At 70.8% G+C, this 57671-nt stretch carries 51 protein-coding genes and 1 pseudogene (2 of these 52 running past the window's edge); 36 read left to right on the forward strand and 16 right to left on the reverse strand.

Annotation, left to right across the window (positions count from 1 at the left end; all coding sequences use genetic code 11):
* The 21 genes from F7Q99_RS36430 to F7Q99_RS36530 form a co-directional block, all read left to right on the forward strand.
* Positions 1–390, forward strand: partial view of a conjugal transfer protein gene (locus tag F7Q99_RS36430; protein WP_153470612.1) — the 3' end only. 717 nt of this gene lie to the left of the window's left edge; only the last 390 of its 1107 coding nucleotides appear in the window; its start codon lies beyond the left edge, outside the window; its stop codon occupies positions 388–390.
* Positions 390–722 (forward strand): hypothetical protein, encoded by a 333-nt coding sequence (locus F7Q99_RS36435; RefSeq protein ID WP_153470614.1) that lies wholly within the window; start codon positions 390–392, stop codon positions 720–722. Before F7Q99_RS36430 ends, F7Q99_RS36435 begins: the two co-directional genes overlap by 1 nt.
* 59 nt (positions 723–781) lie before the next feature.
* Positions 782–1336 (forward strand): hypothetical protein, encoded by a 555-nt coding sequence (locus F7Q99_RS36440; protein ID WP_195911403.1) that lies wholly within the window; start codon positions 782–784, stop codon positions 1334–1336.
* Positions 1333–3933, forward strand: a complete 2601-nt coding sequence (locus F7Q99_RS42895) for an ATP-binding protein (protein ID WP_153470617.1) — start codon at positions 1333–1335, stop codon at positions 3931–3933. Before F7Q99_RS36440 ends, F7Q99_RS42895 begins: the two co-directional genes overlap by 4 nt.
* Positions 3930–6743 (forward strand): hypothetical protein, encoded by a 2814-nt coding sequence (locus tag F7Q99_RS36450; protein WP_153470620.1) that lies wholly within the window; start codon positions 3930–3932, stop codon positions 6741–6743. Before F7Q99_RS42895 ends, F7Q99_RS36450 begins: the two co-directional genes overlap by 4 nt.
* Positions 6744–6772: 29 nt before the next feature.
* On the forward strand, positions 6773–7855 hold the full coding sequence (locus F7Q99_RS36455; protein WP_153470623.1) for a C40 family peptidase: 1083 nt from the start codon (positions 6773–6775) through the stop codon (positions 7853–7855).
* A gap of 17 nt (positions 7856–7872) precedes the next feature.
* On the forward strand, positions 7873–8538 hold the full coding sequence (locus tag F7Q99_RS36460; protein WP_153470626.1) for a hypothetical protein: 666 nt from the start codon (positions 7873–7875) through the stop codon (positions 8536–8538).
* Positions 8535–11864, forward strand: coding sequence for an ATP/GTP-binding protein (locus tag F7Q99_RS36465; protein ID WP_153470629.1), 3330 nt, complete (start codon positions 8535–8537; stop codon positions 11862–11864). Before F7Q99_RS36460 ends, F7Q99_RS36465 begins: the two co-directional genes overlap by 4 nt.
* 185 nt (positions 11865–12049) lie before the next feature.
* Positions 12050–12619 carry a hypothetical protein gene (locus F7Q99_RS36470; RefSeq protein ID WP_153470631.1) on the forward strand — a complete coding sequence of 190 codons (570 nt, stop codon included), beginning with the start codon at positions 12050–12052 and terminating at the stop codon, positions 12617–12619.
* A gap of 32 nt (positions 12620–12651) precedes the next feature.
* Positions 12652–13563 (forward strand): ATP/GTP-binding protein, encoded by a 912-nt coding sequence (locus F7Q99_RS36475; protein WP_153470634.1) that lies wholly within the window; start codon positions 12652–12654, stop codon positions 13561–13563.
* A gap of 49 nt (positions 13564–13612) precedes the next feature.
* Entirely contained in the window at positions 13613–14305 is a 693-nt protein-coding gene (locus F7Q99_RS36480) for an SAF domain-containing protein (RefSeq protein ID WP_153470637.1), read from the forward strand.
* Positions 14305–15123 (forward strand): hypothetical protein, encoded by an 819-nt coding sequence (locus tag F7Q99_RS36485; RefSeq protein WP_153470640.1) that lies wholly within the window; start codon positions 14305–14307, stop codon positions 15121–15123. Before F7Q99_RS36480 ends, F7Q99_RS36485 begins: the two co-directional genes overlap by 1 nt.
* Positions 15116–16693 (forward strand): CpaF family protein, encoded by a 1578-nt coding sequence (locus F7Q99_RS36490; protein WP_153470642.1) that lies wholly within the window; start codon positions 15116–15118, stop codon positions 16691–16693. Before F7Q99_RS36485 ends, F7Q99_RS36490 begins: the two co-directional genes overlap by 8 nt.
* A 2-nt stretch (positions 16694–16695) precedes the next feature.
* Positions 16696–17589 carry a type II secretion system F family protein gene (locus tag F7Q99_RS36495; protein ID WP_153470645.1) on the forward strand — a complete coding sequence of 298 codons (894 nt, stop codon included), beginning with the start codon at positions 16696–16698 and terminating at the stop codon, positions 17587–17589.
* Positions 17586–18485, forward strand: a complete 900-nt coding sequence (locus F7Q99_RS36500; protein WP_153470648.1) for a type II secretion system F family protein — start codon at positions 17586–17588, stop codon at positions 18483–18485. The genes F7Q99_RS36495 and F7Q99_RS36500 overlap by 4 nt, the downstream gene beginning before the upstream one ends.
* Before the next feature lie 42 nt (positions 18486–18527).
* Complete coding sequence (locus tag F7Q99_RS36505; RefSeq protein ID WP_153470651.1) at positions 18528–18737, forward strand: hypothetical protein; 210 nt, start codon at positions 18528–18530, stop codon at positions 18735–18737.
* Positions 18738–18783: 46 nt separating this feature from the next.
* Positions 18784–19203 (forward strand): TadE family protein, encoded by a 420-nt coding sequence (locus F7Q99_RS36510; RefSeq protein WP_326847521.1) that lies wholly within the window; start codon positions 18784–18786, stop codon positions 19201–19203.
* A complete protein-coding gene (locus tag F7Q99_RS36515; protein ID WP_153470654.1) occupies positions 19200–19667 on the forward strand; it encodes a TadE family protein in 468 nt (155 codons plus the stop codon). The genes F7Q99_RS36510 and F7Q99_RS36515 overlap by 4 nt, the downstream gene beginning before the upstream one ends.
* Positions 19664–20095: a pilus assembly protein TadG-related protein gene (locus tag F7Q99_RS36520; protein ID WP_153470657.1), complete on the forward strand. Its 432-nt coding sequence runs from the start codon at positions 19664–19666 to the stop codon at positions 20093–20095. The genes F7Q99_RS36515 and F7Q99_RS36520 overlap by 4 nt, the downstream gene beginning before the upstream one ends.
* 6 nt (positions 20096–20101) lie before the next feature.
* Complete coding sequence (locus F7Q99_RS36525) at positions 20102–22837, forward strand: LysM peptidoglycan-binding domain-containing protein (RefSeq protein WP_153470660.1); 2736 nt, start codon at positions 20102–20104, stop codon at positions 22835–22837.
* Complete coding sequence (locus F7Q99_RS36530) at positions 22786–23442, forward strand: bacterial transcriptional activator domain-containing protein (protein ID WP_153470663.1); 657 nt, start codon at positions 22786–22788, stop codon at positions 23440–23442. The genes F7Q99_RS36525 and F7Q99_RS36530 overlap by 52 nt, the downstream gene beginning before the upstream one ends.
* A 292-nt stretch (positions 23443–23734) precedes the next feature.
* Here F7Q99_RS36530 and F7Q99_RS36535 read toward each other — a convergent pair whose 3' ends face one another.
* Positions 23735–24808, reverse strand: coding sequence for a hypothetical protein (locus F7Q99_RS36535; RefSeq protein WP_153470666.1), 1074 nt, complete (start codon positions 24806–24808; stop codon positions 23735–23737).
* A 330-nt stretch (positions 24809–25138) separates the two neighbouring features.
* Positions 25139–26596: a DUF2637 domain-containing protein gene (locus F7Q99_RS36540; RefSeq protein WP_153470669.1), complete on the reverse strand. Its 1458-nt coding sequence runs from the start codon at positions 26594–26596 to the stop codon at positions 25139–25141.
* Positions 26597–26923: 327 nt separating this feature from the next.
* Between F7Q99_RS36540 and F7Q99_RS43515 the strand changes: the two genes are divergently transcribed.
* Positions 26924–28393, forward strand: coding sequence for a restriction endonuclease (locus F7Q99_RS43515; RefSeq protein ID WP_326847522.1), 1470 nt, complete (start codon positions 26924–26926; stop codon positions 28391–28393).
* A gap of 146 nt (positions 28394–28539) precedes the next feature.
* On the opposite strand, the gene F7Q99_RS36550 is transcribed toward F7Q99_RS43515, so the two are convergent.
* The 8 genes and pseudogenes from F7Q99_RS36550 to F7Q99_RS36580 form a co-directional block, all read right to left on the reverse strand.
* Entirely contained in the window at positions 28540–29676 is a 1137-nt protein-coding gene (locus tag F7Q99_RS36550; protein WP_153470672.1) for a hypothetical protein, read from the reverse strand.
* On the reverse strand, positions 29673–30326 hold the full coding sequence (locus F7Q99_RS36555) for a ParA family protein (RefSeq protein WP_153470676.1): 654 nt from the start codon (positions 30324–30326) through the stop codon (positions 29673–29675). Before F7Q99_RS36555 ends, F7Q99_RS36550 begins: the two co-directional genes overlap by 4 nt.
* A 388-nt stretch (positions 30327–30714) precedes the next feature.
* On the reverse strand, positions 30715–31323 hold the full coding sequence (locus F7Q99_RS36560) for a hypothetical protein (RefSeq protein WP_153470679.1): 609 nt from the start codon (positions 31321–31323) through the stop codon (positions 30715–30717).
* 378 nt (positions 31324–31701) lie between these two features.
* Positions 31702–33751: pseudogene (gene ligA, locus F7Q99_RS36565) on the reverse strand (NAD-dependent DNA ligase LigA).
* Positions 33752–34257: 506 nt separating this feature from the next.
* Positions 34258–35508, reverse strand: coding sequence for a hypothetical protein (locus tag F7Q99_RS36570; RefSeq protein ID WP_153470682.1), 1251 nt, complete (start codon positions 35506–35508; stop codon positions 34258–34260).
* A 35-nt stretch (positions 35509–35543) separates the two neighbouring features.
* The gene (locus tag F7Q99_RS36575) at positions 35544–36326 is read right to left on the reverse strand and encodes a hypothetical protein (protein ID WP_153470685.1); all 783 of its coding nucleotides are present in this window, start codon (positions 36324–36326) and stop codon (positions 35544–35546) included.
* Between the two features lie 14 nt (positions 36327–36340).
* Complete coding sequence (locus F7Q99_RS42900) at positions 36341–36463, reverse strand: hypothetical protein (protein WP_268267721.1); 123 nt, start codon at positions 36461–36463, stop codon at positions 36341–36343.
* A 253-nt stretch (positions 36464–36716) separates the two neighbouring features.
* Positions 36717–37193, reverse strand: a complete 477-nt coding sequence (locus F7Q99_RS36580) for a DUF4265 domain-containing protein (protein ID WP_230211274.1) — start codon at positions 37191–37193, stop codon at positions 36717–36719.
* 1174 nt (positions 37194–38367) lie between these two features.
* Between F7Q99_RS36580 and F7Q99_RS36585 the strand changes: the two genes are divergently transcribed.
* The 3 genes from F7Q99_RS36585 to F7Q99_RS36595 all read left to right on the forward strand — a co-directional run bounded on the left by F7Q99_RS36585 (position 38368) and on the right by F7Q99_RS36595 (position 41510).
* A complete protein-coding gene (locus F7Q99_RS36585) occupies positions 38368–39441 on the forward strand; it encodes a bifunctional DNA primase/polymerase (RefSeq protein WP_326847523.1) in 1074 nt (357 codons plus the stop codon).
* The gene (locus tag F7Q99_RS36590) at positions 39438–40985 is read left to right on the forward strand and encodes a DNA primase family protein (protein ID WP_153470691.1); all 1548 of its coding nucleotides are present in this window, start codon (positions 39438–39440) and stop codon (positions 40983–40985) included. The genes F7Q99_RS36585 and F7Q99_RS36590 overlap by 4 nt, the downstream gene beginning before the upstream one ends.
* 156 nt (positions 40986–41141) lie before the next feature.
* Positions 41142–41510, forward strand: coding sequence for a DUF6009 family protein (locus tag F7Q99_RS36595; RefSeq protein WP_153470694.1), 369 nt, complete (start codon positions 41142–41144; stop codon positions 41508–41510).
* Between the two features lie 116 nt (positions 41511–41626).
* Here F7Q99_RS36595 and F7Q99_RS36600 read toward each other — a convergent pair whose 3' ends face one another.
* Positions 41627–42067 carry a HEAT repeat domain-containing protein gene (locus tag F7Q99_RS36600; protein ID WP_195911404.1) on the reverse strand — a complete coding sequence of 147 codons (441 nt, stop codon included), beginning with the start codon at positions 42065–42067 and terminating at the stop codon, positions 41627–41629.
* 174 nt (positions 42068–42241) lie between these two features.
* Here F7Q99_RS36600 and F7Q99_RS36605 point away from each other — a divergent pair, with 174 nt between their 5' ends.
* Positions 42242–42394: a hypothetical protein gene (locus F7Q99_RS36605; RefSeq protein ID WP_153470697.1), complete on the forward strand. Its 153-nt coding sequence runs from the start codon at positions 42242–42244 to the stop codon at positions 42392–42394.
* Between the two features lie 121 nt (positions 42395–42515).
* Positions 42516–43541 carry a restriction endonuclease gene (locus F7Q99_RS43520; protein ID WP_153470699.1) on the forward strand — a complete coding sequence of 342 codons (1026 nt, stop codon included), beginning with the start codon at positions 42516–42518 and terminating at the stop codon, positions 43539–43541.
* Between the two features lie 440 nt (positions 43542–43981).
* On the opposite strand, the gene F7Q99_RS36615 is transcribed toward F7Q99_RS43520, so the two are convergent.
* Positions 43982–44809 carry a DUF1963 domain-containing protein gene (locus F7Q99_RS36615; protein WP_153470702.1) on the reverse strand — a complete coding sequence of 276 codons (828 nt, stop codon included), beginning with the start codon at positions 44807–44809 and terminating at the stop codon, positions 43982–43984.
* Positions 44810–44907: 98 nt separating this feature from the next.
* Between F7Q99_RS36615 and F7Q99_RS36620 the strand changes: the two genes are divergently transcribed.
* Entirely contained in the window at positions 44908–45366 is a 459-nt protein-coding gene (locus tag F7Q99_RS36620; protein WP_153470704.1) for a hypothetical protein, read from the forward strand.
* A 60-nt stretch (positions 45367–45426) separates the two neighbouring features.
* Complete coding sequence (locus F7Q99_RS36625) at positions 45427–46158, forward strand: hypothetical protein (RefSeq protein WP_153470707.1); 732 nt, start codon at positions 45427–45429, stop codon at positions 46156–46158.
* Positions 46159–46425: 267 nt separating this feature from the next.
* Here the strand turns inward: F7Q99_RS36625 and F7Q99_RS36630 are convergent, their stop codons facing one another.
* From F7Q99_RS36630 to F7Q99_RS36640, 3 genes are all read right to left on the reverse strand, one after another.
* Positions 46426–46752 carry a hypothetical protein gene (locus tag F7Q99_RS36630; protein ID WP_153470710.1) on the reverse strand — a complete coding sequence of 109 codons (327 nt, stop codon included), beginning with the start codon at positions 46750–46752 and terminating at the stop codon, positions 46426–46428.
* 335 nt (positions 46753–47087) lie between these two features.
* Positions 47088–48035, reverse strand: a complete 948-nt coding sequence (locus F7Q99_RS36635) for a hypothetical protein (RefSeq protein ID WP_153470713.1) — start codon at positions 48033–48035, stop codon at positions 47088–47090.
* Positions 48032–48580, reverse strand: coding sequence for a hypothetical protein (locus tag F7Q99_RS36640; RefSeq protein ID WP_153470715.1), 549 nt, complete (start codon positions 48578–48580; stop codon positions 48032–48034). The genes F7Q99_RS36635 and F7Q99_RS36640 overlap by 4 nt, the downstream gene beginning before the upstream one ends.
* Positions 48581–48775: 195 nt before the next feature.
* Here F7Q99_RS36640 and F7Q99_RS36645 point away from each other — a divergent pair, with 195 nt between their 5' ends.
* The 7 genes from F7Q99_RS36645 to F7Q99_RS42910 all read left to right on the forward strand — a co-directional run bounded on the left by F7Q99_RS36645 (position 48776) and on the right by F7Q99_RS42910 (position 55445).
* Positions 48776–49348 carry a hypothetical protein gene (locus F7Q99_RS36645; protein WP_153470717.1) on the forward strand — a complete coding sequence of 191 codons (573 nt, stop codon included), beginning with the start codon at positions 48776–48778 and terminating at the stop codon, positions 49346–49348.
* A 159-nt stretch (positions 49349–49507) separates the two neighbouring features.
* Complete coding sequence (locus F7Q99_RS36650) at positions 49508–50299, forward strand: hypothetical protein (protein ID WP_153470720.1); 792 nt, start codon at positions 49508–49510, stop codon at positions 50297–50299.
* Between the two features lie 61 nt (positions 50300–50360).
* Positions 50361–50729, forward strand: coding sequence for a SixA phosphatase family protein (locus tag F7Q99_RS42210; RefSeq protein WP_230211275.1), 369 nt, complete (start codon positions 50361–50363; stop codon positions 50727–50729).
* Positions 50730–51983: 1254 nt separating this feature from the next.
* The gene (locus F7Q99_RS36660; protein WP_153470723.1) at positions 51984–52289 is read left to right on the forward strand and encodes a hypothetical protein; all 306 of its coding nucleotides are present in this window, start codon (positions 51984–51986) and stop codon (positions 52287–52289) included.
* Between the two features lie 161 nt (positions 52290–52450).
* Complete coding sequence (locus tag F7Q99_RS43525) at positions 52451–53662, forward strand: helix-turn-helix domain-containing protein (RefSeq protein ID WP_195911405.1); 1212 nt, start codon at positions 52451–52453, stop codon at positions 53660–53662.
* A gap of 12 nt (positions 53663–53674) precedes the next feature.
* Positions 53675–54115 carry a hypothetical protein gene (locus F7Q99_RS42905; protein WP_153470729.1) on the forward strand — a complete coding sequence of 147 codons (441 nt, stop codon included), beginning with the start codon at positions 53675–53677 and terminating at the stop codon, positions 54113–54115.
* Positions 54116–54461: 346 nt separating this feature from the next.
* Positions 54462–55445: a hypothetical protein gene (locus F7Q99_RS42910; RefSeq protein ID WP_153470732.1), complete on the forward strand. Its 984-nt coding sequence runs from the start codon at positions 54462–54464 to the stop codon at positions 55443–55445.
* 918 nt (positions 55446–56363) lie between these two features.
* On the opposite strand, the gene F7Q99_RS36680 is transcribed toward F7Q99_RS42910, so the two are convergent.
* Positions 56364–57671, reverse strand: the 3' portion of a protein-coding gene (locus F7Q99_RS36680; protein ID WP_153470735.1) for a hypothetical protein. 771 nt of this gene lie beyond the right edge of the window; the window shows 1308 of its 2079 coding nt (coding positions 772–2079); its start codon lies beyond the right edge, outside the window; it ends in the stop codon at positions 56364–56366.

Consider the following 57671-nt stretch of genomic DNA (forward strand, 5'->3'; position numbering starts at 1 on the left):
ATCAGTGACGGTCCCCTCCAGCAGACGGTGGCCGGGTACCTGACGGCCTATCTCACGGGGGTCGGCGACAACAGCCGGTACCTGTCGCCTGGGGCGAAGGTCCTCGCACCCGCGGCGTCGTACACCAAGGTCTCGCTCGCGACGCTGGGGTCCACCAGTCCGGTGCCGTCCGCGCCGACCGACGGCACGGTGATCAGCGTCCAGGCCCAGGTCCTCGCGACCGACACCGCGGGCTCGTGGCCGCTGACCTACCCGCTACGTCTGCGGGCGCGCGCCGGGCGGTGGGAGGTCGCCTCCCTCGCCCCGGTCCTCGCCTCTCCTTCTTCCTCTTCCTCCGGCTCGGGTACCTCGCCCTCGCCGGCTCCCACGACTACGGCAGGGGTGCGGTGATGGCTGCTCACGACACGGTCCTGGCCGGTGCGGTCCAGAACTTCGGCAACAGCTGGAGCACCACCCTGCTGGACTGGGTGGCGAACGGTCTGATGATCGCCCTCGGCGCGATCCTGATCATCCACGCGATCCGCAAGATGAGCATCAAGAGCGCGATCGGCGGGGCGGTCGGACTGGTCATCTGCTGGAGCATCTTCGCGGGCCGGTTCGTGATCAGCGACATGTTCCAGACCGAGTACAAGGACCCGGGCAAGAACTCGGTGCAGATCCCCGGTGACCCCAACATCGGTGCTCCCCCGCTGCCGACCGTCGCCTTCCAGGGCCGGCTGTGAGCAGCGCCGCGCGTCCCAGGATCGGCCGCTCGTACACCCGCGCGAGAAGGCACCCGTGGGTGTTGGGCAAGTTGGGCGACTGGCGGATCCCGATGGGCCCGTACACCCCGCCCCAGCTCGCAGTCGCGGCGATCGGCGCCTTCCTGCTGATCAAGACGGCCACCTGGTGGGCGCCGGTCCTCGGACCGGTTCCGGTCGTCGCCTGGGGGTTCGGCATCTGGGCCGCGCGGCACTCACGGATCGCCGGCCGCTCCCCGGCCGCTGCCCTGGCCGACGCACTGTCCATGGCCGCCGCCCCCAAGCGCGGGCGGATCGGTGGCCGGGCCGTACGCAGCCTCCGCCCGGTGGTCATGACCGGCGGGTTCGGCATCCGGGAAGACGACGACGCCCACCCTGTGCAGGGCGATCCCACCGGGGAGCCGACCGAGAACAGGCCATCGGCACCGGCCACGCAGCCCTCCCCCGCCCCGGCTCGCCGGGCAGGCCCGGCCGCGAAGCCCGCCGCACCCCGGCCAGGGCCGGCGATGACACCCCTCCAGCAGATGCTCGCCGCCGCGGCGGCGGCGAGCACCAACACCACGTCCACGACGTCCACGAGAGAGGACCGGCCATGAAGGTCGCGATCAGGCACATCCACAACAACCTGGTGTGGGCCACGTCCGGCACGGTGTGGGCGGTGTGGCGCATCGAGCCGATCGGCAGCCGCTACGCCTCGGCGCTGGAGCGCCAGGAAGTCCTCTCCCGGGTCACGGCCCTGATCCGGTCCCTGAGCGGGACGGCGCGCCTGTACTCGCTGTGCGCCCGCGTCGAGCCGTGGGAGATCGCCGCACGGATGACGGCCGGGGTGGACCTGGACGCCCACCCCGAGGCGGAGGAGATCGCCAAGGTCTCGAAGGCGATGCTGACGGGCGAGGAGATGCACCGGCGGACGCTGTGGCTGGCGGTGCCGCTGCAGGCACCGGGACGGGCGGCGCAGTGGGCGCAGGCCCGGGGCGCGATGTGGACCGTGTTCGAGGAGCAAGCCGGGCTTCCGGCCGCCCCGGTGCCCGAGAACGAGGTGACCCTATATAGGGGAGTAGCCCGGCAGCTGGAGGCCGGCTTCGGCGGCGGCTTGCAAATCCGGCCCGCCCGGCCCGCCGAGATCGTGTGGATGCACCAGCACGCGGTGCACCGCGGCCAGGCCGAGCCGCTGCTGGCCGACGCCGAGGTGAGCCGCCAGCGCGGCGGGAAGCTGGTCGGCGCGCAGCTTCGCAGCCCCAGCTACGCGAGCCTGGGCCAGGTCCGGGTGCTGGAAGGCGGCGACACGGCCGCCCAGGCCGAGGACCGGGAGCAGGGCGAAGGTCTGTGGGCAGGTGTCCGGCGCTGGCTGGCGAGCCGGTTCGACGGCAGCGCGCTCAGCCGGCTGTGGCTGGAGGTCGAGACCGAGGACGGGACCGGCTACCAGTCGCACATGGCGCTGGAGGAGATCCCCGAAGCGGTGATCGAGTCCAGCGCGGACATCCTCGCGCAGCTGGAAAGGCTGGAGTACCCGGTCGACGCGACGATCGACCTGACGATCGTGGATTCGGCCAAGGCCCGCCGGCAGATCGCCAAGAAGAAGAAAGAGCTGGTCGACCAGGCCGACCAGTGGGCGGCGCACCCGACCGGCGCACCCGACACCATCTACGGCGCGGCCGAGACGCTCGGCGAGCAGGAGGCCCGGCTGGGCCGCACCAGCGTGGAGCGCGAAGTGCAGTCCCGCACGGTGCTCACCGTGTGGGGCCCAACCGCGCAGGAGTGCGACGAGCGGGCCCGCAACTTCAAGGCTCGGCTGACCGGCGCGGACTACGGCGTCATCCGGCCCCGGGGCGGCCAGGAAAGGCTGTTCGCGCTCGGCCTGCCCGGCGCCGCCCCGGCGTGGAGGGCCAGGGAGTGCACCCAGTACCAACTGTCGGAGGACTTCGCGCTGTCGGGCCCTTTGACGAGCGGTGAGATCGGCGACGACACCGGCAGCATGATCGCCCAGAGCCTGGACGTCGGCACCACCCGGCCGGTGCTCCTCGACCTGGCTGGCGCGCCGCTGCGCGACGCCGCTGCGAGCCTGGCGGTGATCGGCGACCTCGGATCCGGCAAGTCGGTGTTGTTGAAGCGGCTGACGGCCGACGTCGTGGACCGTGGGCACCGGGCGATCGTCATCGACCGAACCCCCCAGCGCGAATGGTCGGACTTCGCCCGGTGCGCCGCTCCAGGGCGCAGCCAGGTGATCGACGCCGCGCGGGCCGAGGTGAGCATCGACCCGCTGCGCGTCCTTCCGCCGGCGCAGGGCGAGGCCGCGGCGCTGTCCTACCTGAACTTGCAGCTGTGCCTGGAGCCGATGAGCTTGCAGGGCGCGGCGGTCAGCCGTGCCGTCAAGGCCGCCGCGGCCGCGCCCCGGCCGCACATGGGTCTGGTCCTGGCCGAGCTGGAGGCCATCTCTCAGGAGAGTGGCCCGAGGGGGGACGCGGCCGCCGAGGTGCTGGACCTGCTGCACACCGTCTCGGACCGACCGCTGGCGGCCATGCTCTTCGACCCGGTCCTGCCGGCGCTGGACCTGGACAACCTCGCCGGGGACCTGGTCGTCTTCACGACCGCCGGGTTGACGCTGCCTCCGCGCGAGGCCCTCGCCCGGCCGGAGGTGCTGCGCACCCAGCCGCTGGAGGCCCTGATCGGCCGCGCGGTCCTGTACGTGATCGCCGCGATCAGCAGGCACGTGGCCTTCTCCGACCGCACCCGGTTCTGCCCGGTCGTCATGGACGAGTGCTACTGGCTCACCAGCAGCACGGAGGGCCACGCGCTGGTCAAGGAATTGGCGCACGACGGCCGAAAGCACTGGGCGGGCATGTACTTGGGCGGTCACGACGCGCTCGACCTGGGCGACGAAACCATCCAGGGCCTGATCACCTACCGGCTGCTCGCCCGCACCGGCGACGAGGCGATGGCGCGGCGCGGGCTCGCGTTCCTCAACCTTCCCGCCGACGACGAGAGCCTGGTCCAGCTGGTCACCGGCCTGTCCCCGACCGGCAACAAGAGGAGGGTCGGGGAGATGCTCCTGCACGACGGCTCCGGCCGGATCGGGCAGATCCAGGTCATCGTCCCCCGGATCGCGCGCTACGCGGGGATCTTCACCACCCCCGGCAAGGACACCTCGCCGGCCGGACGTGGCAAGGTGCTGGAGACGGCGGGTGCCCGATGACCCGCGTCACCAGGTGGGCGGATGCCGTCCGCCGGGCTCGGGCCCTGTCCGGCGCGGCCCGCCAGCGGGCGCGCACGGCGGCTGGCGGGCTGTCCGCGTACTGGCCGGGCCGCCGTACGGTCCTGATGACCGCCGGGATGACGTGGCTGTTCATGCTCGCGGGTGCGGAGCTCGCGGGGGCCGACGACGGCACCACTGAGACCGGCGGCATCCTCGCCCCGCTCAATGTCCAGTCGAGCGAAGGCGCTCCGCTCGACTCCTACGACCTGAAGTCAGATCCCGGCGGGGCCACGGACATCCGATCGCATGTGTGCAACCTCTTGATCGGGGGCGGCTTCGCGCTCGTGCGGCTGGCGGTCGGCCTGATGTGCTGGACGACCCAAAAGGTGTTCAACTTCCCGGTCGTGTCCACGCTGGTCGAGACCGCACAGCGGCTCAGCAACGCGTTCTTCGGACTCCTGAATAACGACCTGCGGCTCTACACCCTCTTCCTCTCGGCCGGCTTCGCCATCGGCCTGATCCTGGTGATGCGGGGAAAGATCGGCCGCGGCTTCGGGGAGATCGCTCTCACCCTGCTCTTCGCCACGACCGTCACCCTGCCCGCGCTCTCCCCGCACTCGGTCCTGGGTCCCCAGGGCCCGCTCGCGCAGAGCCAGCAGGCCGCTCACGAAGTTGGCCAGATGACGGCCAACATCAACGGCACCGAGCTGGGCTGCACCTCGGACAAGGACAAGAACGACCCGTCATGCCCGATGCGGATCATCATGACGCGAACTCTGGTGGTGCAGCCTTTCCAGCTGTTGCAGTACGGACAGATCCCGAAGAAGGACAGCTGGCTGGCCGCCGAGCACGACCGCTACATCCACGGGCAGATGGCCACCAAGGGGAACTGCGACCAGGTCATCGATCTGCCGGGGAAGGACGCGGCCTGCGACCACGGGTCCAACGGTTGGGAGGCGCTGAAGAAGGACTTGAAGGACGGCCACGGTCAGGAAGGTACCGACGTCTACAACTTCGCGGTCAACTCCGACTGGGACCGAACCGCCGGGGTTGCCCTGGTACTGCTGGCCGTACTGATCGTGGCGATCGTCGTGCTGAGCATGGCGCTGGTCCACCTGGGCACGCAGTTCGCCGACGTGATCGCCGCCACCATGACGCCCGTAGCCCTGATCTGGGCGATGCTGCCCGGCGGCAACCGGGGAGCGGCCTGGAGGTGGGCCGGCGTCTTCATGACGGGGATCGTCACCGAATTCGCTGTCAGCACGATGCTGCCGATGTTCGCCCTGGGCGCGGACGGCATCCTCAACTCCCCGCAGCAGACCGTCATGATCCAACGGTTGTTGATCTTGGACGGGTTCGCGCTCGTGGTCTTAGTGTTCCACCGCCGCATCTTCGCGGCGGCCGGTCGTGTGGGCGAGCGCTTCGCGACCCGCATGCGCTACGCCAAGATCGGCGGCTCCTCCATGTCCGGTGAGAACGCACAGCTGGGCCTGGCGATGTCCCAGGCCATGGGCGGGCTCGCACCCGGTGGCTACGGCGGCGCAGCGGGAGGCCTCGGGCTCGGGCTCGGCGGCGGCATGTTCGGCGGCGGTTCCCCCGCGCACGCCGCCCTGATGCGCAAGGCCGGTATCGCCCAGGGGCTCGGTGCGCTCGCCGACCCCGGCCTCGGCCCCATGAGCGCCGGCACGATGCTCGCCGGTAGCGCGGGCGAGCTGCGCCGCGGTATGTCGGCCCTCGCGCTGCCCGGCCGCATGGCCCATCAGTTGGTCGTCGGTAACCCGCTGCCGCCTGACAAGCTCGCCAGGCGGATGAAGCCGGAGGGCGGCAAGGGCCCCATGGTCGTGGACGAGAACGGCCAGATTCTGCACGATCCGCGCAACGAGGTCACTCCGTTTGGTCACGTCCTGCATAACCGCCTGCTGGGCACCCGGGTCGGCCGCCTGGCCATCCGGGCCGGCCAGGCCGGGAAGTTGGGCTTCGATCTCACCGTCGGCCTGCCCGCGACCTGGGAGCGCGTCAACCGCGCCAATGACCGGATGTGGAACAAGGTCGACAAGCAGGTCGCCCACTACACCCAGGTAGCGAAGAGCTGGTGGGGCGACGAGAAGGCCGGCGCCAAGGACATCGGGAAGGACGTAGTCACCGCCGGGAAGATCGCCAAGGGCGGCTACAACGCCGTCAAGACGGGCTACAACTACACCTACTACGCCGCAGCGATCGCCGGACGAGTCCACGCGCCCGGTCTCGCTGCCGCCCCGCTGGTCGCCGCCGCGCACGTGCTGCACGGCCAGGACATCACCGACACTGCAGCCGCCTTCCCCGAGCGCCCCCGGCACACCCGCGCCGGCGAGCCCTGGGAGCACGCCCGCGGGCGCGGCGACGACTACCGCTTCCACGAGGTCGGCTCCGGCACCGCCAGCGAAGCGGTCCTGCAGTCCGGACGCGCGGACCGTCCGGAATCGGCCGTCGGCCCCGGCGCCGAATCGGCGGTCTTCCGTGCGGGCCAAGGGGACTTCGGCCCATCGGACCTCGGCTCGGCCCTCGGCCCCGGCGTCACCTTCTCGCCGTCCGCCGTCGTGGTGGAAGGGGCAGGGCTGGTGGACACATCCACGGGCGAGGTCCTCTCCCCGCTCGCGGATGAGGCGTCGGCAGCGATGGCGCCCGAGGTCCGTCGCCGGGTCAGCCCGCAGGTGCTGCGGGAGCCGAGCGGGACGTCGCTGGAGGCGCTGCGGATGCGCCGCCACATCGGCTACTCCGAGCCCGGCACGGCCCAGGGGCCGGCCGACGACGCGGAGGGCGGAAAGCTGTGAAGGCCTTCCACAAGGTCGGGTGCTTGGGGATGCTGCTGCTGTCGCTGGTCGTCGTGGTGCCCGCGCTCGCCCTGGTCAGCGAGGTGGACCCAGGCGACCCGGGCTCCACCGCGCCGGTGGCGTCAGTCGGGGGAATCCCTGCCCGCATGATGACCGGCTACGTCCGGGCGGCCGGGATGATGTCCACGATGGTGCGGGGCTGCAAGGGCATGTCCTGGCAGGTGGTCGCGGGGATAGGCAAGGTCGAGTCGGACCACGCGTCCGGTCACAAGTTTGACGACAACGGCCTCATCACGCCTTCGATCATTGGCCCACGCCTGGACGGTTCGGGCGCCGGCGGCAACACCACCGCGGTCCGGGACACTGACGGCGGCCGGTGGGACGGAGACAGCGAGTTCGACCGTGCGGTCGGCCCCATGCAGTTCTTGCCGAGCACTTTCGCCGGGTACGCGGCCCGGGTACGCCCTGACAACCCTGCCGCAGCCAATCCGAACAACGCCGATGACGCCTCGCTGGCCACGGCCCTGTACCTGTGCGGCGACGGCCGGGACCTGACCGACATCGAGCAGCTCAAGAAGGCCATTTACTCCTACAACTACTCGTCCGCGTACGTGGACGAGGTGATCGGCTGGATCCACCAGTACACCGCCCTTGGGACCAGCGTCCCGACCGGCGACGCCTCCGACAGGGTCAAACAGGTCATCAACGCCGCAGCCAGCCAGATCGGCGTCCCCTACTCCTGGGGCGGCGGCGACGAGCGGGGCCAGTCGTACGGCGTCTGCTGCTCGAAGGGTGGTCAGGACGGCTCGAAGGTCCTGGGGTTCGACTGCTCCGGCTTGATGTTGTACGCGTTCGCCCAGGTCGGCGTGCACCTGCCGCGCACGGCGGACCAGCAGGCCGGTGTCGGCCAGCGGATCCCCGCCTCCGCCGGCGTCGCCGCCCTTCAGCCAGGCGACATGGTCTTCTTCGGCAACGGCTCCGAGGGGATCTACCACGTCGGCCTCTACATAGGCGGCGGCCAGATGATCAATGCCCCCAAGCCCGGTGACCGCGTGAAGCAAGCCGCGGTCTGGACCTATGACTACGCCGGCGGAGCCCGGGTCGTCCAGTAAAGGAATCGCCTCAAATCATGTCAAAATACCCAGTTTTCCTGCCCGCTGTGGGTGCCGCCGTGCTGCTGGTGACCGGCCTGGCCCTGCTGGTCCCCGGGACGCCCGCCCGTCCTCCGGCCGCCGCACCAGGTGCGACGGCGCGGGCCGCCGAGGAGCCCGGATCCACCGACACGGGCTCCGCGGAGTCGCCCTCTGCGGAGCCTCCACCAGCCCCCACCACACCTGTTTCGGCCCCGGCCACCAGCTCCACGAGCGCGCCGTCGGCGAGCACCCAGCCCACGGCCGCCGCCATGCCCTCGGGGATCGCCGCCGCCGGCGACGGCCCCGAGGGCGACGCGGCCATCCAGACCGCGTTCACCCGCGACCACCCCGGCGACCTGCCGGCCGCCGACGCCGCCCGCCTCACGCAGCTGGCCGGCGAGGTCTGGACGGCGGAGACCACCGGGACCGGCCGCAGCCGCTGGCCCGGCTACTTCCCCGCCGGGCAGGGCGCCGTCTCCTCCTTCTACTACAGCGGCGTCCGCATCCAGGCGGCCGCCGCCCGCACCGAGCAGGGCCGGCCGGACCGGGTCCAGGTGGACCTGTTGTGGGTGGGCACCACCCCCGCCGGCGCCTATGGCGATCACCGCCCAGCGACCGTCCACCTGGCCCGCACCGACAACACCTGGGAGCCGGTCCGATGACCTCCACCCCCGCGTCGCAACACGACGACAACTTCCTGCTCACCGTCCTGCACGCCGCACAAGCCACGTGGTCGTGGCTGTCCAACGCCGCAAACTGGCTCAGCGTCAACGGCGGGCTGGTGTTCCTGCTTACCGTGCCCTTCGCGATCGCGGCCGCCGTCGTGCATCGGCGCCTGGCGCGCAAGGCCCTCACGCAGCGCCAGCGGTTCGTCCTCACGCCCACCCGCCGCTTCAACCCGTCGGCCGAGGACATCTGGCGCCAAGCCGCCCTCGTCCTTCGCGCCGCCAGCAAGGGGCCGTGGTGGGCACCGCGCGCCACCAGGCGGGTCCGGATCCGGCTGCGCGCCGACGGCAGCACCCCGCTGGAGTACTCGCTGGAGGCCCACGCCGACGCGGCCACCCTCCTCGCCGAGTCCCGCTACCAGGAGGTCACCGTCGCCAAGGCAGACCCGGCCGAAGACCCGTACGCCGCCCAGGTCGCCCGAGAGCGCGAGGAGCGCAAGGCCCGCCGCGGCAAGAAGAAGACGGCCCCGGCCTCGAAGGCGCAGCCAGGGCGGAAGAAGGGGAAGGCTCGCGACGACGAGGAGGTCGAGGAGGAGAAGAAGGAAAAGCGGCTGCACGTCGTGCGCGCGGAGTTCGTTCTGCGGGGTAAGCCGGCTGCTTCTCTTCGCGAGGTGCCGCTGGAGCCCGATCCGTTGCAGCCGGTCCTGGATGCTGTCGCCGACATCCAGGCCGACTCCGGCGAGCTGGCGGAGGTCGTCCTCGATGTCCAGTCCATCCCGAGGTGGCAGCTGCGGCTGCGCCGGTGGCAGCTGCTGCACGAGGCGCGGGAGAAGGGGCGCGCGCAGGCCCGCAAGGCGGCCGGTCACGCGGCGGCGGACGCTGCCGAGGCTCAGGACTCCTGGCGCTACCAGCTCGCGACGCTGTTCGAGCCGAACTCGGCCAGGCGGGGGCCGTACGTGTCCGCGCCGCGGCCGCAGCCGCTGGACGTGGACAAGGCGCTCGGCAGGCTCGCTTCCTCCCGGGGCTTGGTCCGCATCCAGCTGCTGGTGCGCTGCGCTTCCACGCTGGAGGGCCGGGCGCGGCAGAACATGATAAAGCTGACCGCCGCGATGGATGTGTTCGGGGAGGACAGCCGGCTGGGCCCGGACGGCGGCCGGTTCCTGTGGATGACGTGGGGAGCGGACAGCTGGCACCGGCGCTCCAGCTTCGACCAGCGCTGGACGACGGGCGAGGTGGCGCCGAGGAAACCCAACTGGCTGAGCATCGGCGAGCTCCAGGGGTTGTTGAAGCCACCGACCTTGCACGCGCGGGTGCCGGTGCTCGCCTCCGAGCTGCCGACCTACGAGCCGGGTGAGTCGCTGGTGCCGGCCGGCTACCTGGAGCGGGCGGACGGGAAGAGCCGCCTCACGGCGACCAAGGCTGAGGAGACCCTGTTCACGGTCACCGTCGGGAAGGCGAGCTTCGGAAAGACCGAGCTCGCGAAGGTGCGGGCGCTCGCGCTCGCGCTGGCTGGCGAGGGCGTCCTGTTCATCGACCCGCACGGTGACACGTGGCGGGATGTCGCGCCGTACCTCGCGCACCCGGATCTTGCCGGGCGGGTGGTGCGCATCGACCTGGCCCGGGCCGAGGCGCCCGGGGCGCGGATGCCCGCGTGGAACATGCTGGGGATGGACCGCCAGCAGCACGCGGCACGGGTGGCGAGCTCCGCGGTCGACGCCCTGGCCACGGCGCTGAGCTGGACGGATGCTGCGGCACCGCGCGCGATCACGATCCTCACGAAGTCGTGCGAGGCGCTGGTCACCTACAACCAGGCCGTCGTGGCGGCCGAACGGCCCGAGGCGCAGGCCACGCTGTTCCAGGTGCGCACGCTGCTGACGGACAAGCGGCTGCGCGACGCCGTGCTGGAGTTCCTGCCGGCGGAGCAGCAGGTCTGGTGGAAGACGGTCTTCGCCAGCTACCCGACAGACGTGCTCGGTCCAGTCACCAACCCGTTGGATCGGCTGGCCGCGAACCCGGTCACCCGCGCGTTCCTCGGCAGTCCGGTGGGTTCCTATGACATCCGGCGTGCAATGGACGAGGGCAAGGTCGTCTGGCTGTGCCTGGAGGGAACCGGTCCCAGCGACCGCCTGCTCGCCAGCATGATCATGCAGGACATCCTGCGGGCCGGTCTGTCCCGCAGGGACACCCCCGAGGACCGGCGTCGCCCCTTCAATGTGTTCGCCGACGAGTTGATCTCGTTGGACACCGCCAGCGGGACGACGTTCGCGGAGATGGTCGAGCAGTTGCGGAAGTTCATGGTGCGGCTGCACGTCATGGTGCAGCACCTGGACCGGGTGTCGGCCCCGACGCAGCGGTCCCTGCTGCAGAACTCGTCCGCACTGTCCACGACGGCGGGGGCGATGGCGGCGATCCGGCTGGTCGCCGACGAGTGGCACGGCGCCGTCGACCCGGCGACGATCGCGGACCTGCGGAAGTATGAGCACTACATGCAGGTGACGGTCGACGGAAAGAAGGTGGGCCCGCTGAAGCTGCGCGGCCCGCAGGTCGAGGTGGTCTTCAAGGACTACGCGAGCCCCGACCGGGTGAACCACCTGACGCGGACGGCCGACCAGGCCGCGCAGGCCCCGGTCGGTGCAGCAGCTTCTGGCCGTTGCTGTCGGTCAGGACGAGGTGCTCCGGGAGTTCCTGGGAGTGGCTGTCGCCGAGGGCACCGACCCAAAGCAACAGCCCCCTGCGGTCGACCTGGCGAAGCAGGCCCTCGCGGCGCACACCGCGGCCGGGGCACCGGCGCCGCCGACCCCGCAGAAGCCGGGTCCTGGGTCCCGAAACGGGCAGCCGAAGTCGAAGCCGTCGGTATGGATCGAGTAAGTGGTCTGCGTCCCGTGGCAGTCCGTGTGCGGGCAGGGCGAAGAGCAACTCGTCGGTTCGGTCGGCGGGCGCATCAGGAGCAGAACTGCTGTATGCACGGCGGGGACGCGGCGGTGTCGGCCCGCTCCGGTGAGGTGTCTTTCTCCGCGCTGGTGGTTGTCCTGAGTATCCGTACTCAGGACAACCACAGGGCATCCGGCCACCATTGTGCCGATGCGGAGGGTCGGTCTCCTCATAGCTGCCGTGCCGTGCAGCCTCAGGGCGAGGCGGCACCGGCTGTAGTGAGAATCTCACCCGCCAGCTCAGAGCGGGAACATACATGGACATCCAGTGCGAAAGGTTCAACTTCCTTGTATGGAAGTGGAACTGACGCCCACAATTGTCCAGCTCACGAGCGATTTTCCCTGGGATCTTGGCCGAATCTGGCTTATTGTGACGGAGTGATGCCCCTGTGAAGTCGGAGACAGGAGCGCCCTGCCGAGCCGCCAACACCCTCAAATCAACACCTTTTGGGTCCGCTGGCCGGCGCCAGGGTGACGACGCTCGGCCAAACAGGGTTAGGGGGAGTAGCAGTCCAGCCATAGGGCGGCGGATCATCGCGGTCTCAAGCCGAACTACAAGGGGGTTCACCGTGGCACGTGTGCTACGACGCAAGGCGCTGGTGTGCACTGTCCTGGTCGCGTCATCGGTTCTGTTGACGGCCTGCTCGTCGTCGCCACATAAGGAGGCAACCGCCTCCCCGACGACGGCCACGGCTTCGCCATCCGCCACTGCGACCCCGACCGCTGACCCGACGGCCGACGCTAAGGCCGCCGCGCTGGTGGCCTACCGCGGGATGTGGGGCACGATCGTCAAGGCCTACACGGCCGGCTCGCTCAATGGCGTCGACGACCTGGAGACCTACAGCCGCGACAAGGCCCTGTCGAGCATCAAGGTCGCGGTCGCCTACTACGAGAAGAACAATCTGGTCGTGAAGGGGCAGCCGCAGCTGTCGCCGGAGGTGCAGGCCGTGGACCTGGCGTCCATGCCGGCCCGCGTGACCATCCGGGACTGCGTGGACACGTCCAACTTTCTGCCGGTCGACAAGACGACAGGCAAGCCCAGTGAGACCGACGGGAAGTTCCGCCACATCACAAACTCGGTCGCGCAGCGTGTCGACGGCCGGTGGCTGATCGGCGAGTGGACGATCGACAGGCAGCAGACATGCTGAGACGTTGGCGTAGTCCTGCCGTGGGAGCGGCGATGGCCCTTGCCGCCGTCCTGGGGCAATCCCCTCTCGCGTGGGCCGGCGACGGCGACGGCGGCACGGACTGCCCGCCCGGGGTGTTCAACTGCGATCTGCATGCCACCGGCGGTGGGAAGAAGGACAGCAACGGCGGAGGCGGCAAGCCCACAGGAGACGACGGAGGCAGCACCGGCGGCGGCGCGAAGTGCCTGATCGACGGGAAAGAGGTGGCCTGCTTCGTCGACAAGTACGGCTGGTACAACCCGAGCGACAGCTGTTACTGGAAGGTCTTCGACCCCCAGCCGCCGCCGGACAGCGAGCGGTGGAAGATCGCGGCTGGCATCCCCGCCGGCTGGAAGCCGGGCCAGGGCGCGCTCTATAACCGGACCTGCCTCGCTAAGGGCGCCGAGCTGATGAGCGGCGACATTTACAGCGCCGCTCCCCCGCCCGGCATGGGAGGCATGGTCGACCCGGCCCAGCTTGCCCAGCAGGCCGTGGAGAGCATGCGGCTGCTGGGAGCGGACGTCGGCATCGCGCCGAAGCCGGGCTCGAAGACCCTGGTCGGACTGCCGGTGTGGTTCTGGACGAACGTCTCCGACACCACCTGGGGCCCCAAGTCGGCCTCGGTTTCCGCTGGCGGCGTCACGGTGACTGCGACCGCGCACGTGGACCGCATCATCTGGACCACTGGCGACGGCGGCTCCGAGACGTGCCGCACCCCTGGCAAGGCGTACCTGCCGGAGTATGGCACCCAGCAGCCCGAGTGCGGCCACACCTACACCAAGGCCGGCCAGTACGCGATCAACGCGACGAGCAAGTGGGTCGTCGACTGGACCGCGACCACCGGCCAGACCGGGCGCATCACCACCGACCGCCAGGCGGCGGCCTCGGTGGCGATCGCCGAAGCCCAGGCCCTGAACACGAACTGACCTGCGGCCCATGTCCGGCCGCCAACTCCCTGAGGTTTGAGGTTCTCTGATGGCACCGACTTTGACGAGACAACGACGCGCTCCGGCCGGGGACGCCGCGAAGGGCACGCAGAGCGGGCCGCTGCCCGTCGCAGACCCCGGCCCACGCCGCAGCCGTCGGCCCGCTCTCGTCGCCGTGGGCGTGGCCCTGGCCGCCGTAGGCGGCCTGACCGCCGCCTATCTCGTCCAGCAGGCCGGCCACCGGGTCCAGGTGATCGCGGTCGCCCACCCCATTCCCGCAGGCAAAGTCATCTCGGCCAGCGACCTGAAGAGCGCCTCCGTCATCCCGGACCCCGCCCTGCACCCGGTGCCGGTCTCCCGCTCCTCAGACATCCTCGGCAAGGCGGCGGCTGCGGACCTGCCCGCCGGCACCCTGGTCACGGACACTTCCGTGCGCGCAGGCCAGCCGCTGCGGGCGGGCAAGGACACAGTCGGCGTCCTCGCCAAGGTCGGGCAGCTGCCCGCGCAGTCCCTCCAGGCGGGCGACGAGGTACACGTCGTCTCCACCCCGGGGCCGCAGGACGACAAGGCCGCCCCCGCCACCCGCCCCTCCACGATCGACGCGGTCGTGCTTCAGGTCGGCGAGCCGGACGCCAACGGCGCCCGCGTGGTCGACCTCGCCGTCAACCCCGTCGACAGCCCGGTCGTCGCCTCCTGGGCGGCAACCGGCCGTATCGCGCTCGTCCTGAAGGCGAGGGGCTGATGGCCCTCATCACCCTGGCCTCCGCGAAGTCAAGCGGGGTGACCACCACCGCGCTGGCGCTGGCTCTGTCCAGCACGAAGCGCACCCTGCTGGCCGAATGCGACCCCGCAGGCGGCACCATCCGCACGGGCTATCTCCAGGGCCGCACCACGGCCGCAGTCGGCCTGCACCGCCTGGCCACAGCTCAGCGCGACGGAACCCTCGCCGACGTCTTCGAGCAGCACCTCGTCGCTCTCGACCAGGCCGGGCACCGACTGCTGCTGCCTGGCCTGACCGACCCGACCCAGACCCCGTCCCTGGCGGGTACCTGGGAACCCCTGCACCGGCTCCTGCGGGTCATGGAGGAGGACGGCTACGACGTCCTGGTCGACGCGGGCCGTGTCGTCGTCGAGTCGGCGACCAGCATCAGCTCCACCTACTCCCCCGCACCGCTACTGCGCCGCGCCGACCTCGTGCTGCTGGTCGTCCGTGCGAACACGCAGTCGGTGGCAGCGGCCGCCCCCGTGATACGGGTCCTGCGCGAGGACCTCGACCGGCACGGCACCGGTTCCACAGCACTGCGTCTCGCCGTGATCGAGGACGGCCCGTTCAAGGCCAACCAGATCGCCAGCAGCCTGGGCGTGCCGGTCGTCGCCTCCCTGCCCTACGACACCGCGACGGCCTCGGCACTCGACTCGGGCGATTCGGTGCGCGGCAGGTTCGAACTGGCCCCGCTGATCCGGGCCGGCCGCTCCGCCCACCAGGAACTCACCCTCAACGCCACCCGCCGCCGACTCCACCTGACGCCGCGTCCGGGTCAGGAGGCGGCCCGTGTCTGACGTCATCATCCCCACCGCCCAGGCGGAGACACCCAGTTCCCGCACGGAGCGCTTCCGCGACGCGCTCCTGGCCGGACACGGCGGCGACGGCTGGCGCGTCGTCAGCCCAGCCGCCCCGCAGCACGCACCCGCCCCTGTCCCGGCACACCCGGGGACGGCCGCTCCCGCGATCCGGCCCGGCCCGGTCATCGTCCAGGACCCCGGCACGCTGCCCGTGCCGTATGAGGAGATCGCGAAGCTGCGCTCCCGCGTCGCCGAGCAGCTGGCCGCCGCCACCGCCGAGACACCAGGCATGTCCCGGGAGGACCGGCTCCAGCTCGGCCAGTCGCTGGTCAACAGCGTCGTCAGCGTGTGGGCCACCGACTACGCCGCGACCGCGGGCGCCCTCACCCAGCCCGGCGAACAGGCGGTACGCAAGGCTGTCCTCCAGGAGCTGTTCCAGGCCGGGCGCCTCCAGCCGCTGCTGGACGACCCGGACATCGAGAACATCCTGATCCGCGGATCCGAGGTCCGGGTCGACTACCGTGACCGGCCCTCTCGTGAGGTCGGCCCGGTCGCCGAGTCCGACGAGGCTCTCATCGCCTTGCTCAACCAGGTCGTGCGCACGCAGGGACAGAGTGAGCGCAGCCTCACGTCCGCTACCCCTTTGCTCAACTCCCGGCTGCACGGCGGCGCCCGCCTCGCGGTGGCCGCCTTCGTCAGCGACCGGCCGCATGCCGTGATCCGGCGTCACCGCACCCGCTCGCAAAGGCTGTCCGACCTTCGGGCCTTGGGCACTCTGGACACCGCTCTGGAACAGTTCCTGACCGCCGTCGTCAGGGCTCGCAAAAACGTGGTCATCGCGGGCAGCATGGGCGCGGGCAAGACCAGCCTGATGCGGGCCATGGCGCTGGAGATCCCCCGGACCGAACGCATCGGCACCCTGGAGGACTCCTTCGAGCTGTGGCTGCACGAGGATCCCGGCGCCCCGGAGGTCGTGGCGCTGGAAGCCCGCGAAGGCAACGGCGAACGCGGCCCCGACGGACGGCCGATCGGCGAGGTCACCCTCACCGACCTGTTCGAGCAGAGCCTGCGCATGTCGCTGCGCCGGGTCCTGGTCGGCGAGGTCCGCGGCGAGGAGGCCCTGCCGATGCTGCGTGCCTTCAACTCGGGCGACGGCGGTTCCATGGCGACGATCCACGCCAAGAGCGCCGAGATGGTGATCGAGCGGCTGGTCGAACTCGTCGAGGAGGCGGGGCGCAGTGAGCGGTCCGCCTACCGGAAGATCGCCTTGTCCGTCGACTTCATCGTCTACGTACGCCTGGTCGATGAAACCGAAGTCGGTGGAGCAAAGCACCGGTTCGTCTCGCAGATCGTCGAGGTCACCGGTGTCGGCGAACGCGGGATCCCGTCGCGCCAGACGATCTTCGGCCCCAAGGAGGACGGCTCGGGGTACCGGGAGCCCCGGGGTGTGCCGCACATGCTCCCGCAGTGCATCGGCGATCTGGAGCGTGCGGGCCTGGACCGCCGCGTCCTGCAGCAGCCTTGGGGCACCTGGGAGCAGCCGCTGAGGACGGTGACGGCGCTGTGACCATGACACCTGATGTCCTGCTCGCCGCTGTCGGCGGGACCGTTGCTGTGCTGGGGATTGCCCTGGCCGTGGCAGGTGCGGTCGGCACGAGTGCGCCGCCCGTGGCCCGGCCCGACGGCCTGTTGAAGCGGCGGCTGCGTACGGCTTCGGCGGGGCTGCGCGGCCGTGGCCGGTTCGTCCTCACGGCAGCCGGGATCGCCGGCCTGGCCGTGTGGCTGTTCTCCTCCTGGATGCTGGGCGGGCTGCTGACGGCGGCCGCCGTGGTGGGGATGCCGTGGATCCTGCAGCCCGGACGGGGCAGCAAGAGCCAGATCAAGCGCCTGGAAGCGCTCGAACAGTGGGTCCGGCGGCTCAGCGACATCCACACCGCCGGCACGAGTCTGGAGGCCGCGGTCACCGCGAGTCTGCGCAGTACCCCGCCGGCACTGGTTCCTGAGATCTCGCGGCTGACGTCGCGGCTGGGAGCCGGCTGGCAGCCGACGCAGGCCTACCGGGCCTTCGCGGCGGAGATGGACGACGCGACCGCAGACGCGGTCGCGGCGCTGATGATCGGCCATGTCGAGGACCGTGGGGCGGGTCTGAGCCGGGCGCTGGGCAAGCTCGCGGACCAGGTCGCCGAGGAGGTACGGATGCGCGAGAAGGTGGAGGCCGACCGGGAGAAGCCGCGCGCCAACGCGCGCTGGGTCGCGCTGATCTGCCTGGGCGTGTTCGCGCTCTCCGTCCTGTCCGGGAAGTACGTCCAGCCATACAGCACCCCGTTCGGGCACCTCTTCCTGCTCGGCTTGGCGGCGGCGTTCGCCGGGGTCCTGGTCTGGATGCGCCGCATGTCCCTGTCCAAGCCCGCACCCCGGTTCCTCGCCGCCCCGGCCGCCAGTCGAGAGGGTGAGACACGATGATCGCCAGTGCGCCCGCCATCGCCGCGGGCATCGTCACTGGTCTGGGCGTGGCCGTCGCCATCGCCGGGGCGACCCGGGCGCGGCCGGACCTCGGCGACGTGCTGCGCCGGGTGGACGCCCGTCGCCTGGAGCACTTTGAGCCGCGGCCCGCTCGGGTCGCCGACTCGGTGTTGGAGCGTCTGGGGGGCCGGCTGCTCGGGCAGGTCGGGGAGGGGCCGCTGCGGCTGCCTCGCCGGGACCTGGAGCTGCTGGGCCGCACGCCCGCGCAGCACGTGGGGCAGAAGATCGGCTTCGCCGTGTTGGGTCTGCTGTTCCCGGCCCTGGTGCCCGCGGTGGTCACCCTGGCCGGGGGCAGCCTGCCGTTCACGGTCCCCGCGCTCGTGGCTCTGGGGCTGGCGGCCGTGATGTGGCTGGTGCCCGATCTGAACGTCCGTGAGGAGGCTTCCGAGGCCCGCCGCGAGTTCCGGTTCGCCGTCGCCTCCTACCTGGAGCTGGTGTGCCTGGAGCGCGCCGCGGACGCGGGCCCGTCCGAGGCGCTGCGCAAGGCCGCCGCGATCGGTGAGGGGTGGGTGTTCACGCGGCTGCGGGACGCGCTCACGCGGTCCGAACTGGGCGGTCTTCCTCCGTGGGAGGGGCTGCGCCAGCTCAGTGAGGAGCTCGGTGTGCCTGAACTCGGGGCGCCGGCGGACATCATGGCCGTCGCCGGGGAGGAAGGTGCCTCCGTGTACACCACGCTGCAGGCTCAGGCTGCGAGTCTGCGCGGCTCCCTCCTTGCCGAGGAGCAGACCCGCGCGAACATCACCTCCGAAAAGATGATCGTTCCCGTGACGGCACTCGTCCTGATCATGTCCCTGTACATCGGCTATCCGGCCATCGCGCAGATCATGGCCGCCTGACCGCCGACTTCCCTTCTCTTCCTCTTTGAAAGGACCTTCGTCATGTCCGAACTTCCCGACCCCGTCACCCAGTCGTTCATCGTGTACATGCGGCACCAGCTCTACCGCCTGCGGGCCGCCCGCTCCAGGAGCGACTACGGCGGCATGTCGATCGAGACGGCGATCATCGTCGGTGTTCTCGTTCTGCTGGCCATCGGCCTGGGGACCTTCCTGTCGACCAAGCTGACCGAGAAGGAGGGCGCCATCAAGTAGCGCCCGCCCCCAGCGATCCCGTCATCTCCGGATACAGGAGCAGTCAGTGCCCACACCACGCCCGGCCCCCCGGGCCCGCCGAAGGCCCCTACGCCGCGGGCCCGGCGGGGACCGCGGCGCGGTCAGCCTCGAACTCGCCATTGTCTTCCCCGCCGTCATGCTGCTGATCTTCACGACCATCCAGGCGGGCCTGTGGTACCACGCCCGCAGCGTCGCCCTGTCCGCCGCCCAGCGCGGGGTCGAGCGCGCCCGCGTCCAGGGCGCGACGATCGGTCAAGGCACCTCGGCGACCAGCGACTTCCTCGACCGGGCCGGGTCCTCCATCAGCGACCGGTCCGTGACCGGCAGCGACGGCGCCACCGTGCGCATCGACGTCAGCGGGACCGTCAGCACCTGGATCCCCGGGCTCAGCCTGCCGGTCCACCAGCACGCCTCCGCCGCGCGCGAGCGGGTGACCGCACCATGACCCTCAACCGCTTCCGGCGGCGAGCGGTCGCCCGGCGACCCCACGGCGACCGGGGCAGCGTCAGCCTCGAACTCGCGATCCTCGCCCCGGTCCTGATCGCGATGCTCCTCACCGTCGTGGCCGCCGGCCGCGTCCACCTCGCGCACAACACCGTCGACGCCGCCGCACGCAACGCGGCAAGGGCAGCCTCCCTCGAACGGGACACCGCCTCCGCCCGCACCGCCGGCAACCGCGTCGCCCAGCAGACCCTCCAGGACCAGGGCCTCACCTGCTCAAGCCTCAGCGTCGACGTGCCCGCATCAGGCTTCCAGGCCCCCCTCGGCACGCCGTCACACATCACGGTGACCGTCCGCTGCACCGTGGCCCTGGGCGACGTCGCACTGCCAGGCCTGCCCGGCAGCACCACCGTCAGCGGAAGCTTCACGTCAACCATCGACGCCTACCGGGGAAGGCCCGCAGCATGACGACCCGCACCTGGCGATCGCTGCGTTCACGGCGGCGTGCCCGCAGCGACCGGGGCAGCATCTCGCTGTTCGTCGCCGTCTCCGCCGCCACCATCATGCTGCTGATCGCCTTCGTCATCGACGGCGCCGGCAAACTCAGATCGCTCAACCACGCCGAGTCCGCCGCGCAGGAGGCCGCCCGCACCGGCGCCCAAGCCGTCAACGCCGGACAGGCCATCTCCGGCGGCGGCATCACCATCGACCGCAACGCCGCCCAGAACGCCGCCCTCTCCTACCTGCGCAGCGCCGGGGCCACCGGCACAGTGACCTGGGGCGCCGGCGGATCAATCAACGTCGCCGTCACCGAGACCTACCACCCCTACTTCTGGCCCGGCGACATGACCGTCACCGGGCACGGCAGCGCCACACTGATCGTCCAGGGAGGCTGACCCCCCATGCCCCGCCAAACCGTCTCCCGCCTCGGGGCAGCCCTACGGGGCCTGCTCTCCCTCGCCATCCTGCTCGCGCTACTCGGCGCCGTCCCGTTCCTGCTGTGGCGCACCGGCGCCCTGCCCCACCAGCTACCCGACTGGAACGACGTCACCACCGCGCTGACGAGCCCGGACAACGGCAGCCTCTTCCTGGGCGCCCTCACCCTGATCGGCTGGGGAGCCTGGCTCTCGTTCATCTGCTCCACCGTCATCGAGGTCGTCGCGCTGCTGCGCCGCCGCCGTGCCCCGCGCGTGCGGGCCCTCGGCGCCACCCAGCGTCTCTCGGCAGTGCTCGTCGCCGGCGTCGCGCTCCTCCTGCCCACCACCGCGTTCGCCGCCTCCCCCGCAGCCTCCGCCGCGCCCATCGCCGCCACCGCCCCCGCCACCACCGCGACCAGCACCCAAGACGCTCCGTCCGCGACCCCCGAGGCCTTCAAGGGCCCGGTCCACGCCGTCGTCTCCGGCGACACCCTCTGGGACCTGGCCCAGCACTACCTCGGCAACGGCACCCGCTGGCACGAGATCGCCGACCTCAACCCCCAGATCAACTCCGCCGACCTCCTCCCGGTGGGAGCGACACTGCGCCTGCCCGCCGACGCCAGCCCCCCCGCGGCCCCTGCCACCACCGCGCCCCCCACCCAGACCAGTCCGGCCGGCCAGCACACGGTGACGGTCCACCAGGGCGACACGCTGTCGCAGATCGCCGAGCGGGAACTGGGCGACGGCAACCGGTACCCGGAGCTGCTGGAAGCGACGCGGGACGTCGTGCAGCCTGACGGCGCGCACCTGACCGACGCGGACCGACTCTTTCCCGGCAACGTGGTGGTCGTCCCAGCCGCCGCCGCCCCCGCGCAGCCCGCCGCCCCGACCACCACCGCGCCCCCGGTCCAGGCGCCGGCACCGGCCGCCCAGGCGCCAGCTGCGCCGCAGACCCCTCCTTCCACCACCCCGGTACCGCAGCAGAGCACCCCGGCCTCCCCGACTCCCTCCCCGAGCGCACCGGCCGCTTCAGCACCGGCAGCCCCTGCCCCTGCTGCTTCTGCCCCAGCCACGGCGGACACCGAACCACCGACCGCCCCGGCACCGGAGCACAGCGCCCCGGCAGGCGAAGCCCCCGCTGCCCCGCACGGCGGCGACGCGAAGGAGACAGCCAGCAGCGAGGCACCGGTGTCGGCGCAGGAGATCGGAGGAATCGCCGCGCTCCTGGGCGCCGGCGTGCTCGCAGTGATCGCCCGACGGCGGCGAGCCCAGCAGAACGCCCGCCGCCCGGGCGAGACCATCGCCATGCCCGAGGACACCACCCAGGCCGAACAGGTCCTGGACCGCACCTCCTCCCCCGGCTCAGTCGACCTTCTGGACCGGGCACTGCGCACCCTGGCCCACGAGCACCCCGACGTCCTGCCAACGGTGCGCGGAGCCCGGGTCACGGCCGACCGGGTCGAGATCCTGGTCGACGATTCCGACGCGGAGCCCCTGGCCCCGTTCACCGCCCGCTCCGGCGGCTGGTGGAGCGTACGCGCCGACCGCGCCACTCTGCTCAACACCGAGGAAGCCCGCCAGGTCCCCGCCCCCTATCCGGGGCTGTCCACGATCGGCACCGCCGACGACGGCACCCTGCTGCTGGGCAACCTTCCCGAGTTCGGTGTGCTGCTGCTCGACGGCGACGAGACGAGCGTCCGCGAGGTCGCCCGGGGGATCACCATGGAGGCCGGCACCTCATTGTGGGCCGATCACATCGAGGTGCTCAGCTGCGGGTTCGGCCTGGAGCTGCAACAGCTTCTGCCCGCCGGCCGCGTGATGTACTCCCCCAGCCTGGAGACCGCCCGGGCCGACCTCGCTCGCGTCCTCATCGAGGCGCACCAGGCGGAGCACGAGGGCGGCGAGCCGCCGCAGCCGTGGTTGGTGGTCTGCGCGACTTCCCCCACCCCGGACGAGCTGTACGAGTTCGCCGACCTGCTCGGCAAGGCCCGCGGGCTCAAGGTCGCCGCTGTCCTTCCAGCCGCCGGGGCCCGCGACCTGTTCCCCGACGCGACGGTCCTCGACGCCTCGCTGCCCCAGGCCCAGCACATCGACGTGCTGGGCTCCGCCGCGCTTCAGCGCGTCACCGACGAGGCCTACCGCCAGCTCACCGCCACAATGACGACCGCCTCCAAGCCCGCCAAGGCGGCCGTGGGCGCATGGACAGCCGTCCCGGACCCGGACCGTCCGCACCGCGGCCCAGCCGCGATCGACCTCGCCGGGACGCGCTCCCACCTGCTTCTGCTACCCGAGCCCGACCAGACCGACGACCAGGAGGCGAACGTCACCACGACCGCGCAGCCCGAGACGAAGACCGCCCAAGCCACCGCAGCCGATAGCGACCTCGCCGGCCAGGTGCCCGCTCCGGACGCCGCCTCCACCGTCACCGACAGCACCCCGACCAGCACGGCGACCGGCCCCGGCCCCGGCTCCCCCGCCGCGGACCCGCGCGCCGCGATGCTCACCGGACCGACGCTGACGAAGAACCAGCCGGTGGTGACCGTCGTCCGCGAACACGACCCCGCCCCCGAACCCGCCGCAACCGCCCCCAGGTCCAGGTACTGGGCCCGCTGCGCATCACCGGCCTGGGCGACACAGCGGTGCCACCCAAGCTGTGCCTGCTCGCCGCCTTGCTCATCTTCAAGAACGAACGCGACTACGGCAGCATCGCCAGCCACATGAACCCGGCCCGGCCCTGGGCTCCCAGGTCGATGGACCAGGAGATGTCCCGGCTGCGCGCCCACCTCGGCGTGGACTCCCAGGGTGTGCCGTACCTGCGCCCCAAGCCGCGCGGAGTCCAGCAGTACTCGCTGAGCGAGGAGGTAACCGTCGACTGGTCCGACTTCCTGCACCTGGCCGAGCGAGGCTTGCCCCACGGCCCGAATGGGGTGCGCGACTTGGAGGCCGCGCTGGCACTCGTTCGCGGCAGGCCCTTCGGCGGCGCCGGCACCCACTCCTGGGCCGCCCCGATCGCCCAGACAATGATCAGCCGCATCGTCGACACCGCGCATGCCGTCGCCATGCTCCGCTGCCGGGACGAGGTCCTCGACATCGACGCCGCCAGGGCCGCGATCACCATCGGCCTGGACACCGAGCCGACCGCCGAGGTCCTCTACCGCGACTGGATGAGGGTCGAGCACCGCGCCGGCAACGTCGCCGCCCTGCGCAGCGTCATCGACCAGGTCCGCCAGATGGCTTCCGACTGGGAGTTCGACCACATCCAGGACGACACCGAGCTGCTCATCACCCGCCTGACGACCGGCCGTGGAACCGTCCAAGGTCTCTGAGCTCAGGGCTGCCCCAGGCCCGGCCACTGGAGGGTGGTCGGGCCTCGTCCATTTCCGAGGCCCGGTCCCCGCCCGGACGGTTCGGCTGCGGCCCGGCCGGCTGCACGCCCCGAGTGCCACAGCGGGCTCTCCAGGTCGCGCCCGACTGGCCACCACCCGAGCGGAGCCGGTGGTCTTCCTCCACGAACGCATCGCGGAGAAGGCCACCGCCGCCGGTTCCGAAGAGCGCCTGCTCCTGGCCGCCGCCTCGATCGGCTCGCGGCGACCGCGCCCGAGCTCCTGCGGCGCTGCGTCAGGTCAGGTCGTCCGGTGCTGCCAGTGCGGGACCGAAGTCGCTGCGGGCCCGGGCGAGGACGGCGTCGGACGGGCCGCCCGGAGCACACCAGGCGGCGAGGTCGCGGGCCTGCACGAGGAAGCGGCCGGGGTGGACCTCGGTGACGGTCCAGGCGGACAGATCCCGTACCCGGTCGAGGTGGGCGCCGGTCAGCAGCTGGAGGGCATGGACGTCGGGCAGACGCCGGGCCCACAGCGGATCGTTGCGGTACAGGGCATGAACGGGGATGGCCGGCAGGGGCCGAGCACTGTCCGCCCAGCCGTAGGCCCACTTCGGGGTCATGTCCGCGAAGGCGAACCGGGCCCGAGCGGCGTTGGCCAGGACGGCGTCCCGCGCCCGGTCAATCAGGTCCTCCCACCGGGCGGCAGGGTCGTGGGCCTGGTAGACGGCCAGACCGTCCTGCTGAGCCCACACCCGGGTGGCCCGCGGCTCCAATGGGTCGAGGTAGGCGAGGGTCGCAGTACGGCTGTTCGCCAGCGACCTGGCGAGGTGCTGCGCGACGTCAGCGGAGGAGTCTCGCTGGAGCACGGATCCGGCGGCGAGGTGGGCCTCGCCACCACCGCGCCCGGCCCAGGCGTCCGCCTCCCGGCACCAGTTCTCGGCGAAAGGCCGCTCGGTGAGGGGGTGCTCCAGTGCGATGAAGGCGCCCGCCCTGGGTTCCCGGCCAAACCGGAACCAGTAGGGCGGCATCACCGCGGGGGTGGCACCGACCCGGCCACCAAAGCCCTGCTGTTCGAGTGTCCGGGCGAAGGCGCCGAGCCAGGCGGTCAGGGAGTCGGGCCCCCAGTAGTCCTTCAGCGAGACGTCGACGCCAGCCAGGGTGAGGGCAGGGGCCTGGCCCCGCATCGTCCCCCCATTGCCGTAACTGTTGGCCGCACTCGCTGCCTCCTGGACTGCGGCAAGCAGCCTGGCATCTCCCCCAGCGTTCTGATGCTCGGGCACGTACTCGATGTGGCAGCCGTCGTAGCCGCGCTCTTCCAAGTCCCGCTCGATCGACCCGTGGTCGACCCGGACTCCCCCCGTGGTGGTCATGATCAGGACTGTATCGACGGCTGGTGACATGAGCTCCGGACCCTACGGACCAGTCAAAGTCGCGAAGCTTTGACGCCCGGCCGCGCTCGGCGGGAGGGTCGATCCGTGACCGATGCCGCGGAACAGCAGCATGCCGGCGCCGACCTGCTTCCGGCCGACCCGGCTACGGCTTTCCCTTAGCGTCGAGTCCTCGCTGGCGGGCCCGGCGGCCGGGCTGCCGAGAACTGGTCGGTGTTGGTCCGCCACGAACGCCTCACGCCGGGCCAGCCCCCGAGCCGGACCGCCTTCGGCGCGAACCTGGACCACGTACGGGTGGTGAGCATTCGAGCGCTATACCAGGGTGCCCTCCAGGTCGAGACTCTGCTGCGTCGGGGCCGGAACCAGCTTCTGGAGCGTGGGGGTGTACCGGCGGACGGCGTGCCAGCTGGGCGGGCCATCCCCGGCCTTGTTGCTCTTGTATCCGCGCTCGTGGAGGTAGTCGGCGAGCTCCGTCTCCTTCGGGCCGAACTTCGGGTGCCGCCCGAACTCGGCGACGAATGCCTGGAAGCCTTCCATCCAGCCGGCCGGGATCTCGGTCGGCTGGAGGGAGTCGTCGGTCGGCTGGGTGACCACCGGCCCGGTGGCAGCGGTGAGGGCTGACACCCGCGAGCCCGGAACGGCCTGCGGGGGTTGCACCGGCTGCTGGTCCCATTGCTCGCCGTTCGCTTCCGTCTGCGCAATGCCAGATTGCGCACCGGCCTCGGCGGCGGTGTCCCGCGCAGAGCCGACGCGCAGAAGATCGTCGTCGTGAGCAACCGCAGCCAGCCGCTCCGGCAGCTGCGCAACGACGAAGGCCTCCTCGACTGGCCCGGCCTGAGCTTGCGCAATACCTTGCGTATGGCCTCTGACCTGCGCAAACCCGGGAATCGACTGCGCAGGAGCAGGCTGCGCAATCTCTGGGGCGGGGGCATGCGCAATGGCTGGCTGCGCAAGATCGCCCTGCGCAATCGGTTCAGCGGCCGTGTGCGCAATCGCCTGACGCTGCGCAATGTCGGCGCCCTGGACCTGCGCATGATCATTGGGGCTGCCCTGGTGCCGGTCGTCGGTGGGGGCGTTCTGCGCGTAGTAGGCCAGGAGGCGGTCCATCGGCCCGGCCTCGATGCCCGCTGCCTCCAGGCCCGCCTGGTAGGTCACCTCGATCGGCACGCCGAGGTTGGAGAGCTCCAACGGCAGATATGCCGCAGGCGGCAGAGAGCCGGCTCTCCGACGCCGCGGCTGCGCACCTGCGAGCAGGGTCTTATAGGTCAGTCGGGCCTGCTCGCCCTGGATCGCCGTGTCGATGCTGCGGATCTCCCATAGCTGCATCCGCCGCCACAGGCCCCAGGTCTGCCCCGGCGCCAGGATCCACCGCATCAGCCGGATCTTCTCGATAGACCGGTCCGAGCTGAGCTCGGCCAGACGCGCGATGGCGTGACGGGCGGCCTCGCTGATGATGACGAAGAGCACCGGGATGACGGCGTGCATGCCTACGCCGAGCGGGTCGGGCCAGGACGCGCTCGCGTTGAAGGCGATGGTTGCGACGGTGAGCAGCCATGCAGTGGGGCGCAGCAGGGGGAAGGGGATGCGCAGCCAGGTGAGGACAAGGTCGAGGGTGAGGAGGACGATGATCCCGGCGTCCACGCCGATCGGGAAGATTTTCGAGAAGGCGCCCATGCCCTGGCGGAATGCGACGTCGCGGACGGCGAGGTAGGACCCGCCGAGGCCGATCGTGGCGATGAAGAGCGCTCCGATCGCGACGAACCCGATCATCCACCAGTGGATCTTTCTCAGGACCGGCCGGGCCACCGACTCCCCCTTGCTCGTTGACTAGTCAAGGGGGTCAGCTTCCCACGGGAGACTGTCAGGGTCACAGTGGCATCGGTGGTAGCGGGTCGTCGTGGGTCCGCACAGCCGTTTTGGATGCTGAACGTCAGATGTTCGTGACGCTGCGCAATGGCGCTACCCGCGGCTGTATCCCCAAGGATCTTGTCCCGTCATCGCCTCTGCGCGCCCGATGGGGCTCTCAGGCGCCAGAACCCGGAGGATGACGCCCCAGTCCCTCGTTAGGTTGTCGGTCTTCCCAGGTAGCCTCCGTCGGTGATCATCGACCGTTTCGCCGCCATCACGCCTTCGCGATACCAGCGAGCCGATCTGAAGAAGCAGATGGGCTTGGAGATCGCGTCGGCGAACGCCGATGATCTGCTGGCGGCGTGGCTGTGGGTCACGGAAGCCTGGTTCTGCCGGGACTGGGCAGATCAGGCCGACAGTCACGCCGCTGCCGCATGGGAGGCGTTTGACGACATCTCCAAGCGGCGGGCCACACCGTGGCCTGCCACCGGCGACAATTGGGCTCCGGCCAGCGTCCGGGAACACGTCCAGGGCGCTCTCGACGATGCGCTGTCGCGGCTACGCACGCTCACATCCGACTCCGACTTGCTCCGGAAGCGGGCACGGGCTACGTGGAAGAGCATGCGCGACGAAGCTGGGCTCGACCCGGTCACCTTCTTCCCTAGCCAGGGGGAGCGCCGCAGGTCACCGGTCGAGGACGCTGCCGAGATCGGCAGTCGGCTGGAGCAGGCGCGTCAGGACTTCGCCGCCGTAATGAGGGATCTACGCGATGTGGTTCATGGTGCCGCGCTGGAGGAGCATGCGCGGCGAGAGCACTTGGCCTCCGCCGTGCTCCCTCCGGAGGCGTCATTCGTCCGGAGCGTTCACGCTGCGGCCAAGGACCACTGCCGCCGCATATCGGAGGAGGCCCTTCACTTCAAGCGCGCTGAGATCCGGGCCCGCGGCCGGTGGCCGGCAACGCCGGCGCCGATCTCGCTCTCCGGAGTCTCCGCTTGGTACCCGGTGCAGTCCGCGCTGGCGGGATCCCTGAGCCAGGAGGCGGAGGAGGCCGCGCGGCTGGCGGACCGGGCCGACGAGTTGTGGGACGAGCTGGCGGAGGAATCGGGCCTGCTGGCGGTCCGGCACCCTGGTCGCCCGGGCGGGCTGGCCCGCTTCGCCGAGCTCGCGGCCCTGTCTCAGGAGGTGGCCGCAGCAAAGAGCCGGGTGGACCTCTCCATCCGCCAGCACAGCAATGCCCTGCACCCGCTCGCACTGGCGGCCAACCGGAGATTCGACTGGTCGCGGTCAGGGCTGTCCATGACCCACGACGCGATACGTGGTCTTCACCACCGGGAGTTCGAGCGCCTGACGGCAAGACTGCTGGCCCGTGACGGATTCACCATCGAGCAGGCCTTCGGCGGGTCCGGCGATCTGGGCGCCGACGTCATCGCGCTCTCGCCCCGATCGGGCCGGCGCTTCGTCGTCCAGTGCAAGCACACTTCGGGAGACGGCAAGGTCGGCACTCCGGACCTACAGCGCTTCAAGGGAACGGTGTGGGATGTACACCGAGCCGATGTCGCCCTGATGGTGACCAACGGCAGCTTCTCCCGCAAAGCCGCAGTCTTCGCCCAGGAACACAACATCACCCTGCTGGGCAAGCGGGAGATCGAGCGGTGGGCGGGCGCCGGCGACGCGCTCTGGGACCTCCGCCCGCTGCCCGCGTTCGATCAGGCCTGGTGACGCGTGCGGCCGGACAAGGTACTGCGCCTTGACGGGGGGTCCGGCCGAGGATGCCGCTGCCCGGCGCAGCGGTCCAAGATACGGCGAAGGCCCGGCGGGCGCCGGGCCTTCGTGCGGGTCACCCAAATTTGGGTGACCCGGGCTGTTCAGATAAGGGATTCCGCTGACTCGGCAATGTGCCGTGCAGCAGCGGAGATCGCTTGCAGGGTCGCCGGAGTAGCCTCCAGCAGATCGTCCGAGAGTGTCTCTGCGGCTTGGGTGAGGCTGGTCAGCAGAGCGAGAGCCCGGGCCTCGTCGAGGACCTCGGCCTCGACGGTCTCGATCGTCTCCGTCTCCTCACCCCCCTGGACGGCAGCTTCGCTGGCCCGCTGCTCCTGCGAGGTGTCACCCAAATTTGGGTGACCGCCAGCCGACCGCTCCCCAGCGTTCGTGCCCTCCGCCGCCTGCGCGTCCGCCTTGGCCTCCGACGTACGGTCGTCACCCAAATTTGGGTGACCGCCGGTCGTGTCAGCTTCCCTGGATTCCACCTGCCGGTCGCGGGGAGCCGGGGCGATGGCTCGGACTGCTGCCCCGAACTGGGCGACCGGCAAAGGGTCTGTTTCCTTTGAGAAGCGGTCGACCATCGAGGTGAGGGCGGCTGCCGTGACCTTGAGTCCCAGCTCGTCCGCGTGCTCGCGCAGCCGGGTGTAGGCGACGGCGAGGTCATCGACGTCTGCGGTCTTGGTCAGGGGGAGCAGCGCCCGGATGTGGGAGGCCGGCACGGCTTTCCTCGCGGTGTAGGCCGTGCCGATCGCTGCTGCGAGGGGCCACTCCTGGATCTGCCGGTTGACGTCGGACTCGGACTCGCCGATCTCTTCCTCGCAGTAGGCGGCCCAGGTCCTGCCGCCCTCCCGGTAGAGGCGGCGGTTGCGAACCGCGTGCGCGGCTTTCCCCTTCATCCAGGCGGCCTGGTTGGCGTGGCGGAAGGCACGTTCGCACTGGGCGAGGTCATGTCGTTCGTCTGCGGTGAGATCGCCGGAGGCCTCGATGAGGTCTGGCTCGGGGATGAGGTCCGGCGTCAGGGGCTGAGGCCTGGTCGCGGTGCCGTGCTGCTGGGCAGGCACGAAGGTGGGCGGGGTCTCCGTGGTGGTCGCGAGTTCCTGCCCGGGGGGCGGAGCGTCCGGCCCACCGGCGTTGCCATCGGCTCCGGACGCCGCCTCTTGTTCCTTGCGCTCGCGTTCTGCTTCTTCCCGCTTGCGCTGTCGCTCTTCGGCCCTGCGCTTCATGTTCTCCGTGTGGCTCACGTCAGCAGTCCCCGGGACTCCAGCTCCAGTACGAGAGCGCCGAACGGACCCTTGCTGGCCCCGATCACGGGAAAGCCGACGGCCTGGGCGAAGGCCTCAGACCTGGGGATCGTGGTCGACAGCACGTCCCATCCTTCGGCTTCCATCTCGGTGCGGTAGTTCTTCGACGACTTGGTGTTGGGGACGGTGCGGTTCAGAAGGACTACCGCCGGGGGCGCCTGGCCATCGGCCCGCAGGGATGCGGACCTCTTGATCATGTCGGCCAGGGTGGTCTTGTCGACGGGCTCGACGATGCGCTCGAAGTCACCTGCGGTCGGCGCCATGTGAAGGATCACAAGGTCCGCGACGCGGAGAACGGAGTCGGTGATGTCCGGGTGGTTCTCGCTGTGTCCGCAGTCGACGATGCCGACCACGTCTTCCGGCAGGACGTACTCCTTGTGGAAGCGCGCGGTGGCCAGCTTGTCCACGGGGAAGGAGAAGTCGCCGTTCTGTGCCCACTGCCAGAACTGCTGTGAGTGGTCGGCGTCGAAGCCCTTGACCTTGCGGCCTTGCGGGGCCTTCTTCGTTTTCGTCTCCTTAACGGCGTGGGCAAGGAGACCGGAATCAGTGGTCTTGCCACCGGTTCGGGGGCTGACGTTGGCAATGAGCATGGGACGACCCTAGCGGCGCCCCGGTGCGCGCTTCTCACCCACTGTCATGATTCTTTGCGCATTTCCCCCCATACATCCCATTTTCGGTGGTTCATGTCTTGTGGAGTCACCCAAATTTGGGTGACTCCACAAGACATGAACCACCAAGACGAGGAGCGGAGTGCTGGCCGCGACGACCAGCAGGCCCTCGCCCGGCCCCGGCGCTCTACGACGGCCGAGCCTTCGATGGGGTGGGGCGGTACCGCCGAACCTGACGCGCGACAGGTCCCTCGCCGCTGCGCCCGCACGCTAAGCCAGTGCTGTCCCCGTGGCCGCCCGGTGGCGCCGGAGTCTCCGCCCGCCAGCGGCCCCGACCGCCGCGCCTGCCTGCTCCAGGCTCACATCGGGGTTACGCCGAGACTGCCGGAAGCACGCTGTCGTCGATGCGGAACTCGATTCCGGTGCTCTGCCCGGAGGGTGCCTCGGGGTCGACCATGGAGACGAACTGGGCGAACTTCGAGTAGAGCGTCCGGCATCGAGCCGAGTCCACGAGGTCCGGGCCGGCCGATCCGGTGCGCAGGGTGTCCAGGATCCTGGTCAGGTTGTGGCCAGAGAGGATGACGGACTGCATGCCGTCCTGCTGTTTCTGGATGCGCCCCTCCCGGAGGTTGGGGTTGACCGTGAACGCCTTCGTGTAGATGCTCGCGGTGTTCGGCCCGCGGAAGTCCGAAGGGTCGTGGGTGCACTTGATCCAGGTCGCCTTCCAGTGACCGAAGGCGCAACGGGCCACGAAGGTCCAGGTGTCCTCGTGGCACACCAGGGTCAGGTAGGAGACGCCGGCTGCGAGTTTCATCGCGGCGTTGTGCTCGTCCAGGCCAACGGTGTTGGCTTCGAGTACCGCTTGGCTGGCCTGGCGGTCCTCCTGTTGGAAGCGCTTCTCCTGTTCCCATCGTTCGCGTGCAATGTCGCGCTTGAGCTGTTGGTTCGCCTCGTACTGCTCTCGCCACGCTCGGAGCACGGAGCCCTCCTCTGCTTGTCAGCCATGTCACATCATGCGTCGTGTTCTTGACGGAGGGTAGCGGGTCAAGCTGCCTGCTCGTACTGCTGGCTGCCCTGGCCGCGGGCACGGTCGGGTCCATGCAGTGGATACCCTCGGCGCCCGACGGCCTCCGGGTGAAGCTGCGGCCCGCTGAGTGGGCGGCTGGCCTTGCTCCGGTGCCTGTCTCGTCCCCGCGCTCGGAGCTCCTGAGGCCGTCCGGCCCGGGTCGATCTCCGCGTTCACCGGTGCCCGCGGACGACCTCGGTGGGGGAGCGGCGGCGGTCAGTCTGCTCGTGTTCTGGCGGATGCGGGCACGGTGCGATCAGCCGACGCGCGGCTTCTGCTCGCACTGGCGGTCTACGCCAGGTAGTCGGCTACCAGCGCAGCGAACTCCTCCGGCGTGCTGACCGGCACCCCGAGCTCCTCGGCCTTGGCCCGCTTGGAGCCGGCCTTGTCTCCGGCCACGAGAATGGTGGTGCGCTTGGAGACGGACGACGACGCCTTGCCTCCGGCGCGTTCGATCAGCTCGTTCATCTCGTTGCGGGTCAGCTCGGCGAGCGGGCCGGTCATGGTCCCGGTGACGACGACGGCCGCGCCCGCCAGCGGCCCGGCTACCGCGCTCTCCTGTTCCGAAGCAGCGCTGGCCGAGGACGCAGCGGGCGCCTGCGGGGCGGTGACGGCGGTGCCCACGCCCTGGGCCGCGAGGCGGTCCAGCAAGGGCGCGAGCTCGGAGAGTTCGGCGACGATGACACGGGCCTTCTCGGCGCCGATGCCGTCGACCTGGGCCAGGGTGTCGGCATCGGCGGCGCGGATCGCGACCATCGAGCCGAAGTGGGCGGCGATCCGGCGGGACATGGTGCGCCCGGTGCCGCGCACGCCCAGCGCGCAAAAGACCCGGTTGAGCGGGCGGGTCCGGGCGGCCTCGATCGCGGCAAGCAGGTTGTCAGTGCTGGTTTCGCCCATCCGCTCCAGGCCCAGGAGCTGCTCGCGGGTGAGGGTCCACAGGTCTGCGAGGTCGGCGACGAGGCTGGACTCGACGAGCTGGACGGCGCGCGTGCCGCCCAGGCCCTCGATGTCGAGCTGGTCACGGCCGACGGCGTAGCTGATGGACGCCACCAGCTGGCAGTTGCGGCCCCGTACGCAGCGCCAGCGCTGTTCCTCGCGGTTGATGGCATCGCCGCAGCGCGGGCACAACTCCGGGAAGACGATCGGCTGCTCGGCGCCGGTTCGTTCGTCGACCAGCGGTGCCTGGACGCGCGGAATCACGTCGCCCAGCGCGCAGGACGAAGACACGGTCCCCGACCATCAGGCCGCGCCGGGTGATGTCGGCCGGGTTGTGCAGCGTCGCGTAGGTGACCGTGACGCCATCGATGACAACCGGCTCCAGGACCGCGCGCGGGGCGATGATGCCGGTGCGCCCGACGTTCCACTCGACGTCGAGCAGCCGGGTGACCTTGTGCTCGGCGGCAAGCTTGCGGGCGACCGCCCAGCGCGGTGCCCGGGAGCCGGAGCCAGCCTCCTGCTGGTCCGCCGAGGAGTCGGCCTTGATGACGACGCCGTCGATGCCGAACGGCAGCTCGGAGCGGAGCGCGGCGATCTGGTCGACGCGCTGCTGGACCTCATCCAGGGTGGTGCAGCGCAGCGGGTGCGCCGCCGTGCTCGCCGCGGTGTTGGCACCGAGGGCGGCGAGGCGCACGAGGAGCGCGGCGTGGTCAAGGTCGCCAGCGCCCACGGCTGAGTAGGCGAAGAAGGTCAACTCGATGCGATAGGGACGGTCCTTGGCGCGCAGGGTTCCGGCGGCGCCGTTGCGGGGGTTGGCGAACGGGGTGGCGCCGTGGGCGGTGCGCACCTCGTTGGCGCGCTCGAACTGCTCGCCGGTGAGCAGGACCTCGCCGCGCAGTTCGACGTCGACGGGCTCGGCGAGCACGGCGGGCAGTCCGAGTACGGCGTCGGCGGCGTGGGTGATGTCTTCGCCAGCGAGGCCGTCGCCGCGGGTGATCAGCTGCTGCAGATGCCCGGCGCGGTAGCGCGCGGCCACCGCTAGGCCGTCCAGCTTGGGCTCCACGCACCACGCGGTCACCGGGCGGCCCAGCCGGCGCTCCAGCCCCGCCGCCCAGTCCGTCAGCTCCTCGGCCGAGAAGACGTTGTCGAGCGAGAGCATCGGCACGCTGTGCGGCACGTCGCCCTGGGCCGCGCCGCCAGCCACCTTCCCGGTGGGGGAGTCCGGCAGCACCTCGTCCGGGTGAGCCTCTTCGTAGGCCGCGACGGCGCGCAGCAGGGCGTCGTACTCGTCGTCACCGAGCGGTGTACCGCCGTCGGTGTAGTAGGCGGCGGCCGCCCGGACAGCGGTAGCAACGGCGTCGGCGTAATCGCTGGAGGAGGAGATGACGGGTGCTTCATCGGTCATGCTCGGAATCATGCCGGGTGCCACCGACATCGCGGCTCACGGCTCGGTCCTGGGCATCGTGACCGTGTTCCCGGAGACCGCTGCAGGCGCCTTCCATGCGCAGGATCCGAGGCTCGGCCGCCGGGCGGCCGGGCAGGGCCGGGGAAGATTGCGCAGCGCAATCGTCTCTGCGCAGGGGCCGTCTGCGCAGTGATCTTGCGCAATGGCCGTCTGCGCAAGGGCCAGCCGGTCATTGCGCAGGCGGGCCTGATTCGACGTTGCTGCTGGTCAGGCGTGCGCATAGCGATGCGCAGAGGTGGCGCTGGTCTGCGCTTGGCCGCCCCTCGGAGTGGCTGGCTCTTCTGCGCAGGAGCGGACCTGGTCGGGGTTCGCGGTGACCTGGAGACGGACCAGGCTGTGCTTCCGGTGTCGCCGCCGGGTTCCCGTTGCCTCCGCTGCGGGGGCGTCCGGACGGCGGTCGGCCCGCCCGGAGCAGGGTCTCCGATGCGGGCGGGCCGTGGTGCTGCTCAGGGCTGGTCGGCTGCCTTCCGGCCGGCCCGGGACAGCAGGCTCAGGTACCGGGCGAGGCCGGTGTCTGGCGCGGCCGCTGACGTCCCGGTGAGCAGCCAGCTCTCCCAGGACGTGGCGTCGGCCAGGGCGTGGGGCGGGACACCGAGGCGGCCGAGGGCTCCGGGGTAGGCGTGTTCGTAGGCGGTGTTGTACGCCGCGGCGATCTCGGGTTTGGCGATCATCCACGGGGCCGGGCAGTGGTTGATGCGCAAGGCGGCGGTGTGGGTGCTGCGCTGGACCTCGCCGTGGAGTAGGCCCCGGTCGATCAGGCCTTGCCAGCGGTCGGCGTCTGTGATGGATCCGGCCGTCTCCAATGGGGTAATCAGGGCGGTCTGGGTGGCGAAGATCCAGGGCATGCCGAGGATGCGGAACAGGTGGGTGCGGTGCGCGCCACCGCTGTTGAGGTTGTAGACGGGTCCTTCGGGGCCGTTGATCGTGATGAGGTCGACGGGGCCTTCGTTGTCGAGCAGGTGGTAGCGCAGGAAGTCGGCCAGGTCGCTGTCGGGTTCGGCGAGGAGTTCGGCTGCGGCGCGGGGGATCCAGGATGAGGAGCGGCCGTAGCCGGAGCGGTGAATGCGGCCCCAGACGGGGTCGGCGGCTTCCACAATCGCGGCGGTGCGGACCCAGCCGCAGCTGGCGGCGCTGCACCACGGCTGCTCGCTGGGGTTCAGGTGGTCATCCAGTACGGGGACTTGCGGCTCGGTGACGCGGATCCGGGCGGCGGCTTGTTCGACGTAGTCGGGGATGGCTTCGGTGTCCCACTGTCGGCGCAGGTCGGCGATGGCGGCGGTGAGGGCGGCGAGGGGTTGCGGGTCCTGCTCGAAGGCCGCTTCCAGCTGCTCGTCGTCCAGGTAGGGGTAGAGCGGCTGCGTCAGGGCGTCCATCGGGCCGCCGTCGTCGACCGGCGCCAGCGCGGGCTGCCGGCGAGTGCCGTTCTCGAAGGGGGCGAGGACTTCGGAGACGGCCCAGGGGACGGCGACCCAACCCATGACGGGGGTGCCGTCGGCGGCGGTGGCGTGGACGGTCCCGTCGTCGTCCAGGCGCACCGTCCACGCCCGCCCCGGTTCGGTTCGGCCCGAGGCCCGGGCGGGGAGGGCGGCGGCCAGGTGGACGCCCTGTGCCCGGGGCGAGCGCGCAGGGGTCATGCTGTCGAAGACTTGCTGCGCGATCGCGGTCAGGGCGCGCTTGTCCATCTCGAACGGATCCACGGGTGTTCCCTTCGGTACGGGTGGGTTGGAGGCCTTCAGCGCCGAATCGGCGGGTCCTCGCTGGGTCCATAGGCGCGCAGTTGTGGCGGGAGGCCGTCGGGGCGCCGCCACCACACGTCGAGGCCGCAGGCGCCGAGGGCGACGGGCAGGGCCTGGCGGACCGCGTCTTCGACGGCGGTGCGCAGGTTCCAGGCGGTGCCGCTGGTGGCGGCCGCGAGGCGGCGGGAGGGGTTCCAGCCGAGGTCGGCGATGCCGGCAGTGTCGTCGTCGACGTCGAGGGGTGGGCACGGTCGGAGCGTGATTCCCGGGTCGCCGGGGTGGGTGGCAACAGGCAGGCCGGCGAGGGCGGCGCTGCGCCGGACGGCTGTGGTGACGTCGGGTCGGATGCCGGAGGCGATGGGCTGGGGTCCGGAGGGGCGCGGGCCGGGCAGGCCGGTGAGTTCGTGGGGGAGGGGCACTGCGGCGGTGACCCGGACCTCCCAGAGTTGGAAGGCCCGTGCGGCGGTGGTGCCGAGGTGAGGGAGGAGCACGGTCAGGGCATGCTGGACCGTATTGACGACGAGCTGCTGGGCGTAGTGGGCGGGTTGCCGGTGCTGCTCGGTGGCGGCCGCGGCGGCCAGACGCCGGGAGGGGAGCCAGTGCAGGGCGATCAGCCCCCGGCAGGCGTCGTCGTCGTTGAGGGGCTCGGCCGGGCGCACGTGGACGCCCGGTCCGTGGCCGCCGTGGGCGATGGGCAGGCCGGCCAGGTGCTGGGCATCCATCACGCGGTCGGCCAGCACCGGGTCGAGCCGGACCCTGCTGGTCGTCGGGGTGGACATTCGTGAGGGAGTGGTCACCGGCGCTGGCGGAGGTCGGGCACCTGCACGAAATGGGCGAGGAGGCTGTCGGCTGCGGTGGCGTTGCACCGTCCGACGTCATTCTGCAGCTGTGCGAGCCGTACGGACACCTTGTCCACCCGTGCCTCTCCATCCGTCGAGAGCGACTCCGGCCGCTCCGCCGAGAGGGTATCCATGGGTACTGACAGTTCGTCGTCAAATTCGGAAAGTGACTCCCGCCCAGTTCGCTGGGCGGCTGGGTGCCCGCACCAGGGGAGGACCGGCCGGGAGCTCGTTGACTGCTCCCCCGCCCGAGGGCGGGGGAGCAGTCAACGATGCGATCCAGCAGCCGGGCACGCCGTGGACGCGTCCCTGGCCAAGGAAGGCACGGAGTCAGGCGTTCCACCATTCCTCGGTGCCACAGCCGACCTCGTAGTGCCACCAGCCCTCGTCTTGCCCTTGATTCAGCAGAGCCTTGATCCCGGCGAAGTCCGCGCCGGCCGGTGCGTTGAAGGCCACCATGGGGAAGTCTTCGCTGAAGACCTCGCCGCCAAGGCAGAAGGCTGACAGCCCCCGATACACCGCCTGGGGACTGCGTCCCAGCGGCCCGGTGGGAATGGGCACGACGCGAACCGTGCAGTTGCCGGCCGAGCTGACCCGACCGACCGCCCAGTGCAGCCCATCGGTGTCGGTCTGGAACCGCACAACGTCGCCTTCGGCCACGCCGTCCTGGAGGAATGGGACGTTCTCAATGGTGGCCGTGTCGAGGCTGAGTCTTGTCGCCCATAGCCCTTCCGTGTCCTGAGGGAACCAGCCCTCACGCGGGATGAACCGGAACCAGACCTTGATCTTCTCGACCGCGTTCTCCATAGCGGCAATCATCTGCGGACCGCCTTGCAGCGGATCGAACGGGGTCCGAACTGGGCGATCAAGCTTCATTGAGACAGACCAGCGCGCCGAGACGGGCGCGCTCCCGTTCAGCCTCGGTGAGACGCGTCGAACCTCGCTGAGACAGGTCGGAACGCAAGAAGGGGTGATCTTCTGGTGCGCAAGCGCATCAAAAGTCCAGTGGGAATGGACTTCCATCCCTTATCAGTTGCGGAACGGAACAGCCTGGCTCGGGCTGGCACGGGCACTCCAACGAGCCCTCCCGTGCTCGCTTCATCCCGCGTACGGAGAAGGTGCTGCTTCGGGCTCGCCACAGCAACTAGGGACCACAGCCACCTCTGCCAAGCGTGCCGGGACCGGGCGGCAACAACAGGATCACTGCGGACCATGCCGCCCGGCCCCGGGTGGTTCTTCGGTCCCTGCCGCTCCACAGTCCCCGCTCGCCCGGTGGATCCCGGACGAGCGGGGAGGATGCGCGTCTCCGTCCGCTCAGGGTTCAGTCCCTGTGCTGCAGATCTTTTAGTCCCTGTGCTGTTTTCCCAGGTCAGAGCCATGGTGGCCGCATTGCAAGGGACTGAAGGGACTCAGTTTTCCAATTATGAGCGGAACTCGTTACGCGGTGGGTCCTGTTCGTGCGTGGACGCGCGCGAGACAGCCACATACGAAGGATCTGGTCATAATGGGGATTCTCAGTCCCTTCAGTCCCTTTCCATGGGTGCGTATGCCGTCTGACCTGGGAAAACAGCACAGGGACCGAGCAGGGTCCAGCACCTTCCGCCCGCCCGCGCCAGGCCCTGGCATGTTGCCCCGCGCCAGGCCCGCTCCAGGGACCGGAGGGTCTGGAGGGACTGAGTTTGAACATCGGGTCAGCTGTGCGGCGTGTCCGGGCTCTGCCCGGGCGATCGCCGATACAGTTCGGAGAGTCAGTCCCTTTGGTCTCTCTCAAAACTGGGCAGAGCGGCTGACTTCGAGGCAAACTGGCCCTTCTGGCCGTCACCTGGGGTGGTACGTGATGGAGGGGCAGCAGCGGGGATCTGTACTGGCTCACGCTAGGCTCTGCTCATTCCAGAATTCAGTCCCTTCGGTCCCTCCGGTCCCTGGCCGCCTCCTGGTGGCTGCGTGTCCCAGCGGGCCGGGCTCCAGTGAAGGACAGAGCGTGCGCACCGAGCCGAGCGGCACTGCCCCTGCGAGGCCCGCGCGCGGGCTCGCGGTGGCCCGCTGGTGCGCGGCCCAGGGCTGGCCCGTTCATCCGCTCGCACCGGGCCGCAAGACCCCCGCGGGCAGCTGCGAGGGCTGCCGGCAGGTCAAGGACGATCCGCGAAAGTGCCCCTGCATCAAGCAGGGCCGGTACTGCCACGGTTTCCACGCCGCCACCACCGACCCGCGGCTGGTCGACAGTTGGTGGCAGGAGGGCCCGGACTTCGGGGTCGGGGTCGCATGCGGCCCGGCGGACCTGATTGTCATCGACGTTGACGCACATACCGACGCGGTACCCGACCGATCCCTCCTGCTGCCGGGGATCCGGATCCCCTCACAGGTCAACCTCGATGGTCTGGCCTCCGGATACGACACCCTCGCCCTCCTGGCCGCCTACCGCGGCCAGCCCGACCCGGCCCGCGACACCTCGACCCTGAGGGTGCGCACGCCGTCGGGCGGCCTGCACATCTGGTACCGCAGCACCACGGCTTTCCGCTGCTCCGCAGGATCCAGCTCCAGAGTCGCCCTGGCCTGGCAGGTGGACGTCAGGGCCCACGGCGGGTACATCGTCGCGCCCGGCACCCGGACCCCCGCAGGCATCTACCAACCTGTCGGCCCGGCCCGGCTGCCCGCCCCGCTGCCGACCTGGCTGGCCAATGAACTCGCCCGTACGGGCCACCGGATCCCCAGAGCTGACGAAGGCCCGGTCCCTGCCGCAGCAGTCCCCGCCCCTGCGGGAAGCCGCAGGCCCCGGGCCGCCGCGCACACCCTGGCCCGTTTGCTGCAGGAAGTCGCGGGCTGTGCCCGCGTCCCCGAGGGCGCAGGCTTCACCGAGAAGCTGAACAGGGCCGCCTACACGGCCGGGGGCCTGGTCGCAGCCGGCCACCTCGGACACGGCGAAGCCGCCGCAATGCTGCGGGACGCAGCCCTGACAGCTCGCCCCCAGCAGGCACGCCGGATTGAAGACCTGATCACTGCTTCGCTAGCTGCGGGCGCGCTGCGCCCGCTCCACCTCGAAGGACGTCGTTCATGAGCGCCGCCGACACCCCGCGCGGGTTCGACGCCGTTGCCGCGGCCCAGGAGATGCTGGAGTTCGAGGAACAGCTCGTCCCCGCTGCTCCCCTTCCGGCGCAGAAGGGTGTCAAGGCTCCGGTCGTGCGGCAGGAGGATGGTCTGCTGCCGCACATGCTCACCGACCGCGGCAATGCCAAGCTGTTCATCCGCCTCTACCAGGACACCTTCCGGCACGTCGAGGGGCTGGGCTGGTATGAGTGGGCGGGCTACCGGTGGAAGCGCGGCGCGGAGAAGGCGGCGTTGTGGGCCGCCGGGGAACTCGCCGAACAGATGCCCGACAGCGACCCCACCCTGGTGTACACCGACCGGGAGGTCGCTCTCCATCGCAGGCGTACCAGCTCCACTGCGGGGATCAAGGCGTTCCTGGAGCAGGCCAAGTCCTCTCCGGCCCTGTCGATGGCCGCCGAGGACCTGGATAGCGATCCCTGGGCGCTGTGCACTCCGGCCGGGGTGGTCGACCTGCGCACCGGCGAGCTCCACAAGCCGTCCCCGGCCAACGGCTGTCACTCCCGGGCCACCAGCGTGGCTCCCGAGGACATGCCGACCCCCCGCTGGACCCGATTCCTCGATGAGACCTTCGGCGACGACGAGGCCGGCAGGGAGATGATTGACTTCCTGCACGTCCTGCTCGGCTACTCCACCACTGGTGACGTCGGCGGCCAGGTCCTCCCCTTTCTCTACGGTCATGGGAAGAACGGGAAGTCGGTCCTGCTGGACGTCATGCTGCAGTTGCTCGGTGACTACGCCGACGCCGCTCCGCCGGGTTTTTTGATGGATCGAGGGGCCTACAACGAGCACTCGACCGAGCTGACCGAGCTCCACGGTCGGCGCCTGCTGGTGTGCTCCGAGCTCAAGTCCACCGACCGCTTCGACGAGGCCCGGGTCAAGCTGCTCACCGGCGGCGACAAGATCAAGGCCCGCCGCATGCGGCAGGACTACTTCTCGTTCCTGCCCACCCACCACCTGTGGCTGCTCGGCAACCACAGGCCCGAGGTCACCACCGGCGGCTTCGCGTTTTGGCGCCGCATCCGCCTCGTGCCCTTCGAGCGGACCGTCTCCGACGAGAACAAGATCGACAATCTGGCGATGGAACTGGTCCGCGACGAGGGTCCCGGGATCCTCCACTGGGTGGTCCAGGGCGCCAGCCGCTACCACGACCTCCGTGAACAGCGGCAGGCCGGCGCCGGCCTAGCTGATCCGCTGGAAGGCCCGGCCCGGGTGCGGCTGGCCACGGACGCCTACGCCACCACCGAGGACACCATCGGCCGGTTCCTGGCCGAGTGCTGCACCCGCGAAGGCGGTGAAGCGGAGCTGCGTGTGGAGCAGGGCCAGCTCTACGCGGCCTACGTGAACTGGTGTACGTCCGGTGAGGGGATCCGCCCCACCAGCAACCGTGCCTTCGCCACCCGCGTCCGGACCGATCTCGGCCTGGCAACCCCGAACGACATGGTCAAGAGCAACGGGCGCAAGTTCTATCCGGGGCTTGGTCTCCTTGTCGACTGATCGCATCCCCGCTCCGACAGTCGGCGGATCCACCGGGAAACCGACCCGGCCCGTCTACATCCCGCAGGCCCGTCCGCCTTACGATGCAGACACCACCGGTTCGCTCCCGTCTGCCATCTGTTCCCGGCCCACAACCACGAAGGAAGGCCCCCGGTCATGAGCTCGCTACTGGACGGCAGCGCTCTCACCCACGAGAAGGACGTGGTCTGGCTGGAGGATCTCTCGGTGCTCGACTACGTACGTCAGACCATCGACAAGACACCCCGCCGCCTGGGCAAGCCCCGCTGGCTGCGCGACGGCCGCATGGTCGGCTACGCCGAACTCGACGCCACCGCGGAAGCCGACCCCGACAGCGGCCTGCACCGGCGCCGCGTCTTCTTCCTCCTGCCCCACGACCGAGACCTTGAGCCCGACGGCCCCTACGCTGCTGGCGCCCCCGGCGAAGCCGTCGACCCCCGCACCATCGAGCCCAAGGCCGTCGGCAAGAAGACCCCCCGCTCCCAACGTGGCCGAGCCAGCGTCTGACTTCCGCAGCTCTTGCGCCCGGACGTAGAGAAGCACGTTCCCGCCTACCGCCAGGTGCTGGCCAGGACGTTCCGCTGGCGCACGTCATACAAACCTGCTGCTCGATCGCGCGGTGTTCATCGGAGCGGCGAGCGCTCAACGACGCGGCCCGGCCGGCCGAGAGCGCATCGGGCAGAACCCGGCAGGACCTCCTGCGGACCGCCGCTTCGGCGGGCGAGGGCGAGTTCTGCGTGGATCCGAGGAAGGGCAGGCGCGGCGGCGGGGCCCATCCGCCGCAGGCAGTCCAGGACATGGCCGGCGGTCGAGTCGTTCTCCTCCCACCCTTCCAGCAGCACGGGTAGGACGGCCTCGGCCGGGCCGCCGATGTCGTAGATCGCGGCGGCGGCGTGCGTGCGGGTCCAGGCATGGCCGGCTTCGAGCATCTGCCGCAGGCGGGGCAGTGCCTCGGCCGCCGGCGCTCCGATCCGGCCGAGGACGTCGGTGGCGTCGCGGTCCTCCTGCCCCGTTCCCCGAGCCGACCATCGGTCCGGGAGCCAGGGCCTCTTGGGGTTAGGCAACCGCTTTTTTGGATGGTTCCTTTCTGCAGGCCAGGAAGGAATTGATCAAATCTGACAGAAGACCAAGTAGCTTGACTGACTTTGCCTTCGGAACGACTGCGCGCGGCCGGTCCGGAAACGACGAGCTGCGGTGGACTTCCAGGGCGGGATCGCGACCATCCGGTGGAGAAGACCGTGAGCTTCACGTCCTGGTCGCGTCGCTTGTACGTGGTGCGGACGATCGACGAACTAGCCCAAGTGATCGCGGAGGCCATCGCACCCTACGAGCCAATCCCGGTGCTGGCCTCCGCCATCAAGATGTACATGACCAAGCCTCCGACCCACTGAACCGGCAGGCTGCCGAACGGCGGCCGTTGCGTGGCCAAACCCTCCGGCAAGGCCCTGACCTGCGCATACACGCCGTACCTGGCATTAGTCCACTGTCGGCAGCCTCGGGTAGCCTCCCGCGGTGATCATCGACTGCGAAGCCCCAGTTACCCCGCCCAGCTACGAGGACGAGACCCTTCGACGGGAGATGGGCAACTACATCGCCGAGGCGGGCCCCGACGAGTTGTTCGCCTCGTACCTGTGGGCCCGCGAGTGCAAGATCGCACGAGCCATCCACCTGCGCCTGTCGAAGCATCGTGATGCCGTCAAGGCCGAACTCGACCGCGTCCAGCCCCGCCTGTACGGATACGGGAAGACCGCGCCCATCTGGACGCCCACCAGAGACGACTGCGTCAAGGCGGCCATAAACGCCCACAACAAGCTCTACTACGAGCACAAGGAAGCCGAAGCAAAGGAGCAGGAAGCCTGGGACATCTGGACAACCCTGCTCGACGACTCGGGCCAGATGAAGAAACTCCTCACGCGCTACGGGCGGACCGCCGAGCGAGGCCCGTTCCTGCTGGACACTGCGGTCAAGCACTGGCACGACCTGCCCGAGGCCACGGAGCGATTGGAGGAGATCCTCCGTGAGTACCGCGACGAACTGCATCCGATAGCACTGCGCGACACCGAACGCATCGCCTTCGAGAAATCCGCCAAGAGCATCTCGATGGACCGGCTCCACGGCATGCACCACAAGGAGTTCGAGTTGGCCGTCGCCAGCCTCGCAGAGCGCGACGGCTTCCAAGTCCGACGCGATCGCGGCGGGGCGGGCGACCTGGGAGCCGACGTCATCGCACTGGCACCCGATCAGAGGCGCGTCGTCATTCAGTGCAAGCACGTCAAGAACCAGCGAACCAAGGTCGGATCGCCCGCGCTCCAGACCCTCAACGGAACCGCCCGTCCCGTCCACCAAGCCGATGTCGTCGCGGTCGTCACCAACGGCAGCTACTCCGAACCTGCCCGAGACTTCGCCCGAGCGCAGGACATCGTCCTCATCGACTGGGTCACCATGCGGGACTGGGCCACCTGGGGCCAGCCACTGTCTGAGGTTCTGGGCATCGGAGAGCCGCAACGCATGGCCGACAGCCTTCAGGGTGTCAGCTGACGGGCGTCTGTCCGCACTGCCGGTTCAGGGGATGACGGTGGCGCCGTGGACGGCGAGTTCCTGGCGCAGGAGGGTGTTGTGTCGCTCGCCTAGAGCGCCCGGTCACGTGGTCCTACCTGAGAGGTCGTCATGGCAGCTCGTACGCGCTGGGACTCGGTCTGGGGTGCGGTACCGGTGGCGGACACCATCTGGGGTCTCGACTCCACGTGGGGCCTGACCTCCGATTCCTCCTGGGGCGCCGACTCGGGCTGGAATGCCGACAGCGGCTCTGAGGGTTAGGTGCCGGGTAGGCCTTCCGCCGCCAGCGCGGGCCCGGCCGCTTCCGTCGGCCGGGCCCTTTGTCGTGCAGGGCCAGGTGGTGGGCCGAGCGTAGTGGGAGGGCGGGCTGGTCCGGGGTCGGGGTCCTGGACCAGCCGGCTCCTTCTACGCGGCCAGGTTGCTCAGGCGACCTCCGCCCCGTAGCGCGCCCGGTCGAAACGGCCTGCGGCCAGGTCCTCGTCGGTGATCCAGACCGAGACGTTGACGAGTTCGCCCCAGCTCGCGTCCGCGGCCGAGCCCTCGACCTGCAGTAGTGGCCGGTGCCCGTCGGGCCGGGTGGTGTTGTGGCTGTCGCACCACCCCAGGAGCCGGATGTCGGCGCCGCCAAGGTGCTCGTGGCAGGTGTCCGAGACGTCCATGGCGTCCCGGTAGTCACCGGCGAGGGCGTCCACCAGCTCGTCGTCCAAGTACGAGGGCGCGGACAGGGCCCAGCGCGCCCACACCGGCCGGCCGGGCAGCGGTTTCCCGCCGTCCGGGTCCGGCGGGGCCGGACGCTCCGGTGTGCCGGACGGGAAGTGCAGCACGGAGCAGCTCTCCTTGCGGGGATCGACGGGGAAGGAGTCGTGGAAGAACAGCAGCAGTCCGTGAGCTGGCAGCGGCCACGGCGTTGCGCTCCGCCCTGCCTGGAAAGCCTCTGCCAGCCGGGCGCAGTCGAGTTGGGCGAGCAGTTCCATCGGGTGGCCGTCGCCCTCGGGCCAGTCGATGCCTGCGGGCAGCGCGGCGCATCCGCCGGTGTGCCCGACCGGCGTCCAGCCGATCGTGTCCTCGGGGACGTCCGGGCGTAGCTCCAGTGAGGGCCGCAGTAGTTCGGCGACCTGGGTGGCGCGTTCTGCGCCGATCTGCTCCCGCAGGGCCGCGTACAGCCCGTACGGCATCGGCAGGGCGACGGGGCCCGCCAGGTCGGCGTCGTTCCCGGGTTCGTACGGGGTCCATGCGTAGGTGTCGGGCATGCGTCGATCCTTCCAGCTGGATCCGGCAGGACGCGTTGCCAGTGGCCCTTGATCTCCTTGCGTACACGATTCGTCACGCTGCGGATTCGGAGGATCCCATGCGCATCACCCGTCGTACCCTCATCGCCGCCGTGCCGGCCCTGGCCCTCACGGTCATCGGTCTCACCCCCGCCCACGCCACCACCATCCAGGCCGGCGACTACGTCTGCGTCGGCTCGGCGCCCGCTCCTCGGGTCGTCAACAACAGCATCGAGTGGTACGCCGAGGTCACCTGCGACGGTGACGGCTACGGCCCGAAGTGGCTCGATGCCTCGCTGGAGCGGGCGAACTGTGACGGCGACTTCTGCACGTTCTCCCGCGTCAAGGGCCCGCTGCGCAGCAGCCCCAGCGAGGACTTCACCCGGGTGAGCCGGGTGGCCGACAACGCGCAGTGCCGGGCGGCGGAGCCGCCGAGGATCGCCAAGGGCAAGTTCCGGGTGTCCGCGGACATCTACAGCGACGGCGGCGCGAAGCACGAGACCGGCTTGTCCGAGGTCTCCGAGCTGCCCTGCGCCTGACCGGCTGACGGGCCGGAGCGGCTGCGCGCGCCGCTCCGGCCCGTCCTCTACGGTCGCAGGATGACCGATCGGCCCGTAGTCATCCGCCCTCCCGAGACCCTCCTGGAGGAGCCCGGGAAGCGGCTGTCCCATGGGGGCATCCTCGACACGTCGGCGGGGCTGTTCACCGTGCTCGTCTTCGAGTACCCGAGCCCGCCGGCGCACGCCGAATCCGTGCCGTCGTGGACCGTCTACCTGACCGAGCCCGGGACCCGCCACGCAGTGCTCGCGCTTCCCCGAACCATGGCCGCCCCGGACCACAGCGTCCACTTCATCGCTTGCAGCTTCGGCACGGTGCCTGACCCGGCCCGACTGGTGATGGTCGTACAGCACCACGACCTTCCCCGGCTACAGACCGTCGATCTGCGTACGCCAGCGCCAGCCGGTCATGGGGCACTGTCCTGGCTCGCTGCTCCCGGGGCCCTGCGGGGGACTGGAACGGAACCCGCTCGGGTGTGGCACTGCGGGCTCCTCCGAACCCCCACGCTGGTCTTCACCCACCTGGAGGCCAACTCCACTGTTCCAGAGGCGCTCGCGACACCGGAGTGGGACCTCTCGCCGTACAGGAGCGAGGGAAACCCCAGGCCGCTGGCCGCCGACTTCACGCCCAGCCGGCTCCTCCACGGCACCTCGACCGGCAACGACCAGTTCTCCAGCTACGACGCGATCTTCGACGCGCCGGAAACCGCCGCACCCTTCGCATGGACCTGTGCTCCACTCGGACTGTCCACCACACAACCAGCACAGGGGTAGACCGCAGACACGGCGGCGAACACGCACCCCGCGGCGCGTAGACGGGCCCCGCCTGTGGTTGTGGAGGCAGCGATCGAAGCGACCAAGCTTCGGATGTGCCGGAGGAGTTGGCTCCGGCCGGTTGGTAGCGGCGGGTTGGCGCGGGAAGCCAATCGGATCGGACCGGCACACAGGATCCTCCGCGAGGCCCCTGCGGCAGGCGACCCGCTGGCACGACCGCGGCTGGGCAGCCGCCGCCCGTGGTAGACGCCTGCCCGACCGCCAAGCCTACGCGCCGTGCGACGCCGCCGGGTCCTCGACCGGATCGTTGACGTGCTTGAGCTGACTGCGGGCCTCCACACGGTCCTCGGCGGGCAGCCTCCCCCAGAATTCGTCGGCCCACACCGCGTGAGAGGCCTGCCGCTCGGCTTCCTCCAGACGGGCGGACTCGGCCAGCTGCTCCTCGCTGAGCCCCTGACGGGCGCGCTCCAGGTCTCCGCCCCACAACGGCAGCGACGCCAGGAACTCCCGGCGCTCGGCTTGTACGGCGGCCAGCTTCTCCTGCGCGCGCTTCAGGTCGTCGGAGAACTTGAAGGTCTTCTGCTGCTTACCCACGAGCAAATCGTACGCACAATCGAACGAACGCCTCGCTGCGCCCCGCCGTCGCCTGGACGACCTCCCTGCTCAAGCCCCTGGCTGTCAGCCGAGCGGCGCCTCGTGGCCGGAGCGGGCGGCCTTGTCTCGGCCGCCGTTGCCCCCTTCACCCGCAGCTGCCAGACGCGGGGGTCCTCCGGCCTGGGTTCCGCATCCCATCGGTACCCTCGGACCGTGCCGACCGGCACGTAGCGACGCCAGGCCTCCTCGGCGAGGGCACTGCGGGCGGGACGGACGACCTGCTTCGCCCTGCGGTCGGCTCGGCAGCCGCACGGCGCGGTTCGATGTCGGAGCGGCTACCGATAGCGGGGCTTCTTCGCCTCCTGGTAGTCCTCACGTTGACGGACCGTGGCCTGTTCGGGGATCACGCCCAAGGCGACGACGGGGTCGGTGACCGTGTAGCTGATCCGGTACACCAGCGTCGTGGTGGCGCGGGCGAGCCAGCGTTCGGCTCCGGAGCGGGGCGGCATCGGGCCGAAGGCCGCGGTGAACCAGACCGGCAGGAGAGCGGTGCCGGCGACGGCCTCGCTGATGCGGGTCCGGGCCAGGTCCGTCAGCTGGCGCAGCGCGTCCTTGCCGACGGCGACGGCTTCGGCGAGGTCCTGGTCGAGCTTCTCGTCGCGCTGCAGGGCGGTGCGGGCCGCGGCGGCGTCCGCCCGCTGGCGCGCGAACAGCGACGTGTCCAGACGGGTGCGGGCTGTTCGGTAGCGTCCGGCGGCCTGCTCGAAGGCCTTCGTTCCGTGCCCGGCCGTGGCCAGGACCGCTGTGGCGGCCAGGACTTCGGCCAGGGCCTGGTCCCGGGCAGCGGCCGTCTGCTCGAAGGCCCGCACTTTTGCTTCCAGTCGCGCGCGGTCGACGGAGCTGAGCAGCCGGGCCTCGGCGGCACGGCCGGCCGTGACCTGCTTGACCAGCCGGTTGATCCTGGGGTTGCGGGCGCCCAGGTCCACCACGGGATCACCGGCCTCTGCCCGGGCGCGCCGCTCCAGCCAGGCCACCCGCTTGGCCATGTCCGCGACGTCGCTCTCCAGGTCGGAGATGCTGTCCTCCACTTCGGAGATGTCGCTCCGGCGCTGTTCCACCGAGGCCTCGACGTCGTCCAGGCGGCTTCCGAGGCTGCTCTCCGCGCTCTCCAGGTCCTCGCGTAGGCTGCGCAGCCCCGACTCGGTCCCGTCGAGCGCGCTGACGGATTTCTGGAGCTGCTGGACGGTGCGCCGTAGGTTGTCGACGTCGTACGGGGTGCTCACTTCCGGTTTCCTTTCGCCGTGCTGGCGGCGGGCTCGTCGGGCAGGCCCAGGAAGAAAGCCACCGCCGCGCACACGGCTGCCGCGGTCAGGAACCAGGCGCTCAGCACTTCGAAGGCCACCGCGCTCAGCATCAGCGCGCTCACCGCGGCCAGGACCGCGCTGGCGCGGCGGCCCCTGTGCGGGCGGCCGGCCCGTACCGGCTGCACCTTCCACCCCGCTGTCAGGCCCGCCAGCAGCAGGGGGAGCAGCAGGATCAGCCAGCCCCAGGCGATCCAGCCGGGGATCACCGCGGCCGCGGTCAGGCCGGTGAGGGTGGTGTAGCCGCGTGAGACCCACAGCACCAGAACCTCGGTGGTCCGCCGTGCGGGGGCTTCCCGCAGCTCGGGGATCCGGCTGGCGTGGTCGAGGAGGGCATCGGTGGCAGTTAGCAGGGCCGCCAGCGTCTCGTCGAAGCCCGGGCTGCCGGGCTCAGCTGTCTCGACGGCACCGCGTTGCTGGGCAACGTGGTGCTGCAGCTGGGTGAACCGTGCGGTGACCGATTGCACCGTGTCCCCTCCTCCGCTTCGGGACGACCGCCGGTCGTCGACGCGAGGGTAGCGGTGTACACGGACGGCTTGAGGCCGATTCCGGAAAGTGACCGATTCGGGGTGGGTGCCGTTGGCGCGGCCCTACGATGTGGGCGCCGAGCGGCAGTAGTGGGCCGCCTGGCCATAGGTCAACTGCGAGGAGAACAAGGGCCGATGGGACGCATCAAGCAGCACCACCCGAGGCGTCGGGCACCGAGGGCCGTCATCCCTGGTCCGGCTGAGGCGGGCAGTCCCGTCGTGGACGAGGGGTTCCACTGCCTGCACCCCGAGCTCGCTGGCTGGAACATGGAGCGCTGGCTGCTCGCACCCGGTGACGGCGACCCTGACTTCGGGCAGTTCGCTGCCACCGAGCTCCAGGAGCACCTCGATACGTCCTCGCATGTCACCCCCGCACGGGCGGAGGCACTGCGGGCCGGTACCGTGACGGTGCACTACTTCCTTCGCACCGTCTTCGACGGGGACACCGGCCTGTCCTACTGCCAGGGCGTGGTCTACAGCCCGGCGACGGGCTGGATCGCCGTCGAGCGGCCGTGGGAGGAACAGGACGAGGACGACACCTCGGTTCCCGACGCCCGCGCCTGGAGCGCGCCTGCCCTGGACCAGCTGCTGGCCGCGCTGGGGGAAGAGATGCCCGAGCTGCGGGCCTCCGTGGATGTCGACGGCGACGAGGGCGCCCTCCTCAGCCTCCATCTGCGGGAAGCGCTGACCGCTGCCGGACGGGCCTGAGCACGGCACTCCACGGGGACGCGTGTGTACTATCCTCCGACGCGCCTGGTGCCCGGCCGTGTCACGTCACCTCCGCCGGAGGGCGAGCCACCGCGAAAGCGCTGGAACCGTGGTGACATCGGGTCGAAAAGGCCTTGTCGTCGAACGTGGAGTGGTCGAATGCCATCACCGGGGCGCCGCAAGGCCCTCCTCGCCGTGTGTGCCGTCGTCGCGTTCGCGGCTCTGTCCGCGGCGGTGCGCTACGCTGCGGACCGCGAGACCGGCGCTGACGCAGGGCTGTTCAGCCAGGTGCTCGTCAGCGCCGACGGCCGCACCCTCACGACACCGGTCATGTGGACACCGTGCCAGGAGGCCGAACCGCGGCTGTTCGCGCGCGAGACGTCGCAGGCGGTCGCCGCGGATCTGAAGGCCGGGAACACGGTGGACCTGACCCACGAGTGCCCCTCGGCGGGCCGACTGGTCAGTTTCACGCTCCACGCGCCTCTGGGGACCAGACAGCTGTCGGAGGCCAACACGGGAAAGCCCTTCGTCCCGTTCCCCGCTGCCCGGCTCGCCGACGTTGGCTACCTCCCCCCGGGCTTCACGGCGACACCGGACGTCCCCATGGTCTTCGGTTCCGTGGCCGGACCGTGGACGCCAAATCCATACAACCGCAGCGACACCGTGCCCTCCTGGACCCGCTACTACGCGACCGCCGGCAGGCCCGCGTTGAGCATCACCCAAGTCCTCCCCGCGGCCGGCGCCCAGGACCCGGCATCGGGCACGCACGCCGGTGCACCAATGTCCGTCAACGGCCACAACGCGTCCCTCGTGTGCGACACGGATTCCGAACGCGCCCTCACCTGGTCCGACGGCGTCAGCACGTTCACCGTGGTGAGCTTCGACCCGCAACACGCGGCGCTGTCGCCCGACGAGCTCCTTCGGGTGGCCGACAGCCTGCGGAACCCCTGAGGAGCACGCGCGCCCCGCGTCCGTCCTCGAACGGCGGCCCGGGCTGCGGCAGGGTGGGGCAATGAGCGAGCCGACCGCACCGCCGCACCGAACGCTGATTGTGCTGCGCCACGCGAAGTCCGCGTGGCCGCCGGACGTCCCGGACTGGGAACGGCCGCTGGGCCCGCGAGGACGACGCGACGCGCCCGAGGCCGGACGGTGGCTGCGCAGACGGGGCCTGGTGCCGGACACCGTGGTGTGCTCGCCGGCGCGGCGGGCGCGCGAGACGTGGGAACTGGCGGGCGCCGAGCTGCCGGGGACGCCTTCGGCGGCCTCCGGACCGCGGTGTACGGCGCCGACGCCGACGGCCTCGTCCATGTGCTGCGCGAACAGGGCCGCTGCGCGACGACCGTCCTCCTGGTCGGCCACAACCCGGCGCTGGAGGAGCTGATTCTCGCCCTGGCTGCGGTGGCGCAGCTGGTTGAGGACCATCGTCCGGGCGTTGTACGGGATGCCGCCGTGCCGGGTGAGGGCGGCGGTCAGCGGGGCGGGGTTGGCCTGGGTGATTCAGACATTGGGGTGGATGTTCTGCGGCGGCCCGGAGTTGATCGGGCGTGGGGGCAGCGACCGGAGCGACCGAAGGTCCGGAGGTGCTCGATGCGGTGGCTCCTGCCCGGTGGGTGACCGTGTGCGGGCGCGGGGGAGCGTGGTGAGTATGGATACCGGTTACCCGGCGCCGTGACGGCGGCGAGCGCGGCCGCGGATCGGGAGGTCGTGCCGTCGTCCTGCGGATACCGGAGGTCCCGTGCGGGCTGGTGCGGTTGCCCGGCCGCGCGTCCCGCCGGCCGAGCTGGGTGTCGGCGTCGGCACGCGGTCCCGGGTCACGTCTTTCCGGGGACAGAGCGGGTTGTTCTGGGGTCGAGGAAGGGTGCGCCCGCAGCCGACCCGGCGAGACGTCGGCTGGGCCCGGCCGCCGCCCGATGGGATCGTTCGGGCGCTTCGACGTCCGCTTCGCGTCTTCACCCGGGATGACGGCCGTCGGCCCGGCGTGCGCGGGCCGGCGGGTTCACCGGATGGGGTGTGCCACTGCGTCGTCCTGGACTTGGACCAGGTTCGGCTCTGCCCGGGTGGCCGCCCGTGGCGACGGGACCACGAGTGGCGTGGCTTCGTGGGAAACACGTGGGGGTGGGCGTCCCGCGTCGGTAGTCGACCGGGCGTCCAGGCCGTGATCACGCGGGTTGCCCCCGCTGGCCGGTGGTCGGATCTGACAGAACGCGGGTGCGGATTGTCGGGTTGGGCAACACCGAGCGCTTCCGGCACCCGGATCCGATGATTCTCGGTATCTGGCCTGGTCGGGGCGCCCTGGGGCAGCTGGAGCGCTTCTGGCTGACCTGGATGGTGGTGTTCTGGGGGCTCCGGCGGCCGCCTGGAACGCGGGCCGAACCCGGCCTCAGCGACCGGTCTAGGCGGCATATGACAAATGCGGGTTGCCACTTGATCACATGGGATCGATGGGATCACGGGTACAGCCGTCGGCCTTTGTAGATATGAGGACCAGCCGCATTTCTGCCTGGATCCGCTCCCACTGTGAGCGGCCGTCAGGTTACTGTCCGACACAAACGAAGAGGGCCCCGGGGTTAAAGGTTGGTCGCCAGTCCGCCGGGGTCCCTACTCGCTAACCATCTCTCAGCCCTGGAGGAGCCTCGTGCGGCTGCCCGCCCTGGGCCGCTTCCGGCGTGTCGGAGCGCGCCGGATCGGTCATTCCGAAACTACCATTTCCGCCCGTCGCCGGGGTCAAACGCGCAGCAGGCGGTCCTCCGGCGTTGACCTGGCGGTCAACCAGCAGTTCGTGGCCTTCGTCGCCGCGCTGGTGCTCCCGATCGTGCTCATCGCGACGGGCCCGGGACCGGACCCCGGGGACGGTTCGCTGCGCCTGATCGCCGCCCTGGTGTGGGCTCTCACCAGCGCCAGCGATAGCGGTGACCGCAAGCGGCCCCGTCGCAGGATCTAGCGGTGGTGCGGCGAGGTGGCAGCGGGAACCCGTTCCCCTCGTCACCGCGCCGCACGGATTTCCCCTCCGGAGGCCGGACGAGCGGCCCGCCTCCGGGGCGACGTCCCTTCCCCGTCACCGGTCCCGGGCAGCCCCGGACCGGCATCGGCATGGAGAACTTCGTGACCCAGATCTTGCGGTGCCGGTGGTGCCGGCGGAACTTCCAGCGCCCCAGGCGGCGCGGCCGTGCGCCGTCCTACTGCAGCACGCTCTGCCAGCGACGGTCCGAGCGGGCCCGTCGGGCTGCCCCGACGGACCGCACCCTCGATGACACCGTCAGCTCTCTCGCGCGTGAACACCTCGCGCTGGCCCGGCGCCTGGCCCAGGCCGCCGCCGCGATCGCCACAGCCCAGCCCGACGAGGACGTCGCGGTCGTCCTAGGACTCATCACTGAGCTCGGCGAGGACCTGGAGGATCTACGGGCACACGCCGTCTTGCAGGCACGTACCCGCAAGGTCCCGTGGGCGGCGATCGGGCAGCTGACCGGTTGGGCGGCCGACACCGCGATGCGTCGCTGGGGTGAGGCCTACGCCGCTCGGCGACGTGGTCTGCGGGAGGTGCGCAAGCAGCGCACGCGTCTTGCAGGAGAGGGATCCACCCACGTTCCGGTGCCCCCTCCCGCAGCGGCGCACCGGTCGCCGCCGGCCACCGAGGTGCTGCTGCCTTCGGCCACGGCCGACTACTGGGCGGATGGCGGTGTGGGGACGGACCCCGAAGGACCGGCCGTCGCGCTGCCGGAGCCCTCGCTGCGCACGTCCGACGAACCGTTGGCGATGGTGGGACGCGCCAAGCTCGCGAGCGCGCTGTCGCATCTGCACCGAAGGTCGGGCCGCACCTTCCGCGAGCTGGCGGCCGCGGCCGGGGTAACCCCCTCGTTCGTGTCGCGGGTCCTCAACTCCGAGCGGTTCCCTTCGTGGTCTGTCGCCGGTGCTCTGGCCATGGCCATGGGCGGTTCCCCGGCTGAGATCCGACCGCTGTGGGACGCCGGCAGCGGCGTGCTGCCGCAGCGGCCTTTCGTTCCGTCGCCGGGGTCCGAGGCCGCGTACGTCGGAGCGTTCGTCGCGGCGATCCGCGGGCTGCATCTTGCCGCCGCCGCCCCTGATCCGCTGGCGATCAGCGACTCATCGTGCGGGCGTCTCTCTCCGACGGACGCCGCCGCGCTGATCTCGGGCAGCTCGGTGCCGGACTGGCCGGCCGTTGAGGTCCTCCTGGAAGTCCTTGGCGCCGACCCCGCGTTCGTTCTGCCCTTGTGGGAGCGCGTCCAGCTCGCGCGCGGTGGGCGGACCGAGCACCCGACCGGTGGTGGGCACCTGCCCGCCGAGGCGTTCGGCTGACCGGGAGGCACCATGACGTCACATCGAACCGCGCCGGCCGGCAGTGATCCGGCGCAGGGCATCACCGCCCTGATGGAGGCCCGGTACCGGGACCACGCCGACTTCGCCGCCCTGATCGTGACACCGGAGGAGGCGCCGCAGGCCGTCCGTGCGGCGGTCTCTCAGGTCGCGGGCTGCTGGCAGGTAGTCCTGTCCGCGCCCGATGCCGCGGCCGCGGCCTGGCAGATCCTGCGCGCGGCGCTGGTGGCCCGGGCCGCGCCGCAGGCGCTCGCGCCGGTGGCGCACCTGAGTGCCGCTCAGCAGGACCTGGTGCTGATGCGCCACGTCCTCGGCTGGTCCGACACCAGGATCACTACGGTGACGGGCCTCGACCAGGCCGCACTCGCGGCCGCGACCCGGGCGCTGACCGGCACCGCGAAGCCGCCCACCGCGCACGTGCCACGCCAGGGATGACGCGTGCGGCCACGCGCCCGTCACCCTCCCGGACGACTGGCCGTCGGGGCGGTGCGCTGACCGCGGGCACTGGCGGCGCGGCCGGGTGCAGGTCGCACGCCAGCAGGCTGAACCCCACGGGCGGCCGCCGCCCGTTCGACACGCCGCCATCGGTCGTTGCCATGACGCCCCGAGGCACCTCATCCTGGGCTCTGGCCGCCAGGCGGCCACGCCGCGCGGGAATCCGGCCTTCCTCCCGCATCCCCCGGTCGAAGCATCCGTCGACGCGCCGGTGCCACCTCTGTGCGGTACGACTTCCTCACCTTCACCCATCACGCCGGGCCGGCGGCGCGAAATGGGATACTCCATGGCAACGTCCGCCAAGCTCCACCACCTGGCCCGCCTGCGCTCGGAACTCACCCGCGAAAGCCACCAGACTGCCGTCCGGGAGCTGAGCGCGCTCGGCCCGGCCGCCAGGCCCGTCCCCAGCGCCGCAAGCCCCGCCCAGGAACAGCTGGAGTGGTGGATCTTCTTCCACGCCGCCTGGCCGGCCGAGATCGTCGGCACGCCCTTCGGCTTCGAGCGCGTCACACCACGCCCCGACGGACTGGATCTCCACCTTGCCAGCAGCGACACATACCTCCAGTGGCTCGTCTCCACGCTCCTGCCCACCGTCCATGGCGAACAGCTTCACGGCATCCCGGGCCTCCGGCTCACACGGGACCGCACCGGAGCCCCCATCTTGCTCCTCGCGGGAACGACCGCCCAGGTCCGGCTGCGCGGCATCACCGCCGCCCTGTGGCGCCAATGCGTCGAGCTCGCCCGCCAGGACTTCGCCGACGCCGGCCACCAACCCCTGTGGAACGCCCCCACAGACACCATGACCGCGCTGGAAGCCGAGCACGCACCGTGGTTCGACCACACCAGCGCCGGCCCCCGCCCCTTCCGTCTCGCCAGTGGCCTGCTGCGCCGCATCGGACTGTTCTCCGCCGCCGGCGCCACCGCCTGCCTCACCGGCTGGACCACCGCAGGCGCCATCCACGAAGGCTGGAAGTTCGACTTCGAGTTCATCCCCGGGCACCGACCGGACCATGACCACCTGCTGCGCCTGCTCACCGACCCCGACGCCGGACTGCCACTCCGCGTGGCCGGACGGGGCTGTGTGCGGTGCCCCGGCCCCGACGCTTCGTGTCGGATCCAGCTGACCCCGATCGACGGCCTGCCAGGGGGGATCACCATGCTGTTCCACTCCACGGACGAGGAGGTCGTCCAGGCCTGGGAGAGGCACTGGCCTGGGGAGTTCGCCCGGATCCGTTCGGGCTGGAACGCCAACTGCGTGCCGAACCGCTGAATCGCCCCTGGGGTCTGGTGGGCTGCCGCGCCGGCGTCCGCGCGGGCCTGCCGGACGCGGGTGTTGTCCTACTGACCCGCGTCGGTCTACAGGATGCACGCTGGCTCCTGGTCGGCCCCGGCCGCCTCCTCGGTCAGGCTGGTGGCAGGATGACCTCGGCGCCGCGCTCCTCACCTGGAGCCGGCGTTGCGACGTCCTGCGGGGTGCCGTGCGACGGGGCAATCCCGGGATCGCACGGTGTCCCAGTTCGGCCCCCGGAATCGGCCAGGTTCTGGTCGGCCGGAACGGGCGCGGCTGCGGCCTGGGAGCGGGCCCGCAGGGGGACGCAACGCCCGCACGTCCTGCGTGTGCAGAGCTCTGCCGGCGGGTGGTACGGCCATCCCCGCCCTCGCCACCGCTCGACCGCGCAGAGGGAGTCCGGGCGGGGCTGGGGGATGAGCCCGAGGGCCTTACGCGTGGCTGCCCGGGCTCCGGCGAGCGCGCCGTCCTCCTCGGGCTCCCTCATCAAGCGGAGGGCGAGTTCGAGCTGCTGCTGGGCCGCAATGAACTCCGGGACCTCCGTAATGGGCATGACCGCACCGCGTTCGCGGTCTGCAGCGGTCTGCTCGGCGCGCCATGCGAGGAACTCCGGGTCCTTGAAGGGGTCGTACCAGGTCACGCTCGCGGTATCGGCAAACCGGTCCCCCGCCTTAAGGCTGTCGTGAACCAGCCGCCCCGATGGCGACTGGAGTCGCTGGCGTCGGCGCGTCCGGCACGGTTGTGGTGCGGCTGGTGACGGACGCCGGGGCGGGGGGACTGCGGCGTCCCGGAGTTGATCAGGGTTTGCGGGGGCAGCGACCGAAGGCCCGTACGTGGCCGGTGCTGCGGTGCCCGGGTGGTGGGCGACGGTGTGCGGGTGCGGGGGAGTGCGGTGGGTGCTCATGCAGTGCCGCCGAATGCCGTGACGGTGGCGAGCGCGGCCTCGTATCGGGAGACCGTGCCGCCTTCCTGCGGTTGCCGGAGGGCGCGGGTGCGCTCCCGCAGCTGCTCCACCGCGCGATGCCGCTGGCCATAGAGGTGGTGGGCGGTGTGCCAGCGGGCCTCGTGCGCGGCGGCGGTCACGGCGTCGCGGAGGTCCTCGGTTGAGCGGTACCGGTGCCCGGCCCGCCGAACAGCGTCGGAGGCCTGCTTCGCCTCCTGCTCGGCCTCGGGGCTCTGCGCCAGGAGGGCCAGGGCCTCCTGGCGGTAGTCCGTGGCCCGGTTCTTCGCCGCGAGCATGTCGCTGTTGGCGACGGCGTGGGCATCGAGGCCGAGCTCCCGGGCGGGTCGGGCGGCGAGCATCGCAGTCCGCATGCCGTCGCGCACCTGGCGCGTCAGGGCGTTGACGGCGTCCCGGTCCCGCAGGTCCACCGTGGTCAGCGCCGCGTTGACGGCTTCGGTGATCGCCGCGCGGGCCTCCCGGCGGCACCAGCAGATCCCGCACAGCCCGGCCGACCGCTCGGCACCGCAGTCCGCACACGGCACCGCGACGCGCTCCTCCTCAGCCGCCGCAGCCGCGGCCTCCCGCACCGGCCGGTCCGCCTCATCGCGGAAGCGCTGCTCCTCGGCACGCCGACGAGCGGTCATCTGCTGCTCGGCCTTGACGAAGGCGTGCTCCCGCAGACGCTCCTCGATGGCGCCCTGGCGGTCGGCGTAGTCGGCGCCGGGCATTCCGGCCAGGGCCTGTGCCACCACGGCAGACCGGGTCGCCCGGCGGTCCGCCAGGCGCATCTCGCACGTGTCGCACAGCGCCCCGGTGTCGAGGCGGATGCCGTCGTCGCACGAGGTACGGGCGCAGACCTGTTCCTGCGGCAGACCGCGGCTCAGCAGCCACCCGACCGGATCGGTCACCAGCGCGGAGCCCTGCTGGCGATCCAGGCGGCGGGACAGCCGTCCCGCCAGCACCTCGGGGGCCGCCTCGCGGCCGGACCACATCGCGATCCGGCGCAGCTCGGCCCACACCCGGCCGGCCACGAACTCCCGGGTGGAGGTGCCGTTCAGGCGCTGCCACAGGTCATCGACCGGAGTGAGTGCCACCCGCAGGGCGTCCGGCAGGCCGAAGACGGAGCCAGCCGACCGGGGCGAGCGGGCTACGCCAGGGCAGCCGCCGCCCAAGACGACCGGAACCGTGGCAGCAGCGATCTTCGGCTGTTCCCCGCGAAGCGGGCCGACGCTCGCACCGACGACGCCTGGGCCTGGCCGCAGTGG

This window comes from Streptomyces kaniharaensis, assembly GCF_009569385.1.
Lineage (GTDB): Bacteria > Actinomycetota > Actinomycetes > Streptomycetales > Streptomycetaceae > Kitasatospora > Kitasatospora kaniharaensis.

Bases quoted from the DNA above. Each gene is read 5' to 3' on its own strand.
- F7Q99_RS36505 (WP_153470651.1), top strand. From the start codon at position 18,528: ATGTCCGAACTTCCCGACCCCGTCACCCAGTCGTTCATCGTGTACATG.
- F7Q99_RS42895 (WP_153470617.1), top strand. From the start codon at position 1,333: ATGAAGGTCGCGATCAGGCACATCCACAACAACCTGGTGTGGGCCACG.
- F7Q99_RS36540 (WP_153470669.1), bottom strand. From the start codon at position 26,596: ATGATCGGGTTCGTCGCGATCGGAGCGCTCTTCATCGCCACGATCGGC.
- F7Q99_RS42210 (WP_230211275.1), top strand. From the start codon at position 50,361: ATGAGCGAGCCGACCGCACCGCCGCACCGAACGCTGATTGTGCTGCGC.
- F7Q99_RS36460 (WP_153470626.1), top strand. From the start codon at position 7,873: ATGTCAAAATACCCAGTTTTCCTGCCCGCTGTGGGTGCCGCCGTGCTG.
- F7Q99_RS36590 (WP_153470691.1), top strand. From the start codon at position 39,438: ATGAGCGCCGCCGACACCCCGCGCGGGTTCGACGCCGTTGCCGCGGCC.
- F7Q99_RS36595 (WP_153470694.1), top strand. From the start codon at position 41,142: ATGAGCTCGCTACTGGACGGCAGCGCTCTCACCCACGAGAAGGACGTG.
- F7Q99_RS36480 (WP_153470637.1), top strand. From the start codon at position 13,613: ATGGCACCGACTTTGACGAGACAACGACGCGCTCCGGCCGGGGACGCC.
- F7Q99_RS36485 (WP_153470640.1), top strand. From the start codon at position 14,305: ATGGCCCTCATCACCCTGGCCTCCGCGAAGTCAAGCGGGGTGACCACC.
- F7Q99_RS36450 (WP_153470620.1), top strand. From the start codon at position 3,930: ATGACCCGCGTCACCAGGTGGGCGGATGCCGTCCGCCGGGCTCGGGCC.
- F7Q99_RS36580 (WP_230211274.1), bottom strand. From the start codon at position 37,193: ATGGAGAACGCGGTCGAGAAGATCAAGGTCTGGTTCCGGTTCATCCCG.
- F7Q99_RS36520 (WP_153470657.1), top strand. From the start codon at position 19,664: ATGACGACCCGCACCTGGCGATCGCTGCGTTCACGGCGGCGTGCCCGC.
- F7Q99_RS36500 (WP_153470648.1), top strand. From the start codon at position 17,586: ATGATCGCCAGTGCGCCCGCCATCGCCGCGGGCATCGTCACTGGTCTG.
- F7Q99_RS36455 (WP_153470623.1), top strand. From the start codon at position 6,773: ATGCTGCTGCTGTCGCTGGTCGTCGTGGTGCCCGCGCTCGCCCTGGTC.
- F7Q99_RS36650 (WP_153470720.1), top strand. From the start codon at position 49,508: ATGCCATCACCGGGGCGCCGCAAGGCCCTCCTCGCCGTGTGTGCCGTC.
- F7Q99_RS36475 (WP_153470634.1), top strand. From the start codon at position 12,652: ATGGCCCTTGCCGCCGTCCTGGGGCAATCCCCTCTCGCGTGGGCCGGC.
- F7Q99_RS36615 (WP_153470702.1), bottom strand. From the start codon at position 44,809: ATGCCCGACACCTACGCATGGACCCCGTACGAACCCGGGAACGACGCC.
- F7Q99_RS36525 (WP_153470660.1), top strand. From the start codon at position 20,102: ATGCCCCGCCAAACCGTCTCCCGCCTCGGGGCAGCCCTACGGGGCCTG.
- F7Q99_RS36465 (WP_153470629.1), top strand. From the start codon at position 8,535: ATGACCTCCACCCCCGCGTCGCAACACGACGACAACTTCCTGCTCACC.
- F7Q99_RS36575 (WP_153470685.1), bottom strand. From the start codon at position 36,326: ATGTCCACCCCGACGACCAGCAGGGTCCGGCTCGACCCGGTGCTGGCC.
- F7Q99_RS36645 (WP_153470717.1), top strand. From the start codon at position 48,776: ATGGGACGCATCAAGCAGCACCACCCGAGGCGTCGGGCACCGAGGGCC.
- F7Q99_RS36495 (WP_153470645.1), top strand. From the start codon at position 16,696: ATGACACCTGATGTCCTGCTCGCCGCTGTCGGCGGGACCGTTGCTGTG.
- F7Q99_RS36515 (WP_153470654.1), top strand. From the start codon at position 19,200: ATGACCCTCAACCGCTTCCGGCGGCGAGCGGTCGCCCGGCGACCCCAC.
- F7Q99_RS36625 (WP_153470707.1), top strand. From the start codon at position 45,427: ATGACCGATCGGCCCGTAGTCATCCGCCCTCCCGAGACCCTCCTGGAG.
- F7Q99_RS42905 (WP_153470729.1), top strand. From the start codon at position 53,675: ATGACGTCACATCGAACCGCGCCGGCCGGCAGTGATCCGGCGCAGGGC.
- F7Q99_RS36435 (WP_153470614.1), top strand. From the start codon at position 390: ATGGCTGCTCACGACACGGTCCTGGCCGGTGCGGTCCAGAACTTCGGC.
- F7Q99_RS42910 (WP_153470732.1), top strand. From the start codon at position 54,462: ATGGCAACGTCCGCCAAGCTCCACCACCTGGCCCGCCTGCGCTCGGAA.
- F7Q99_RS36535 (WP_153470666.1), bottom strand. From the start codon at position 24,808: ATGACCACCACGGGGGGAGTCCGGGTCGACCACGGGTCGATCGAGCGG.
- F7Q99_RS36555 (WP_153470676.1), bottom strand. From the start codon at position 30,326: ATGCTCATTGCCAACGTCAGCCCCCGAACCGGTGGCAAGACCACTGAT.
- F7Q99_RS36620 (WP_153470704.1), top strand. From the start codon at position 44,908: ATGCGCATCACCCGTCGTACCCTCATCGCCGCCGTGCCGGCCCTGGCC.